Origin of the sequence: Aequorivita aurantiaca, from assembly GCF_030410135.1 — a bacterium.
GTDB classification, from domain to species: domain Bacteria; phylum Bacteroidota; class Bacteroidia; order Flavobacteriales; family Flavobacteriaceae; genus Aequorivita; species Aequorivita aurantiaca.
Map to the genome: position 1 here is coordinate 57,672 of NZ_JAUGQQ010000005.1, position 57,551 is coordinate 115,222.

Annotated in this window: 57 protein-coding genes (2 of these 57 cut by a window edge); 16 read left to right on the forward strand and 41 right to left on the reverse strand. The window is 39.5% G+C overall.

Annotated elements, in window-relative coordinates; translation table 11 throughout:
• The 3 genes from QRD02_RS09070 to QRD02_RS09080 form a co-directional block, all read right to left on the reverse strand.
• A protein-coding gene (locus tag QRD02_RS09070; protein WP_290254624.1) for a GEVED domain-containing protein crosses the window boundary here: on the reverse strand, positions 1-2,689 show its 5' portion. 224 nt of this gene lie to the left of the window's left edge; only the first 2,689 of its 2,913 coding nucleotides appear in the window; the start codon lies at positions 2,687-2,689; the stop codon falls past the left edge of the window.
• Between the two features lie 117 nt (positions 2,690-2,806).
• Positions 2,807-3,994: a pyridoxal phosphate-dependent aminotransferase gene (locus tag QRD02_RS09075; RefSeq protein ID WP_290254625.1), complete on the reverse strand. Its 1,188-nt coding sequence runs from the start codon at positions 3,992-3,994 to the stop codon at positions 2,807-2,809.
• A gap of 5 nt (positions 3,995-3,999) precedes the next feature.
• Positions 4,000-5,100: a fatty acid desaturase family protein gene (locus QRD02_RS09080; protein WP_290254626.1), complete on the reverse strand. Its 1,101-nt coding sequence runs from the start codon at positions 5,098-5,100 to the stop codon at positions 4,000-4,002.
• Between the two features lie 126 nt (positions 5,101-5,226).
• Between QRD02_RS09080 and rsmG the strand changes: the two genes are divergently transcribed.
• Positions 5,227-5,856, forward strand: a complete 630-nt coding sequence (rsmG, locus tag QRD02_RS09085; RefSeq protein WP_290254627.1) for a 16S rRNA (guanine(527)-N(7))-methyltransferase RsmG — start codon at positions 5,227-5,229, stop codon at positions 5,854-5,856.
• A gap of 34 nt (positions 5,857-5,890) precedes the next feature.
• Here the strand turns inward: rsmG and QRD02_RS09090 are convergent, their stop codons facing one another.
• The 3 genes from QRD02_RS09090 to QRD02_RS09100 form a co-directional block, all read right to left on the reverse strand.
• Positions 5,891-6,454, reverse strand: a complete 564-nt coding sequence (locus QRD02_RS09090; protein WP_290254628.1) for an NUDIX domain-containing protein — start codon at positions 6,452-6,454, stop codon at positions 5,891-5,893.
• 81 nt (positions 6,455-6,535) lie between these two features.
• Positions 6,536-8,233 carry a T9SS type A sorting domain-containing protein gene (locus tag QRD02_RS09095; RefSeq protein ID WP_290254629.1) on the reverse strand — a complete coding sequence of 566 codons (1,698 nt, stop codon included), beginning with the start codon at positions 8,231-8,233 and terminating at the stop codon, positions 6,536-6,538.
• 286 nt (positions 8,234-8,519) lie between these two features.
• Positions 8,520-10,223, reverse strand: a complete 1,704-nt coding sequence (locus tag QRD02_RS09100; protein ID WP_290254630.1) for a T9SS type A sorting domain-containing protein — start codon at positions 10,221-10,223, stop codon at positions 8,520-8,522.
• Positions 10,224-10,518: 295 nt separating this feature from the next.
• Here QRD02_RS09100 and QRD02_RS09105 point away from each other — a divergent pair, with 295 nt between their 5' ends.
• A complete protein-coding gene (locus tag QRD02_RS09105) occupies positions 10,519-11,256 on the forward strand; it encodes a T9SS type A sorting domain-containing protein (RefSeq protein WP_290254631.1) in 738 nt (245 codons plus the stop codon).
• 75 nt (positions 11,257-11,331) lie between these two features.
• On the opposite strand, the gene QRD02_RS09110 is transcribed toward QRD02_RS09105, so the two are convergent.
• Together QRD02_RS09110 and QRD02_RS09115 are read right to left on the reverse strand one after the other, a co-directional pair.
• Complete coding sequence (locus QRD02_RS09110) at positions 11,332-12,993, reverse strand: DUF6029 family protein (protein WP_290254632.1); 1,662 nt, start codon at positions 12,991-12,993, stop codon at positions 11,332-11,334.
• A gap of 25 nt (positions 12,994-13,018) precedes the next feature.
• Positions 13,019-13,507, reverse strand: a complete 489-nt coding sequence (locus QRD02_RS09115; RefSeq protein ID WP_290254633.1) for a TlpA family protein disulfide reductase — start codon at positions 13,505-13,507, stop codon at positions 13,019-13,021.
• 164 nt (positions 13,508-13,671) lie between these two features.
• On the opposite strand from QRD02_RS09115, the gene QRD02_RS09120 reads away from it, so the two are divergent.
• From QRD02_RS09120 to QRD02_RS09130, 3 genes are all read left to right on the forward strand, one after another.
• Entirely contained in the window at positions 13,672-14,991 is a 1,320-nt protein-coding gene (locus tag QRD02_RS09120; protein ID WP_290254634.1) for an Omp28-related outer membrane protein, read from the forward strand.
• Positions 14,992-15,096: 105 nt separating this feature from the next.
• Entirely contained in the window at positions 15,097-15,456 is a 360-nt protein-coding gene (locus QRD02_RS09125; RefSeq protein WP_290254635.1) for a DUF8840 domain-containing protein, read from the forward strand.
• Positions 15,453-16,460, forward strand: coding sequence for an FAD:protein FMN transferase (locus QRD02_RS09130; RefSeq protein WP_290254636.1), 1,008 nt, complete (start codon positions 15,453-15,455; stop codon positions 16,458-16,460). Before QRD02_RS09125 ends, QRD02_RS09130 begins: the two co-directional genes overlap by 4 nt.
• Here the strand turns inward: QRD02_RS09130 and QRD02_RS09135 are convergent.
• The 7 genes from QRD02_RS09135 to QRD02_RS09165 form a co-directional block, all read right to left on the reverse strand.
• On the reverse strand, positions 16,449-17,213 hold the full coding sequence (locus QRD02_RS09135; protein ID WP_290254637.1) for a class I SAM-dependent methyltransferase: 765 nt from the start codon (positions 17,211-17,213) through the stop codon (positions 16,449-16,451). The two genes, QRD02_RS09130 and QRD02_RS09135, sit on opposite strands and share 12 nt — an antisense overlap.
• Positions 17,214-17,225: 12 nt before the next feature.
• A complete protein-coding gene (gene map / locus QRD02_RS09140; protein ID WP_290254638.1) occupies positions 17,226-18,044 on the reverse strand; it encodes a type I methionyl aminopeptidase in 819 nt (272 codons plus the stop codon).
• Between the two features lie 4 nt (positions 18,045-18,048).
• A complete protein-coding gene (locus QRD02_RS09145; RefSeq protein ID WP_290254781.1) occupies positions 18,049-18,456 on the reverse strand; it encodes a BT0820 family HAD-type phosphatase in 408 nt (135 codons plus the stop codon).
• A gap of 51 nt (positions 18,457-18,507) precedes the next feature.
• Entirely contained in the window at positions 18,508-19,098 is a 591-nt protein-coding gene (locus QRD02_RS09150; protein ID WP_290254639.1) for a thioredoxin family protein, read from the reverse strand.
• A 15-nt stretch (positions 19,099-19,113) separates the two neighbouring features.
• Positions 19,114-19,617 carry a hypothetical protein gene (locus tag QRD02_RS09155; protein ID WP_290254640.1) on the reverse strand — a complete coding sequence of 168 codons (504 nt, stop codon included), beginning with the start codon at positions 19,615-19,617 and terminating at the stop codon, positions 19,114-19,116.
• A 26-nt stretch (positions 19,618-19,643) separates the two neighbouring features.
• Entirely contained in the window at positions 19,644-21,161 is a 1,518-nt protein-coding gene (gene gpmI, locus QRD02_RS09160) for a 2,3-bisphosphoglycerate-independent phosphoglycerate mutase (protein WP_290254641.1), read from the reverse strand.
• A gap of 80 nt (positions 21,162-21,241) precedes the next feature.
• A complete protein-coding gene (locus QRD02_RS09165) occupies positions 21,242-21,985 on the reverse strand; it encodes a M15 family metallopeptidase (RefSeq protein ID WP_290254642.1) in 744 nt (247 codons plus the stop codon).
• 36 nt (positions 21,986-22,021) lie between these two features.
• On the opposite strand from QRD02_RS09165, the gene QRD02_RS09170 reads away from it, so the two are divergent.
• Positions 22,022-22,459, forward strand: a complete 438-nt coding sequence (locus QRD02_RS09170) for a GNAT family N-acetyltransferase (RefSeq protein ID WP_290254643.1) — start codon at positions 22,022-22,024, stop codon at positions 22,457-22,459.
• A 1-nt stretch (position 22,460) separates the two neighbouring features.
• Here QRD02_RS09170 and pepE read toward each other — a convergent pair whose 3' ends face one another.
• Entirely contained in the window at positions 22,461-23,174 is a 714-nt protein-coding gene (gene pepE / locus QRD02_RS09175; RefSeq protein WP_290254644.1) for a dipeptidase PepE, read from the reverse strand.
• Positions 23,175-23,261: 87 nt separating this feature from the next.
• Between pepE and QRD02_RS09180 the strand changes: the two genes are divergently transcribed.
• The 4 genes from QRD02_RS09180 (at position 23,262) to QRD02_RS09195 (ending at position 27,422) form a co-directional block, all read left to right on the forward strand.
• Positions 23,262-24,080 carry a BamP family beta-assembly machinery protein gene (locus tag QRD02_RS09180; protein WP_290254645.1) on the forward strand — a complete coding sequence of 273 codons (819 nt, stop codon included), beginning with the start codon at positions 23,262-23,264 and terminating at the stop codon, positions 24,078-24,080.
• Between the two features lie 77 nt (positions 24,081-24,157).
• A complete protein-coding gene (locus QRD02_RS09185) occupies positions 24,158-24,661 on the forward strand; it encodes a DUF6702 family protein (protein WP_290254646.1) in 504 nt (167 codons plus the stop codon).
• Positions 24,662-24,701: 40 nt separating this feature from the next.
• Positions 24,702-27,008, forward strand: coding sequence for a M1 family metallopeptidase (locus tag QRD02_RS09190; protein WP_290254647.1), 2,307 nt, complete (start codon positions 24,702-24,704; stop codon positions 27,006-27,008).
• A gap of 126 nt (positions 27,009-27,134) precedes the next feature.
• Entirely contained in the window at positions 27,135-27,422 is a 288-nt protein-coding gene (locus QRD02_RS09195) for a Sec-independent protein translocase subunit TatA/TatB (RefSeq protein ID WP_290254648.1), read from the forward strand.
• 6 nt (positions 27,423-27,428) lie between these two features.
• On the opposite strand, the gene QRD02_RS09200 is transcribed toward QRD02_RS09195, so the two are convergent.
• From QRD02_RS09200 to QRD02_RS09250, 11 genes are all read right to left on the reverse strand, one after another.
• The gene (locus tag QRD02_RS09200) at positions 27,429-28,070 is read right to left on the reverse strand and encodes an O-methyltransferase (protein ID WP_290254649.1); all 642 of its coding nucleotides are present in this window, start codon (positions 28,068-28,070) and stop codon (positions 27,429-27,431) included.
• Between the two features lie 11 nt (positions 28,071-28,081).
• Complete coding sequence (locus QRD02_RS09205; protein WP_290254650.1) at positions 28,082-29,638, reverse strand: peptide MFS transporter; 1,557 nt, start codon at positions 29,636-29,638, stop codon at positions 28,082-28,084.
• A 116-nt stretch (positions 29,639-29,754) separates the two neighbouring features.
• On the reverse strand, positions 29,755-30,891 hold the full coding sequence (locus QRD02_RS09210) for a hypothetical protein (protein WP_290254651.1): 1,137 nt from the start codon (positions 30,889-30,891) through the stop codon (positions 29,755-29,757).
• Complete coding sequence (locus QRD02_RS09215; RefSeq protein WP_290254652.1) at positions 30,875-31,975, reverse strand: amidohydrolase family protein; 1,101 nt, start codon at positions 31,973-31,975, stop codon at positions 30,875-30,877. Before QRD02_RS09215 ends, QRD02_RS09210 begins: the two co-directional genes overlap by 17 nt.
• A gap of 56 nt (positions 31,976-32,031) precedes the next feature.
• Entirely contained in the window at positions 32,032-32,817 is a 786-nt protein-coding gene (locus QRD02_RS09220) for an SDR family oxidoreductase (protein WP_290254653.1), read from the reverse strand.
• Between the two features lie 94 nt (positions 32,818-32,911).
• Positions 32,912-34,363 (reverse strand): aldehyde dehydrogenase, encoded by a 1,452-nt coding sequence (locus QRD02_RS09225; protein ID WP_290254654.1) that lies wholly within the window; start codon positions 34,361-34,363, stop codon positions 32,912-32,914.
• On the reverse strand, positions 34,363-35,019 hold the full coding sequence (locus QRD02_RS09230) for an Abi-alpha family protein (RefSeq protein WP_290254655.1): 657 nt from the start codon (positions 35,017-35,019) through the stop codon (positions 34,363-34,365). Before QRD02_RS09230 ends, QRD02_RS09225 begins: the two co-directional genes overlap by 1 nt.
• A gap of 12 nt (positions 35,020-35,031) precedes the next feature.
• A complete protein-coding gene (locus QRD02_RS09235; protein WP_290254656.1) occupies positions 35,032-35,481 on the reverse strand; it encodes a RidA family protein in 450 nt (149 codons plus the stop codon).
• A gap of 10 nt (positions 35,482-35,491) precedes the next feature.
• Positions 35,492-36,916, reverse strand: coding sequence for an FAD-dependent oxidoreductase (locus tag QRD02_RS09240; RefSeq protein WP_290254657.1), 1,425 nt, complete (start codon positions 36,914-36,916; stop codon positions 35,492-35,494).
• Positions 36,917-37,004: 88 nt separating this feature from the next.
• The gene (gene kynU, locus QRD02_RS09245) at positions 37,005-38,267 is read right to left on the reverse strand and encodes a kynureninase (RefSeq protein WP_290254658.1); all 1,263 of its coding nucleotides are present in this window, start codon (positions 38,265-38,267) and stop codon (positions 37,005-37,007) included.
• 52 nt (positions 38,268-38,319) lie between these two features.
• On the reverse strand, positions 38,320-39,033 hold the full coding sequence (locus QRD02_RS09250; protein WP_290254659.1) for a hypothetical protein: 714 nt from the start codon (positions 39,031-39,033) through the stop codon (positions 38,320-38,322).
• Positions 39,034-39,125: 92 nt separating this feature from the next.
• Between QRD02_RS09250 and QRD02_RS09255 the strand changes: the two genes are divergently transcribed.
• Entirely contained in the window at positions 39,126-39,407 is a 282-nt protein-coding gene (locus tag QRD02_RS09255) for a GNAT family N-acetyltransferase (protein ID WP_290254660.1), read from the forward strand.
• A 54-nt stretch (positions 39,408-39,461) separates the two neighbouring features.
• On the opposite strand, the gene QRD02_RS09260 is transcribed toward QRD02_RS09255, so the two are convergent.
• Positions 39,462-39,593, reverse strand: a complete 132-nt coding sequence (locus QRD02_RS09260) for a hypothetical protein (protein WP_290254661.1) — start codon at positions 39,591-39,593, stop codon at positions 39,462-39,464.
• 36 nt (positions 39,594-39,629) lie between these two features.
• Positions 39,630-39,788 (reverse strand): lmo0937 family membrane protein, encoded by a 159-nt coding sequence (locus QRD02_RS09265; RefSeq protein WP_290254662.1) that lies wholly within the window; start codon positions 39,786-39,788, stop codon positions 39,630-39,632.
• Between the two features lie 154 nt (positions 39,789-39,942).
• Here QRD02_RS09265 and QRD02_RS09270 point away from each other — a divergent pair, with 154 nt between their 5' ends.
• Positions 39,943-40,743 carry a class I SAM-dependent methyltransferase gene (locus QRD02_RS09270; RefSeq protein WP_290254663.1) on the forward strand — a complete coding sequence of 267 codons (801 nt, stop codon included), beginning with the start codon at positions 39,943-39,945 and terminating at the stop codon, positions 40,741-40,743.
• A gap of 36 nt (positions 40,744-40,779) precedes the next feature.
• Here QRD02_RS09270 and msrA read toward each other — a convergent pair whose 3' ends face one another.
• The 3 genes from msrA to QRD02_RS09285 form a co-directional block, all read right to left on the reverse strand.
• Complete coding sequence (msrA, locus tag QRD02_RS09275; protein ID WP_290254664.1) at positions 40,780-41,448, reverse strand: peptide-methionine (S)-S-oxide reductase MsrA; 669 nt, start codon at positions 41,446-41,448, stop codon at positions 40,780-40,782.
• Positions 41,449-41,556: 108 nt separating this feature from the next.
• On the reverse strand, positions 41,557-42,339 hold the full coding sequence (locus QRD02_RS09280) for a zinc ribbon domain-containing protein (protein WP_290254665.1): 783 nt from the start codon (positions 42,337-42,339) through the stop codon (positions 41,557-41,559).
• A gap of 3 nt (positions 42,340-42,342) precedes the next feature.
• Positions 42,343-43,437: a Nif3-like dinuclear metal center hexameric protein gene (locus tag QRD02_RS09285; protein ID WP_290254666.1), complete on the reverse strand. Its 1,095-nt coding sequence runs from the start codon at positions 43,435-43,437 to the stop codon at positions 42,343-42,345.
• Positions 43,438-43,540: 103 nt separating this feature from the next.
• Between QRD02_RS09285 and lpxK the strand changes: the two genes are divergently transcribed.
• The gene (gene lpxK / locus QRD02_RS09290) at positions 43,541-44,548 is read left to right on the forward strand and encodes a tetraacyldisaccharide 4'-kinase (protein WP_290254667.1); all 1,008 of its coding nucleotides are present in this window, start codon (positions 43,541-43,543) and stop codon (positions 44,546-44,548) included.
• A gap of 1 nt (position 44,549) precedes the next feature.
• Here the strand turns inward: lpxK and QRD02_RS09295 are convergent, their stop codons facing one another.
• The 6 genes from QRD02_RS09295 to QRD02_RS09320 form a co-directional block, all read right to left on the reverse strand.
• Complete coding sequence (locus QRD02_RS09295) at positions 44,550-46,796, reverse strand: response regulator (RefSeq protein WP_290254668.1); 2,247 nt, start codon at positions 46,794-46,796, stop codon at positions 44,550-44,552.
• Positions 46,797-46,825: 29 nt separating this feature from the next.
• Positions 46,826-47,824, reverse strand: coding sequence for a type I glyceraldehyde-3-phosphate dehydrogenase (gap, locus tag QRD02_RS09300; protein ID WP_290254669.1), 999 nt, complete (start codon positions 47,822-47,824; stop codon positions 46,826-46,828).
• Positions 47,825-47,839: 15 nt separating this feature from the next.
• Positions 47,840-48,712, reverse strand: a complete 873-nt coding sequence (gene lipA / locus QRD02_RS09305; protein ID WP_290254670.1) for a lipoyl synthase — start codon at positions 48,710-48,712, stop codon at positions 47,840-47,842.
• A 134-nt stretch (positions 48,713-48,846) separates the two neighbouring features.
• Positions 48,847-49,413 carry an RNA polymerase sigma factor gene (locus QRD02_RS09310; protein WP_290254671.1) on the reverse strand — a complete coding sequence of 189 codons (567 nt, stop codon included), beginning with the start codon at positions 49,411-49,413 and terminating at the stop codon, positions 48,847-48,849.
• Entirely contained in the window at positions 49,404-50,498 is a 1,095-nt protein-coding gene (locus QRD02_RS09315; protein ID WP_290254672.1) for a glycosyltransferase, read from the reverse strand. The genes QRD02_RS09310 and QRD02_RS09315 overlap by 10 nt, the downstream gene beginning before the upstream one ends.
• Before the next feature lie 72 nt (positions 50,499-50,570).
• Positions 50,571-50,783: a membrane or secreted protein gene (locus tag QRD02_RS09320; RefSeq protein ID WP_290254673.1), complete on the reverse strand. Its 213-nt coding sequence runs from the start codon at positions 50,781-50,783 to the stop codon at positions 50,571-50,573.
• A gap of 90 nt (positions 50,784-50,873) precedes the next feature.
• Between QRD02_RS09320 and QRD02_RS09325 the strand changes: the two genes are divergently transcribed.
• Positions 50,874-51,497, forward strand: coding sequence for a fasciclin domain-containing protein (locus QRD02_RS09325; protein WP_290254674.1), 624 nt, complete (start codon positions 50,874-50,876; stop codon positions 51,495-51,497).
• On the opposite strand, the gene murB is transcribed toward QRD02_RS09325, so the two are convergent.
• Positions 51,494-52,507 (reverse strand): UDP-N-acetylmuramate dehydrogenase, encoded by a 1,014-nt coding sequence (murB, locus tag QRD02_RS09330; protein WP_290254675.1) that lies wholly within the window; start codon positions 52,505-52,507, stop codon positions 51,494-51,496. The two genes, QRD02_RS09325 and murB, sit on opposite strands and share 4 nt — an antisense overlap.
• Positions 52,507-53,697, reverse strand: a complete 1,191-nt coding sequence (locus tag QRD02_RS09335; protein ID WP_290254676.1) for a pyridoxal phosphate-dependent aminotransferase — start codon at positions 53,695-53,697, stop codon at positions 52,507-52,509. Before QRD02_RS09335 ends, murB begins: the two co-directional genes overlap by 1 nt.
• 127 nt (positions 53,698-53,824) lie before the next feature.
• Between QRD02_RS09335 and QRD02_RS09340 the strand changes: the two genes are divergently transcribed.
• Positions 53,825-55,141: an aspartyl protease family protein gene (locus tag QRD02_RS09340; protein ID WP_290254677.1), complete on the forward strand. Its 1,317-nt coding sequence runs from the start codon at positions 53,825-53,827 to the stop codon at positions 55,139-55,141.
• Positions 55,142-55,195: 54 nt separating this feature from the next.
• Here QRD02_RS09340 and QRD02_RS09345 read toward each other — a convergent pair whose 3' ends face one another.
• Positions 55,196-55,591: a DUF1573 domain-containing protein gene (locus QRD02_RS09345; RefSeq protein WP_290254678.1), complete on the reverse strand. Its 396-nt coding sequence runs from the start codon at positions 55,589-55,591 to the stop codon at positions 55,196-55,198.
• Between the two features lie 128 nt (positions 55,592-55,719).
• On the opposite strand from QRD02_RS09345, the gene QRD02_RS09350 reads away from it, so the two are divergent.
• A protein-coding gene (locus tag QRD02_RS09350; RefSeq protein WP_290254679.1) for a valine--tRNA ligase crosses the window boundary here: on the forward strand, positions 55,720-57,551 show its 5' portion. 799 nt of this gene lie beyond the right edge of the window; 1,832 of the gene's 2,631 nt are visible here — the first part of the coding sequence; it begins with the start codon at positions 55,720-55,722; the stop codon falls past the right edge of the window.

The window sequence follows — 57,551 nt, forward strand, 5'->3', positions numbered from 1 at the left end:
CGAGTGATAATATAGTCAAACCATTTTCGTCAAAAATATTTTCACCGACACCCACGGTACCAATTTGTGCGGAATAGTCCTCGGTTTCACCAAAATTTGTTTCCTCACAGGCATCATCCGGAACGGGACCGTTCCAGTTGGTTTTTGCACGCATTAAATGTTGACCGAATGCAGCACCTGCGGGTATAACCAAATCAGTTGTAATTGTGTACGTTCCACTTCCTTGGCCGGGAGCAATTTCAATATTGTTCACCACGATTTCATCATTTGTGAAAACGAAATCGTCATTAAAATCAATCCAAACGCGAACAAACTGGCTTCCGTAACCGGTGGTTATCGTAAGTTCATTGGTGGAGTCTGGCATCATTCCCGCAACAAGATTTGTAAAATCTGCATAGCCTTCACAACCCGATGGATTGTTTATGTCGGTTACACTAAAAAGTCTAAATCCATCACCGAAAGAACAATCGCCAACGGGCTGACAGTTTTGTTTAATGATTACAACAGAGGTAGCATCATTGGAAGGATCACTATCACCGGGCAAACTAGTGTATGCAGATAAATTATAACTTCCAAGCGCCGAGAAATCGGCAGTTTGGGCAAAGGTGTAGGACATAGATGAATTTCCGGCCAAAGGACCTGAAACAGTTTCAGTCACTACAGTACCGTCCAAATCATAAGAAACCTCAAAATTGGATTTTGGTTCCCCTCCAAAGTTATTGATGGTAACCACAATATCCTCTGTAGCTGTTAAATCGGTTCCAGAAACAGGAGCCGTAATTGCAGTAATGCCAAGATCATTTGGCTGTAGATAGGTTACGGTCTTGGTGCGGGCATCATTTGTTGTGTCTTCATCGCCCGCCAGATTTGTTTCAGAAGTGATAGAATAAGTTTGGCCCACGGTACCCATATTTGCGGTAGCCGTAAAGGTATATTGAGCCGTAGCGGCAGAGGCAATCGTTCCCGTAAAGGTTTCCGAAACCACTGCGCCCCCATCCACTTGGAACGTTACCGGGAAGTTTGAGGCACTGTTTTGTCCGTAATTGAAAATAGTTACGGTAACCGTTTCACTGTTTGAAAGAGTGCCTGTAACCGGGGAATCAATGCTCACAACACCAACGTCATTATTAAAGTTTGGAGCTATTTGGAAAACGCCAACCACATCTTTTCTTCCACTATTCATGTATTCATTTATGAACCAAAATTGTTTATCGTTAGATGGATCCACATCAATTTTGCTATAATCGCCATAACGAAGCCCTGGTATATTTGCATTTCCGGGAGCAATTAATTCTTCAGCAATTGTCATGGTGTTTAAAGGATCATTTGCGTAACGGCCGGTGTAATAAGAACTAACACGCTTTGAGGTAGGATCTGGTGTGGTTGGTCCTGCCATAGAAGTGTAGCCCATTCCAATGTTTCCTTGCAAATCCATCATCATACTGGCATGCCACGCGTGTTTTCCATCGGGCGCCGTATAGGTGCCTTCTTGATGAATTGACCATGGTTGTCCATCAGCCGCTTGGCGAAGTTCAAACCAACGAACACCGGCAAGCTCACCACCAGAGGCATCGGTATCAACCACAAAGTTGAAAACTGCGGAGTTGTGGCTGCCAAATTTTCTAAACTGGGCCTGGTTCATTATGGTAGCCTGAAGAGCATCTATATCTGCACCACCTCCGGGTTGTGAAAGGTTTGAAAAACTTCCACCATCAAAAACGGAAATGAACGGCGTGGTGGTCAATTCGTTCGGGGCAGAAATTGTAGAACTTCCTGGACTTGCCCAGTTTACATCAACCGTCCATAATTTTATATGATCCTGAGCAACACCAGACCATGCGTCATCCTGTAAATATACAATTGGCAAACCTCCTGCGGCAGGCAAGTTGCTATTGCTTACGTTCAGCGCCTGTGGGCTGTAAAAACCGCTAGTTATAATTCCGGGAAGCGGAAAGCCAATAATTTGAGCGGTTGGATCACCTGCGAGCATTTTGGTACGCTCCATTGCATAAATTTTATTGGAAGCTGAGGTATTATCAGTCATATAGTAACCATCGCTCCAAACGGAAAGTTTTTGGTAATCATTTATTTGGGGAATGGTATAAACGTACCATCCATCATTCACAGGGTCTGGACCGTCAGAAATTGCAATCTGGGCACCATTTCCTAAAAACGTCATCACGAATCTATCTGCAGCGTTATCATAGGATATGGTAAGATCGCAACAGCCGCCGTTTGGAAAAATGGTTGGGTTGGGGCTGATCTGGCCAGTAAGTGCATTTCCGCTTTTATCAAAAATCCGGAATCCTGTGTTGAACACCACCACGGCATGGTTTGGCCCTACGCCAATGGATGGATCTGTGGGTTGTGAATTGGAACTGGCTGCATCAAACACCAATGTTGGCGCTCTTCCGCTTAATACTTGTTCCATTTTATTGGGATTTCTTACGAAATAGTCATCTTCAACCTGAGGATCTTTGCCCGGGATAATGAGGTTTTTGGAAGCTCTTCCATCTTGCATAACCTGTTCCTTTACACGAGCTGGCGCTAGATTTGTTTGCGAGGCAATTGAAGGAACATGCACCATGGAGCCAATAGTGCCTACGTAAGTTGCTTTGGTTTTTTCCTGTGCCTGTACTTGAAATACAAGTGCGAAGAAAAATAGAATTAATGTAATTTTAGTTTTCATTGTTCAAGGTTTTGTTTTGGATTAAAAAATATAAGGGCCTAAAATACAGATAAAATAACGATTGGAATGAAGCACGGATCAATTTAACCAATTCCCATTTCAATGGTTGTGATATTATTATTTCAGAGCTTCCTTGATTCTGTGCATTGCCTCCGTAATTTCTTTTTCGGAAGCTGCGTAGGACAACCGGATGCAGTTTGCATCGCCAAATGCTTCTCCAGTAACGGTGGCCACTTTTGCTTCTTCCAAGAGATATAAAGAGAAATCGGAAGCGGTATTGATGTTTTTCCCGCGCAATGTTTTTCCGAAGAAATAGGAAATATCCGGGAACACATAAAATGCGCCTTCAGGATTATTTGTTTTGAAGCCTTCGATTTCAGAAAGAAGTTTCAAAATCAAACTTCTTCTTTCCTTAAAAGCATCAACCATAAATTTTATCTTGCTCGGAGGATTTTCTAAAGCAGTAATGGTGGCTCTTTGCGCAATACAGTTTGCTCCGCTGGTCACTTGGCCTTGCATTTTGTCGCATGCCCGCGCTATCCATTCTGGGCCGCCAATATAGCCAATGCGCCAACCAGTCATTGAAAAAGCTTTGGACACTCCGTTAACCACTACAGTGCGGTCATACATATCATCAAACTCGGCCATTGACGCATGGTTTCCGGTGAAGTTGATATGTTCGTAAATTTCGTCACTTATCACAATAATTTCCGGATATTTTACCAGTACATCTGCCAATTTCCTGAGTTCCGCACGGCTATACACTGAACCACTTGGGTTGCACGGGGAGCTGTATACAATCATCTTGGTTTTGGGAGTTATTGCTGCCTCAAGTGCCTGTGGAGTAACCTTAAAATCGGTTTCAATGGAGGTGGGAATTTCCTTTGGAACGCCGCCCGCAACTTTACTTTGGTCGGCATAACTAACCCAGTAGGGGGCTGGCAATAAAACTTCATCACCCTCATCTAAAAGAACCATCATTAAATTGGCCAAGGATTGTTTGGCACCAGTGGAAACGACAATTTGCGAAGGTTTGTACTCCAAATTATTGTCTCTCTTGAATTTTGTGATAATGGCCTTTTTTAAATCGCCATAACCATCAACAGGTGTGTAGGCGTGGTAGTTTTCTTCAATGGCAACAATGGCGGCTTGTTTCACATAATCTGGGATTGGAAAATCCGGTTCACCAAGGCTCAGGCCAATTATGTCAACTCCCTGTTCCTTTAATTCTCTTGTCTTGGCTGCCATTGCCAACGTGGCCGAGGTAGCCATCTCGTTCACGCGTTTTGAAAGTCTGTGGTCCATAATGTTTAAGCAATAACGGTAGGTTTTAGGCCCATTTCCTTAAGGTGCCGGAAATGTGCGACAATTGCCTGGCGCGTAGTTTTATATTCTTTGTAAGGTAAATTAAATTCTTTGGCAGTGCTTTTTAGAATTTTTGAAATATTCTTATAGTGAATGTGGCTGATGTTTGGGAAAATATGATGTTCCACTTGATGGTTAAGGCCGCCCGTGTACCAGTTCACAATTCTATTGTTGGTTGAAAAATTCATCGTTGTGAAAAGTTGATGTATTGCCCAAGTGTTTTTCATGGTTCCACTTTCATCCGGCAGCATTATTGCGGTATCTTCCACCACATGTGCAAGTTGAAAAACTATGCTTAAAATCAATCCGGCAACATAGTGCATAATGAAAAAACCCAATAGGATTTTCCACCAAACGATATTGAAAAAAAGAAGGGGAATCACAATCCAAAGTGATAAATAAATCAATTTAGTGATTACCAAAATACTCCATTGTGCAATAGGTTTGGGTAGTTTTCCATAGGAAAGTTTACGCGCCAAATATCTTTTTGTTTGAAAGAAATCAGTGGTCAGAACCCAATTGAAGGTTAAGAGCCCATAGAGAAAAACGCTATACCAATGTTGGAATTTATGGAATCTGTGCCATTTGGAATGTTGTGAAAAACGAAGAATTCTTCCCGCTTCCAAGTCTTCATCATGGCCGTGAATATTGGTATATGTGTGGTGCAGAACATTGTGCTGCACTTGCCAATTATAAACATTTCCGGCAAGAATATACATACTGCCGCCCATAATTTTATTCACCCATTTTTTGGAAGAATACGAGCCGTGGTTCGCATCGTGCATCACATTCATGCCCACACCGGCCATGCCAACGCCCATAACAATTGTGCAAAGCAATTGCACCCATCCGGGAAAATCAAGTGTCAATAATAAAAAATAGGGAGTAAGATAGATTGAAAACATAATTACTGTTTTCAGATGAAGTTTCCAATTGCCGGTACGGGCAATATTGTTTTCCTTGAAATATTCGTTAACACGTGTGTTTAGCGTTCTAAAAAATTTGGCACTGTCAACACGGGAGAAATTTAAACTTTTGTATGTCAAAATGGATTGTTTAACTGAGGATTTGTACTGTATGATTGACAAAAATAAATATCTTTTATCGAAATCAGAGATTTCAAAATCATAATTTTCGCAAAGATATCATACTTTTGCCTCCTAAATGTGATTATGGAACTGATATCCAAATATTTTACGCAACTTACTGACAATCAAAAAAATCAATTTGAAAAGTTGCAGGAACTCTACGAAGACTGGAATCTAAAAATAAATGTGGTTTCGCGAAAGGATATCGATGAACTTTATTTGCGGCACGTTTTGCATTCCCTCGGAATTTCAAAAATCCAGCCGTTTCTTGCAGGCTCAAAAATTTTGGATGTTGGAACGGGCGGGGGTTTTCCCGGAATTCCATTGGCCATTTTGTACCCAGATGTTCAATTTCATCTTGTGGACAGTATCGGAAAAAAAATTAAGGTCGTGGAGGAAGTCGTGGAGGGATTGAAGCTTCAGAACGTTAAAGCAACAAATGCCCGAGTGGAAAATGTTTCGGGCAATTATGACTTTATTGTTAGCCGCGCCGTGGCCCAAATGGAAACATTTGTACATTGGGTGGATGGCAAGATTGCCAAAAAAAGCGAGCACGAACGAAAAAATGGAATTCTATATTTGAAGGGTGGGAACCTTGCGGAAGAATTGAAAGTATATAAGAATGCAACTATTTTTCCGCTAAAGGATTATTTTGAAGAAGCATTTTTTGAAACGAAGAGTGTAGTGTATTTACCATTAAAATTCAAAGGTTGATTTTCCAACTTCGATTAAATTTCATTCAAGGAAATCATTTTTTTTGCTGTATCAAATACCATTGAAGCGCAACAATTGTTTTTGCGTCCTTAATTTTCAGGATTTCGGAAGGTATTTCCGAAACTGGAATTTTCAATAATCGAATATCTTCTTTTTCACCGGCGTTTCCTCCACCTATCCCTACTTTATCCTTTTCTGAAATTTCTGAGTAAAACAGGAAAATACGCTCTGTGGATGCTCCCGGGGAACTGTAGAAGGTATTTATGAGTTTTGGCTGGTTTATTTTATACCCTAACTCTTCCATCACTTCTCGTTCGGCACAATTTTCTGGACTCTCATTCTTATCGATGGAACCCGCGGGAATTTCGCACAACCATGGGTTGTGGGCCTTACAACCTGGATAACGAAACTGTTGGGTAAGAAGTACGCTTTGGGATTCTTTTTCTAACAGCAAAACAGCCACTGAATCCCCTCTTTCAAAGGCGAGTCTGTTGGCGGTGATCTTTTTTCCGCGGAATGTGTCATACGTTATTTTAGCTTTTACAATTTTGTAATGGTCGTCAAAAACTATTTTTTCCTCAGAAATGTTGTACTTCATAATTGAATTTTAATGAACTGGGTAAATAAAAAATAAAAACCCCGAACGAGCCGGGGTTTTACAATAATGCAAAATTATGGTTTATTGATTAATTACAAATCTTTTGGTTGTAACTAGATTGTCTTTTGAAATTTTCATAAAATATGTTCCAGACTGAAGTTGGGAAACATTTATTTGTGCGTCCATTGCAATATTATTCTGTGAAAGGATCAATTTGCCAAGTAAGTCATACACTTGAATACTTGCGTTTTCAGCATTTTTCACATTAATTGTTGACGATGCTGGATTGGGATAAACGCTGATATTTTCGAGTTGATTTTGGTTTACGCCCAACTGCCCATTACTTGAGAATGGAGATCTTTCACCGTTGCCGTAGTTACCGTTGGTGTGGTAAAGCACTGTTCCCTGATTATCGGTAAGTGTTATTTCGCCACCACCATTGCTGGAAGTATCCAATACTCTGAACTCGTAACAATCCAATGGTAAATCAAAGTTTTCGATTATAACTTGTGGATTGTTATTCGGATAGGGACCACCATTGTAAAGAGTGGTTCCGTTGGAATTATAAACATACCATCTAGTCTGTGCACCGAAGTTATCAATATGCAGTTCCATAGTAACATTCTTTGTTCCGGCTGGCGCTCTATCAAATGTTACTGTTGCACTATTGTTGGAATTATTGTCATCACTTGGTAAAATTATTTCCAATGTATTGTTTTCTTGTAATGCAAAAGGCGCCTCGGGAAGTTCGATTGTTTCACTGTGAAGCGATAGAATATTACCGGTCCAATTGTAGATATTTGAATCTCCGTTGATAACATATTCAATTGCCATGGAAGTTATTGGGTTTTGACCCAAATTTTGAACATTAATTTCCGGCGCTAAATTGGTTTTGCACGTTGCTGGAACTTCAGTAATGGATCTTATATTCGCGTCGTTAGCGTGTGTAAGTCCTGTATATGATGGATACGCTCTGTTGCCACTCGGGATTTCTTGATGTGTATTGGCAATGTATGCTACTACTTCCATATCGGCAAGTTCAGTGGGCACGTTATTATAAGCTGCAGGGATTGTATAGGTATAGGTGCGATCCACAAAAGTTCCTGCCGTGGTAGTATTGATTACCTCACCCCATTGGCCGGTAATCATTTCAACCAAACGGTGCATATGGACGTAATTATTTCCTTGACCACCGCCAGTTTGAGGACCTTTAGTATTATTCTGCAATAGGGCTACATTTAATAAATTTGTGGATTGAGGGCTATTGCCTGTGTAATAAGCCTCCACATGAACTGTTAGTACGCTGGTATTTACATCAATAGAGGCTTCAACGCCAACATTTACTACAGAGCCTATTGCCATTGTTTCATTAGAAGAAACGCTCCAATAGCTTCTAGACATTGCGGTACCGCCGCCGCTGGCCATGGAACGACCTGGAAACACGTGTCTATTCACAGTTCCCGATGGATAACCAAAACCACTTCCGGAATAAGACTGGCCAACAATTGCGTTTCCATAAGGAGTTCTAAAATCTGGTTCATTACCGCTTGGAACGGCATAACCTCCTTGATGGATATTTATGAGTGATACTCTATCGGGATTGGCATCTTGGATAGCTTTTGCAATTGCATGGCCATCTGGACAATATTGACAGTGGATTCCTGTAAATTCCTCAAGGACTACATTTTGGTCTTGTGGGGAGGTTGAAACTATTGTTTGCCCATAGGTAGCAAATGCAAGTAATGCTGCAACCAAGCTGAGGGGTAGTTTTTTAAACATAACTTTTGGATTAAGAGTGGTATAAATAAATAAGATTAGTTACAAATGTAGTTTTTTATGCTAGAATATAACAACTTCATAGTCAGTTTTTAAGATTTCGAATGTTAAATTTCGCAGGCATATTCGAAAATCATTGGTTAAGTTTCTAGGACTTTCAACGGTAAAAATTATTGAAATTGGATTTGCCAATTTAATCAATTTTGAATGAAAATTTATTTTCGACGTTTTGTGTTGAGCCAAAAAAACCCCGATTGGTCGGGGTTCTTTTTATATCTGATTGATAGGTTTAATTTGAAATAATGAAGCGTCTTGTGGTTACAAGATTATCCTTAGAAATTTTCATGAAATATGTTCCAGATTGCAATTGAGTTACATTTATTTCGGCATTTAAACCAATATTATTCTGGGAAAGAATCATTTTTCCAACGATGTCAAACACTTGTAAATTCGCATTTTCAGCGTTAATGACATTTAAAATTGTCCTTGCAGGATTTGGATAAAGTACCACTTCTTCTAGCTGTGCTTGTTCCACGCCCAATACAAAACCATCAGTGGAGAATTTCACAGAATCGCCACATCCGAATGCTCCATTGGTTTGAAAAATTACAGTATTGTTTGGATCTGTATCTGTCAAGGTAACCGGTCCGCCTCCGTCACCATAGGTATCATTTATATTAAAAGTATAGCAGTTGGAAGGCAGCGTAAATGTTTCGTTGATAGTTTGATTATTTCCATAAGGCCCGCCACTATAAATTATGTTTCCATCAAAATCGGTCACGTTCCATCGGCATTCACTTCCATATTGATCGGTCTGCAATACCATGTTTACAGTTGTGGTTGCATCATATGCTTTGTCAAAAGTGGCACTGGCGGAATTGTTGGAATTGTCATCATCATTCGCCGTTGTGACCGTAAGTGTATTATTTGCCTGAATATCAAAGCGAACCCCTGGTAAAGTAATGGTTTCGTAATTCATAGATGTAAGATTTCCATTCCAATTATAAGTTGTTGGAGAACCACCATTAATTGAATATTCAATGGCTAAGGAAGTAATTGTATTTTGCCCTAAATTTTGAATATTCACCTCAGGGCTAAGATAGTTTGCGCAAGGGTCTTCAATTTCGACTAAATATCTAACATTGGCATCATTCGAATGTGTGAAATTGGTGAAGGTTGGATAAGTACGATTACCCGAATAAATTTCTTGGTGGGTTTCGGTCATAAAGGCAACAACTTCAAGGTCGGCAAGTTCAACCGGAACGTTGTTATAGTTGGCAGGTATTGGATATGTATATGTCCTGTCCACAAAAGTTCCAGAGGTAGTTGTGGTTATTTCTTCTCCCCATTGGCCAGTTACCATTTCCACCAAACGGTGCATATGTACATATTGATCGCATAAATTGCCGCCGGTTTGTGGACCTTTGGTGTTGTTTTGTAACAGAGCCACGTTCAACATATTGGTGCCTTGCGAACTGCTGCTTGTGTAATAAGCCTCAACGTGGATGGTTAAAACATTTGTCTGAACATCAATTTCTGCTTCCACTGCCACATTTACGGGGGAAGGTTTTGCAAGGGTTTCGGTAGCGGAAATTGTCCAATAATTTCGCCCCATAGCGGTCCCTCCGCCACTAGCCATTGAGCGTCCGGGGAAAACATGACGGTTCACCGTTCCCGATGGATAACCAAATCCCGATCCTGAGTAGGATTGAGCAACTATTGCATTTCCATACGGTGTTCTGAAATCCGGCTCTCCTGGTCCGGGAGTAGAGAAGCCGCCTTGATGAATATTGATCAAGGATACTCTATCTGGATTGGCATTTTGAATGGCACTTGCAATAACGTGACCTTGCGGACAAAAAACACAATGAATGCCCGTAAATTCTTCCAGAACTACATTTTGGTCCTGGGGGGAGGTTGATACAATTGTTTGCGCATAAGTGGCACAAGCGAAAAATGCAACAACCAAACTGAGAGGTAGTTTTCTATTCATTTTTATAAATTTAGAGTTTGAAAAAAATTGACTATAATAACAAATTTACTTTAATATGAATTAAGTTCAACCTGAATTCCGTAATAATCTGAAAGTATTAATGTTAAAATAAGCAGATATTGCCAACCAAACAAACTTAAATCCCTAATGAAGTAAAGAAAAATACATTTTTATTGCCAAATGTTAAATAACTGAAATTGAAAGTGTAAAGAAGTTATTTTTTTTATTTTATGTTTACTTTTGTTTAAATCTTATAAATAACAGACAATTACTTAACTTTAAAAATCTACAAAAAATGAAACTTAAATTACTTTTTCTAACAATTTTGGGCTCGGTGTCCATCGCTAATGCGCAGTATACCGTGAGGGATATAAATGGTGTTGAACTTAAGAATGGGGACATATTGGAATTTACAGAATTTGGATACGGAACATCTGCTAATTATGAATTTTTTGTAACAAATGACAATCCTTCAGAGGAGATTCATACACGTATCGAATACATAGGTGCCGTTAATACAGATGGTTCTATGTTGGAAATTTGTTATGCAAATCAGTGCTATATAGGTTTTACACCTGGAGCTACCATACCAACTGCTCCCGAAGTATTTACAATTGCTGTAGGTGAAACTACGGGTGAAGGTAACCACTTCTTAAACGGTGATGGAGGTAATGGTGTAGATATTATTGAATATACCTGTGCCTTCCACCAATATGAAGCGGATGGTGTTACTGAAATAGGAACTCCATTAACCTTTACCTATCGTTACAACCCTGGATTAATTGGGGTAAATGAAAATAGTAAAGTGAACTTAACTATTCAATCCACTCTTATTTCGAATGAAATGGTTTTGAATGTAAAGGAACCTGTAAGTATGTTGGTTTATAACTTACAAGGCGGTGTTGTTAAACAGGCACGTTTTGAAGCGGGAGTGCAAACAGTTAATATGTCTGATCTAAGTGCACAAACCTATATTGTGAAATTCAACAATGAAAAGGGCGCTACGCAAACAACTAAAATTATTGTTCAGTAAAACTATACTAATTATATTTCATAAAAATGCCCCGAAATTATTCGGGGCATTTTTCATTTAATGAATATTTCTTTTTTAGAATGTTACCACAAGATTGGCTGTAAGACCGGTGTTTTCCGGTACAAATCGGCAAACTCCTCCCACACATATTAATCCTCCTCTTTGACGTCCATAGTTTACGGCAAAACGAGCCGGCCCTTTGGTATAACTACCTCCAAAATTGTAGTAGTGAATTTCCCCTTCTCCCTCATAATTCCAAGCATCAGCGACGTATAATGTAAAAGCAGGGCTAAAATTATATTCAAGTACTCCCGCCACCCAATTTTTTCTGTCTACATTCTTTCGGCTTTTATCAATCCAAAGGTGTTGCAATTCCATACGTAAGGCTTTACCACCTTCAAATTTGCGTATGCCTTCAATTACCGCAATCTGCGCCCGAATATCGCCTTGCGTGCCCAATGGACCCCCGTCGGTAATTCCTTTGTCTATAATTACATCTTGATAAGTAGCAATGGAGCTCCATTTTGACGACCAACGGTTTTTAACTTCAATGTTTAAATCGCGAAAATATCGAGGGCCGTCGCCTATAAATTTGGGATCGTATGTTTGGTCTTCAAAATTAAAGGTAGTTTCTAAACCGGCCCAATAGGAAAGGTTACCTGCTAGTTTGGTACCCACTTTTCCGAAAAATGATTCCCTGTCAAATGAGTAGTAAACATCAACTTGGCCACCCACCTCTCCGGCTCTTTGTTCCGTATCGCTAAAAAGCAAACGCGGTTGGGCATTATATACATATATATTGGAAAGTAAATAGTCGTGCTGCTTGGTAAGAGCTGGAACGTAGTTTACAATTTGTTCATTATAAAGATTTCCTTCGGCGTAACGGTCGGCGTAAAAACTGAAATTTTCAAGTCGGCGAAATGTTGAGTTGATTCCCAATCCTTTTTGTGCATATCCTAAGTTTACTTGTAGTGCGGTACCGTCAAATAATTGAGGTGATTCTACTTCGCCTTCATTTATAATTACGTCCGGATCTTTGGTGATTGCCTCAACGCCTCCGTAAAAATTATTTGCTACAAAATCCAATCTACCTCCAAAGGCATTAATATTCGCGGGAATAGAATCATTTGCCCCATTTGACTGGTAACGGCCAACATAACTTGCGCCCAATTTCAAGTCAACCGCATCAATATTCAAAAGGCCGCTGAGATTGGCATTAGCATCAAGCCCCTGCATAACGCCTTCTGAAACATCAAATCCATTTCTGATTTGGCCATACACTCCTGTTAAGCCTAAATTTTCAATAGGGGTGAATTTAACACGAAGCCCTTTCATCGCGTTATTTATCCCCAATTGGCGATCTTCCCAGGATCGGAGGATTAGGCCGCTGCCGAATTGCTCATAAAAATAACCCCCTGTAATATCCAGCGATTCATTTTTAAAATTTAAATAATATGTGCCAATTCCATTTTGCCCATCCCAAGTTGGTGAATATCCTAAAAGTGCGGTCGGAAGGTACGATTCATATTGAACGCCGGCAGTGAATTTTCCCAATGAATAATTGAACTGTACATAATTATTGGATCTGAAACGGTCCTCTGGGGCGTCAAAACCAATTTTTTCGTCGGGCATAAGCCATTGCGAGTTGGATTCGAGACCACCAAAAAAGTAGCCATTCTCTTGCGAAAAAGATATGGCGCCCACGAATAAAAAGGCTCCAAGTATAAGTTTTTTCATTATTATGATTTGGTTGGTGAATGAATTAATTGGCTACTGAAAATTCCTTTATTTTTTCATAAAGTTCCAATTCCGCGCCGGGGCTATATCCAGAATGCCTATAAACAATCTGATTGTTTTTTACCAAAAGAGTCAAAGGTACTGTGGCAGCACCCACGGCACGTTTAAAATCATTATTGGTATCCAAAAGTACCGTATAATCCCATCCTTTCCCATTAACCATTGGCTTAACGCGCTGAACTCCGCGACTGTCGTCAATTGAAATAGCGTAAAGTTTTACATTGGTTTCTGCCTGCCAATCAGGATAAATTTCACTAATGGCATCCAATTCTTTAATACAGGGAACGCACCAAGTGGCCCAAAGTGAAATCACAATCACATTGTCATCCGTTGAAAGATCATTGGAATTGATAGGAGCGCCATCAAGGGTGGTCATGTCCACTTTTGGTAAATCATTTTGCGCAACGGCACTGAAAGTAACCAGTGCAAGAAGAAAGGGGATAATTCTTTTCATTCAAAATTTTTTTAGAATTAATTAAAGTATTCGCAATATTAAGTTATTTTTAATAAATACTTAGATTTGAATTGCCGAAAGTTATGGATTTAACATTCCAAAATCTGAACTTATTTTGTAAATACGTTATATTAGCCCACTTTATTATTTAACAAACTGATATTATGCAACTATCTCCCTATTTAAAAGCATTTTTACTCTTTGCCTGTATTGCCCTTATTGGTTGCAGCAAAAAAGAAGATCCCCTAGGTGCGCCCACAGAAAATTTGGCAATCACACTTTCAAGTGACGCCGGAACAAACGAATTGGAAGTTTTATCAATAAACCAAACGGTGAATTTTACCGTTATGGGCAATGATGGGGAAAACTATACATCCTCCGCGAAATTGTATGTGAATGATGCCGAAGTTCAAGGTTCATCGTATACTTTTTCTGCAGCGGGCACTTATACCGTTAAAGCGCTTTTTGAAAGTGTGGCAAGTAATGTATTGAATTTTGAAGTGATTGCAGAAACTGAACGCGCGCTTACTATAGATGTTTTACGTGCTATGAACAATCAAACCATTACTTTCGGTTTATTGGATTCTGACGGCAACAACACAGCGACTGATGCTACTTTTTATGTAAATGGTTCGGCAATATCAGGGTTTACTTATTCTTCCGGTACGGAAGCCAATTATGAAGTTTACGCCGAATATGTGATCAACGGGGAAACTTTTACCACTCCCGTAAAAACCTTTTCAGTATATGTTCCAAAAAGAAACGTAGTAATTGAAGATTACACCGGCACCTGGTGCGGCTATTGTTTGAAGGCATTAGTGGCGATTGATTCGGTAAAGGCCTTAACCGAACATGTGTCCATTGTAGCCATTCATGAAAGTTCAATAGGGCCACCGGATCCCATGGATTTTGCACAGATTGATGATCTTCAAGCAGAATTTGACGTGCCGGACAGCTTTCCGCAAACACAATTAAACAGAACCGTAAAATGGAATGCTACCCCGCCAAGTTCCCTAATTTATGACTATGATGTCGTTACTAGCATTGCCGGGCAGGAAACTGATAATTCCGTTTCAATAAGTTCCCAAATTAGTGGTGCTACGCTTTCTGTTGATGCTAAAGTAATTTATAGAAATGGATCCGAACCCGGCGATAAACTGGTAGTATACTTATTGGAAAGCGGAATAATCGCAGATCAAGTAAATTATTTCAATTCTAATCCGGCCAGTCCCTATTTTGGAATGGGCAATCCCATTGTCGATTTTGTACACGATGATGCCTTGCGAAATTCCCTTTCCGGCCTCTTTGGCGATCCTATTCCCGAAACTGCTGCCTTTCAGGAATACAAAAAAACATATACATTCACAGTTCCGTCAGAATACAATATTAACAACTTAAGTTTTGTGGTAATGGTTGTAAAAGCTGATAACAGCGCAAAAAATTCTCAACACGCGGAGTTGGGCGAAAACAAAATATATAATTAAAATTTCATTCATAATTAATTAAAACCCATTTTGAAATTATGTCAGAATGGGTTTTTTCATGGTACGATTACTTTAAGTCGAATTATTTGTAATTTTGAATTTATTATGGGCGAAAAACTTACGAAACAGGAACTTCACAACCTCGCAATGAATATTGTTGGCAAACAACTTGAAGCCGAAGGCTATGAATTTTTGGGGGTAAATTCAAAATTGAAAAGAGATCCTCAGTTCGTCGCGCTGAAAAATAAAATACTCCACTTTATAATTGTCCGCGCCGTTTCTTTTCCGCAGGATGCACACGCTTACGATCCCGTTTTGATGCAGACCATTAAGGAACACGCCGCAAAATTTGAAGCCAAAACTTTCTATGCCGGCGTTGGCCTGGGCCACGGAAGCGATTACGGAAAACCGGTTTTGAAGGATGAAGATTACACCATGGTTTATAAAGGTTTACAGGAAATATGAAAAAACTTATTTTAATACCCGTGCTGCTACTCTTCATTTTCTGTGAAGAAAAACAGGAAAAACCCATCTTTTTAAAGGGGGAAGCTTTTGGAACCACCTATAACATCCAGCTTTATTCGGAAAATAATATCGATTTTAAAAGAGGCTTGGACTCTGTTATTGATGCAGTCAACCATTCCGTGAGCACCTATATTCCCGAGAGCGATATCTCAAAGATAAACCGCGGCGATTCCACCGTTGTTGTTGATTCCATATTTCGGGAAGTGTTTGAAATTTCTTCCGTAGTAAACAAAAAAACCGCCGGCTATTTTGATCCGACAATCGGGGTACTGCGAAATGCCTATGGTTTTGGCGACGTAAAACCGTTAAAGAATATTGACAGCACAACCTTGGATTCTTTAATGAAATTTGTGGGTTTCCAAAAAGTGAAAATTAATGCCGATGGCACTGTTTCAAAAGATTTTCCGCAGATATATTTCGATTTTAATGCGGTGGCAAAAGGCTTCGGAATAGATTGTCTCGGCCGCTATTTGGAATCAAAGGGTGTTGAAAATTATTTGATTGAGTTGGGCGGCGAAATTCTCACAAGGGGTGAAAATCTTGATAAAAAGCAAAAATGGGTAGTGGGCATTGAAGCCGTAGATTCAGAACTTGAAGACAGAAGTTATGAAACGACCGTTGCCTTAAAAAATGAAGGGATGGCCTCTTCGGGCAATTATAGAAAATTTCGGATTGATTCCCTTACGGGGAAAAAATTCGTGCACACATTGAATCCATTAACCGGATCGGCACAAATGAGCGACGTGACAAGTTCAACAGTAATCGCCCCTACTTGCGCCGTAGCTGACGCATACGCAACTTCATTTATGGCATTGGGTTTGGAAAAGTCGAAGGAATTACTGAAAAATCTTCCAAAGGTTGATGCCTATTTAACCTTCAATGATTCTTTAAATAACCACCAAGTTTTTATGACCGAAGGATTTAGAAACCGTTTAGGAAACTAGTTTTTTACAAACGGGAATCAATTCACCTTTTGGCAATCTGTATTTTTCAACTTCTTCCGAAGAAAGGCTTTTTGTGTAATCTACGGCATCAACCCTAAAACCAACACTTTCAAGTTTGGTAAAATAATCCATTCCGTAAACCCGAACGTGATCGTATTGCCCAAATATTTTGGCGCGCTCCTTCGGGTCGGTTATGGTGTTATCCTCAAAAGTATTTGCGAGATCGGCTTTATACGGCACTTGAAGAATTGCCGTGCCGCCGGGCGCCAGCACGCGATAAATTTCCTGCATCGCTTTGGTATCGTCGGGAATATGCTCCAAAACGTGATTGCCGATTATAAAATCGAATTCATTATTTTGAAATGGCAGCTTGCAGATATCGGCTTTCACATCGGCAATGGGCGAATTCAAATCGGTTGTAGTATAATCCAGATTATTCATTTTTCTGAATTTTGTATAAAACGCCTGCTCGGGGGCGAAATGCAATACCTTCAACTTTTTGGTAAAGAAATCTGTTTCGTTTTTCAAATAAAGCCAAAATAACCGGTGCCTTTCCAGCGACAGCGTTCCCGGGGAAAGTACGTTTTCGCGAACATTTTCATAGCCGTAGGGCAGAAATTTTCTATAGGATTTCCCGTCAATGGGATCGGTATATTTATTTCCCTTCAGAAAGAATGCGAGGATAGGTCTACCAATGATGCTCAATCTAATAAGCAACGGCCGCGGAATAGTATTTAGAAGTTTTTTGAACAAAATTTTGAATTCTTACAGCACGAATTCCTTCTCGCGAAACTCGTTTTCTTCGTCACTAACAATTCCCAATGCGTCATAAATATATGCGAAGGTCGAAAGCAGCTCGGGTTTTCCGTTTAGCAGCGCAATGTTGTGCTCAAAGTGGGCGCTAGGCTGCCCATCTTGGGTAACAATAGTCCAACCATCCTTCAACTGTTTTACTTTGTGCGTGCCCATATTTATCATCGGTTCCAGGGCAATAGTCATTCCTTCGATGAATTTTTTGCCTCTTCCGCGACGGCCGTAATTTGGCATTTCGGGATCCTCGTGCATTTTCCGTCCTAAGCCGTGGCCCACCAATTCCCGAACAACACCATAACCCTGCGCTTCACAATAATCTTGAATCGCAAAACCCACATCGCCCACACGGTTGCCGGCTTTAAACTCGCGGATACCGATGTAAAGCGATTCTTTGGTAATTTTCAATAGTTTTTTTATTTCGGAAGATACTTCGCCAACTTCAAAAGTATAGGCGTGGTCGCCGTAAAATCCGTTTTTAATGGCGCCACAATCGATAGCTACAATATCGCCCTCCTTTAAAGGAACATCTGTTGGCAAGCCGTGAACCACCGCATCATTTATACTTGTAAGCAATGTTGAAGGGCAATCATACAAACCCAAAAACCCCGGAATTGCATCTTGGCTGCGAATATATTCCTCAGCCATTTTATTGAGTTTATTGGTCGTAACCCCAGGTTTCACCTCTTTTGCCAGCATTCCTAAGGTTCGCGAAACTACCAAAGCGCTTTGGCGCATCAGTTCAATTTCATCTCTTGTTTTTTGAATTATCATACTATTATTTCAGAAAGGAAAACAATCCCTTTTTTTGAATTTTAGGTCTTGCGGGAGCATCCCCGCCAATGAGCTGTTGGTAAATCTCGCCCCAACTTTTAAGACCGCCAATGTTGCGATCGTCAATAAAAACATCGGCGTGAATTTTTCGGCTGTGGGAACTGTCAAATTCTTCCTCGGGGAAACTGCAATTTACGGCGTAAAAAATGATTCCATTTTCCTCACAAAATTTTACCGCTTCCTGTAAGGCGCTACCTTTTCGATATGTCCATAAAATCAATCGATGGCCATTTTCCTGCAATTTTTTTAGCGTGTCAAAAGCAAAAATAATGGGTCGGCCAATGCGCGGATATTCATCTTCCACAATGGTTCCGTCAAAATCTACGGCTATGGTGAGGGTTTCTCTGATCATCGTCATTTTACGAGTCGCAAATTTACAAAGAATTATAGCGTTGCTAAAGTTTTATTCTGCGTAAGCGTGCTTGTATTCCTGTCCGCTTAAAATGGCGAGCATATCCTTTTCAAGGCTTACAATTGGGTATTCCACGATTCGACCCAATTCCTTTTCGTTTTTATAGAAAATAAAGGTGGGAACATTGGTAATATTTTTCTCGTCCTCAAAACCTTGTGGCGTGGTTTTTTCTTCCGACACTGTTATCAACGTCAGTTTTGATTCATCAAAATTTGCTTCGTCCAAAATTTTATAAAAATGGGGCGTTTCGCGTTGGCTGTCTTCGCACCATGTGCCCATAAAAATGGTGATGGCTACATCTTTCAAAAGAGGTTTTAATTGTTCGAGCGTTTCGGAATCCATTTTATAATCTGAATAACCCGGGTTGAACCAATCTTTAAATGCATCCATTTCCAAACCTTTTCGGTTGGCTTTTCCCAAAAGCATTACCGAATTTTCATAGGGCACAGTATCGTTCATTTTTTCTTTCGTGTTTTCTGAAATCATTTCTTTTGAGGGATTTTTGTCCACTTTGTTTTTTTCTTTTGAGGAATTGCAGGCCACTAACAGGGTTGCGGAAAGTATTACTAATATCTTTTTCATGGTTTCTTAGGAAATTTAATTTTCTATAATTCCGTGGAATTGTTGATGCTGTTTGTAAATGGTAAAATTAAAAAGTTTCCAAAATAACACACCATTTACCCTGTAGCTTGTATTATTGTCGCGATTTAATTCTAGTTCGGTTGAGGTATGTTCCCACTCAAAACCACTTACAAATCCTGTGAGGGAACTATTGCTTTTATAGATAATATATTTGCCTTGGTGTCTATAATATTTCACGTATAATCTAGTGTCAAAAATTAAATTTTCTTCCAGAGTTAACATTTTAGCCTCATAATTTATATGTGGAACTTGATCATTTACAAGATAATTAATTCCTTTATTTTCTTCTGAATTGGTACTGAACAACAATTGGATTATTCCAATCCCAAAAATTGCGATAGACAAAAATTTATATTTCGTGTTTAAGAATCCCATTCCTTTTGCGATAATTCCTAGGAGCAGATACAAAAAATATAATGCGAGTGCTATATTCAAAATTGCCCAGAGTAAGTGTAGCATAATATATTAGATTAATCGGGAATTAGTCAAATCAATGATTGTTGCGTCATTATCTCAGGTTTTTTAATGCCCATCAAATCCAAAATGGTTGGCGCTATATCTGCCAAGATACCATTTTTAACGGTTTTTATTTCCTCGTCAACAATAATTATTGGGACGGGATTGGTTGTATGTGCCGTATTCGGTGAGCCGTCGGCGTTGCGCATTGTTTCACTATTCCCGTGATCGGCGATAATTATTGTGGTGTAATGGCTTTCGAGCGCCTTTTCAACAATGGCTTTTGCGCACTTGTCCACCGTTTCGCAGGCTTTTACAGCTGCTTCAAAAACGCCGGTGTGGCCAACCATATCTGGGTTTGCAAAATTTAAACAGATAAATTCGGCAGTTTCGTTTTCAATCTCGGGAAGAATCATATCCCGCAAATCATACGCGCTCATTTCGGGTTTTAAATCGTATGTGGCCACGGTGGGCGAGGGGCACAAAATTCGTTTCTCGCCCTCAAATTGAAGTTCCCTTCCGCCCGAAAAAAAGAAGGTTACGTGCGGATATTTCTCGGTTTCCGCAATACGTATTTGTTTCTTTTTATTACTCTCCAAAACTTCGCCCAAAGTGCTGTGCAGATTTTCCTTATTGTAAACCACATGAATGTTTCCGAAGGAATCGTCATAATTGGTAAGTGTTACAAAATACAGAGGAAGGGTGTGCATGCCAAAAATTCCGTACTCTTTCTGTGTCAGAACCTCTGTAAGTTGCCGCCCTCGGTCCGTTCTAAAATTGAAGAAAATAACGACATCGTCCTTTTCAATCGTTGCAACGGGCATTCCTTCTGCAGTGGTCATAACAATAGGTTCAATGAATTCATCTGAAATTCCTTCGGCATAACTTTCTTCAATACTTTTTAAAGCATCCATCGATGGTTTCCCAATTCCGAAACGTAACAAATCATAGGCTTTTTTCACGCGTTCCCAGCGTTTGTCGCGGTCCATGGCAAAGTAGCGGCCAATAATTGACGCCAACTTGCCCCCGGTTTTTGCCAAATGATTTTCCAGTTCGGCAATAAAACCTTTGCCGGAATGCGGGTCAACGTCCCGACCGTCGGTGAATGCATGCACGAACATTTCCTGTATGCCAAATTGCTGTGCCGCGGAAAGCAATCCCTTTAAATGATCAATATGCGAATGCACGCCTCCGTTGGAAACGAGACCGATAAAATGTAGTTTTTTATTGTGGAAAATAGCGTGGTTAAAAGCCTTTTCAAGTTCGGGCTCACTTTTCATCGTTCCACTTTTAACCGCCATATTTATTTTTGCGAGGTCTTGGTAAATAATTCTTCCGGCGCCAAGATTCATGTGGCCCACCTCGCTGTTGCCCATTTGTCCTTCCGGAAGCCCAACGTTCATACCGTGAGTGAGCAATTGTGCGTGCGGATATTTATCATAAAGCGAATCAATAAACGGGGTGTCGGCCTGGGCAATGGCAGAAACGGCGGGGTCTTGCGTTATTCCCCACCCGTCGAGAATCATTAAGATTACTTTTTTATTCATTTGAAAAGTTTCTGGTTTTCAGCTATTTTATTCACATTAAATTAAAACTGGACATTATTAATTGTATTTCAGTTTTGTTTTCATTTTAAAAGAGGATTGATGTCAAAGATATTTTCGCTTACATATTTTGAAACAAAAGCTTCGGAAAAATGTTCATTCCCTAAAATCTTTTCTTCAGAAAGCATTTTTTTCATGTCAATTTGTTCTTTGTATGCCGTGAGCATCGGAACGGAAACAGGCGCATAACTGAAATGCCAAGGTTCATATTTAAAACCTTTCCGGTTGCCATTATCGGTATAAACTTCGAAGAAATCAAATTTTTCGGCATTATCGTTCAACCACATTTTTAATTTGCAAAATGGTCCGCTTCCGTGGAAATGCTCGGGCATTAACACGTTGGCCGGGCGCGGGGCATTGGCGTCAATAATGTCAATATCGGTTCCCCAATGGTGGCGGGAAGTGCCGGGAATGGTAGAATATTCAATTATTTTTGCAAGTGATTTTTCGGGGGAAAGTCCTTCGGCAGTGAACTTTTTATATTTGCCTTCAAAAATTTCCTTTTGCCGCTGAAAGCTTCGGTAAGCGGAAACCACTTCAATATTTATATTTTCCTTTGCCGCAGCAGCTTTCATTTTTTGAAAAGCTTCCTTGGCGGATTTGTGCAATTTTGAGGTGTAGCTGTCACCAATAATATCGGGGTTGCCTTTTCCAATCAGTTGGTTTCGCGTAAATGTTTCTGAAAAATAATTAAAGGAAAATTGCGGAAAAATAGCCAAACCAAGACTTGCAATGCTTGAAATTTTAATAAATTCGTTGCGCTTCATTTTATGATTTAGTGAAGTTTTAAAAGTACTTATAATTTGAAAAATAACGCCATTTCTATTCGCATTATTGACCCTGCGGAAATTTTCAAGATTGTTCCATTCTTGCAAAAGCTTGGAAATAATACAGTTTCAGAGACCCTAATTAAAGAGCGATTGCGGGAAATGGTAGAACAGAATTATGAATGCTTAGGCATTTTCGACGAAGAAAAATTAATCGGTACTTGCGGTTTATGGTTCCAAACCCGACATTATGCCGGGAGAAGCCTGGAAATGGACCACGTGATAATTGACGATGCCTACCGCGGCCACGGAGTTGGGAAAAAACTTGTTGAATTTGTAAGCGATTACGCTAAGAAAAAATCCTGCAATTGGGTGGAATTAAACAGTTATGTGCATAATTTTCCTTCACATAAATTCTTTTACAATCAAGGTTTTGTGGCAAAGGGATATCATTTTGTGAAAGAGTTGAATTAATTCAGAATTCAGAATTTAAATTTAAAATTGTTCCACTTTCAATCTCAAACGGCTCCTTTGCTTGTTCAAAAATGCGGGCGTTCAATTCTCCTTTCAGCATAATTTCATCACCTTTTACGCGCAACCAACTTCCCTCATGCAAACCAATAACGGGAATATTATTTTGCGAGTGGAATTCCGCGATGCGGGTTTCGCGGGTTTCGCCCATGTGTTTGCTGCTAGGGTCGGGATCCAAATAATGCGGATTAAGGTTGAACGAAATTGCGCCCAAGGTTTTAAATGAAGGCGGATAAACTATCGGCATATCGTTAGTGGTTTGCATTGAAACCCCACAAATATTGCTGCCCGCGCTCGTGCCCATATATGCCAAACCGTTAAAAATAGCTTCGCGAAGTGGTTGCATCAGTTCTAAACGATAGAGTGTGCTTACCAAGACGAAAGTGTTCCCGCCACCAGTAAATGCACCTTTTGCGTTTTTTAATACTTCCGCGGGATTTTCAAACGTGTGAAGCCCGATTAGTTTTTTTCCGATTTTTTGAAATGGTTTTGCAGCTTTTTCGGTGTACCCATCGTGGCTGATACCACCGGGTCGGGCAAAGGGAATGAAGATAACTTCTTCGGTGTCCTTAAAAAGTTCTGCCATTTCAGTGTTTAAGTAATCTAAATATTCCTCGCCGTACACGGTGCTGGTGCTTGCTATTAGTAGGTTTTTCATTATAAATATTTTTCCGAGATGTAAATTTAACTATTGAAATCGTAAACTTTAAGTTTTAACTAACAAAACAAAGCCCTATTTTTAAGGATGATTAAACAACTACTTCTACTTTTATTGATTCTCATTTCTCCAGCGCTCTTTGCGCAGGATGTTGACCGCACCAAAGTTACCGGCAAAATCCATGTTCCCCAAGGCGAGGATGCCGAGGGCATTTCGGTTTACAATATTTCCTCACAACAGGGAACCATCACCAATCCCGATGGCACTTTTGAAATTGAAATCGCGGAAAATGAGCGTGTGCAAATAACCGCCCTGCAATATCAATCCTTTACTGTTATTGTGGATAAAGGTATTGTGGAGCGCAAAGTGATGAACATTTTTCTGAATCCCGCAATTAACCAACTGGAAGAAGTGGTGGTGAGACCATACGATCTGTCCGGCAACATTAATGTGGACGTAAAAAAGATCCCGACCTATAGCATTTCAAAAGATTTAGGCTTGCCTTATTATAACTTAAAATATGGTGACGACCTTTCGCCAGATGCGCAAACGGAAATAGCTGTAAACGCGGCGGAGGAAGCCCTTCATGGAAATACATTACAAAATGGCGCAAATATTCTGGCAATTATGGGCGGTGTGGCACAATTACTTTTTCCGGAAGGAAAGAAAATTGTTATAGTTGAAAATCAAGAAAGGCAAAGCTTGTTAAGCAACAATATCCAACAGCGGTTTAGTAAGGATTTTATTGCGGCAAATTTTAATATTCCAGAGGATAAAGCTGTGGATTTTCTTTTTTATGCGCAGGAGAATGGGCTTGATGAAAACTTGTTGAAGCCTGAAAATGAAATGCAGTTGATGGAATTTCTATTCGAAAAAAGTAAGGAATATAATAACCGAAGGAAATAGGATTTTTGTATGTTTCGCAAGTTTGTAACATACCCTTTCAAAAACCGTCTAATGTTGCAATAGCTACCTTTTTCATTATGCCTTTCTTTCGTAATATTCTTATACTGCTTGTATTTCCTCTTATTTCCGCCGCACCGGTCCATAAATTTTATGTCAGCATTACCAAAATTGAATATGTTAAGGAAGAAAACTCGTTGCAGATAATTACAAAAATATTTACGGATGACGTGGAAGATGCCCTGCAACTGATGTACGACCCATCAATTGTGTTGGATTCAAAAAATGAATCGAAGAAAGTTGATGAAAATATAAAACGATACATACTTAAAAATTTGGTTATTAAGGTCAACGGAAAACCGTTGACACTTAATTATATCGGAAAAGAATTTGATACCGATATGCTAGTTGCCTATTTTGAGGTGAAAGACTTAAAGGAGTTGAAATCAATTGATATAGAGAATAAAGTTTTAATGGAAATATTCCCCGAACAGCAGAATATTATTCATTTGAAAACTCCCAAAACCCGCCGAAGTTTGATTCTTGACAAGGATGAGCCAAGCGGAAAACTAAAATTTACCTAATTTGAACACGGTCAATACTTTTTAAAAATCAAGACTAGATATGAAAAATTTTAAATCCCTCTTTCTTTTTGCGCTGTTTCTATTTTCAGCGGCTATGGCAGCACAAGAAGAATCCGAATCCACAAAACGTGAGCCGGGCCATTACAATACCAACCGGTTTAAACAGATGTATGAGGAATTTTCGACACCAAATATGTTTCGAACAGCGAGCGGTGCGCCGGGTCCAAATTATTATCAACAGCAAGCTGATTATAAAATGGATATTGAGTTGGATGATCAGAACAAAAAAATAACTGGTTTTGAAACTATAACCTATTCCAACAATTCACCAGACCCCCTTGAATTTCTTTGGGTGCAATTGGATCAAAACAAAAGAGCAAAGGACTCCAAATCTCCATTGATAGAACCTTCCGATGCAGCCCCGGCAGATATGGCCGGCAATTTTGTTCAGAATTATATGGAAGGTGGTTTTGAAGGTGGTTTCAATATTTTGGAAGTAAAAGATGCAAAGGGAGCGCCCTTGAAATACATCATAAACCAAACCATGATGCGTGTGGACATGCCGAAGAATTTATTGCCTGGAGAAAAATTTGTTTTCTCCATAAAATGGTGGTACAACATTAACGACCACGTGGTGGATCGTGCACGTAGTGGTTACGAAACCTTTGAGGATGGCAACAGGGGTTATGTTATCGCCCAGTTTTACCCGCGAATGGCAGTCTATAACGATGTGGAAGGATGGCAAAACAGCCAGTTTTGGGGCAGGGATGAATTTGCACTTCCGTTCGGAAATTTTGAGGTGAACATAACCGTGCCCGCAGACCATATTTTGGACGCCACGGGTGATCTTCAAAATAGAAAGGAAATTTTTACCAAAGAAATGATGAACCGTTATGAAGCTGCCCAAAAATCTTTTGACAAACCTGTAATTATCGTAACCCAATCCGAAGCGGAAGCGGCCGCAAAGGGTTTTTCTACCGCCAAAAGAACTTGGAAATTCAAGGCTCAAAATGTCCGGGACTATGCCTTTGCCACTTCCCGAAAATATATTTGGGATATGATGGCCGTTAAAATGGGCAGTGGATCAGTGATGGCAGTTTCCCTCTATCCCCCAGAAAGCAACCCACTGTGGGAGGATTGGTCCACGCGCGCTGTTGCCAGCACCCTAAAAACTTTTTCCCGGATGACGTTTGACTACCCATATCCTAAGGCAATTTCAGTGAGTGCCAAGAATCAAGGTATGGAATACCCAATGATTTGCTGGAACCATGGCCGCCCCAACAAAGACGGCAGCATAAGCGACCGCACCAAATTTGGAATGATAAGCGTGATTATTCACGAAGTGGGCCATAACTATTTCCCCATGATCGTAAATAGTGATGAACGCCAATGGACTTGGATGGACGAGGGCTTGAACACCTTTACCCAATATGTGGCCGAGCAAGATTTCGGAGAAGAATATCCGGATGCCATTGCACCGAACAAAGAATATCCGTCGCGCCGAGGTCCCGCAAAAAACATTGTGGATTATATGGCTGGCGATCAAAGCCAACTTGCCCCAATTATGACAAAGGGAATAAACACCTATAATTTTGGCGCAAACGCTTATGCAAAACCCGCTACGGCGCTAAATATTCTTCGCGAAACGATTATGGGCCGAGAGCTTTTTGATTTCGCATTTAAAACATATGCGAATCGCTGGATGTTCAAACACCCGACCCCCGAGGATTTTTTCCGAACAATGGAAGATGCCTCTGCAGTTGATTTGGATTGGTATTGGAGATCTTGGTTTTATACCACGGATTATGTAGATATTGGGGTGGAGGATGTAAAAAAATTCTTCGTCACCTCAAAAATGAACAAAGAGGTGAAAGCTATGATGGTTGAACGCGGAATTTCAGAAAGTGATTTGCCGCCATTGGTTTATATGGTTGAAGAAGGCAGTGAGGATTTTGACGAGAGCATGCGCGTTTCAAATCTTGACGAAATTCAAACATTAAAAGAATACATTTTAGAAAATATTCCCATTGAGGAACGGGCAAAGCTAAAGCAGCCAAAATACTTTTATAAAGTAACTTTCACTAAGCCAGGAGGAATTCCAATGCCTATTCTTGCCCAATTCACTTATAGCGATGGCTCTACTGAAAGAATTACATATCCGGCAGAAATTTGGAGAAAAAATGACCAATCAGTTGGAAAGGTAATCGCCTCGGAAAAGGAAATAACAAAAATTGAAGTAGATCCGGATGAGGAAACTGCAGATATTGATACCTCAAACAACAGCTGGCCAAGAAGTAAAGAACTCGGGGCTTTCGATCGGTTTAAGAATAAAACAGATCCCGATTAATACCATTAACAATTTTGCGAAACCTTCCTCAAGAATTTTATTGAGGAGGGTTTTTTGTTGTTCCATAACAGATAAAAACTAATCGTACACTGCGTGTAACTCATAACTCATTAGTATATTTGCAGGATGATTTTACAGGCAATATTTCTTTTTATCAGTGGTGCCGAAATAGGCTTTATTCTTTTTATCGTACTCCTGGTTTTTGGTGCTGACAAGATTCCGGACATTGCCCGCGGACTGGGAAAGGCTATGCGCCAAGTGAAGGATGCTACCAATGATATAAAATCTGAAATCAGCAAAGGCGCTCAAAAACAAGGTCTCGATTTGGACATTACAAAAGACGTTCAAAAGCAAATTGACCAAGTAAGGGATGATGTTGATGAGGTAACCGGCCCTGTAAAAAGAAAATTCTAAATTTTGCTAAATCAGCCTTGAAATTGTTAGGCCATCGCGAATGGGCAATAGCACCGTTTCTAGTTGTGGATGCTCGTTTAGGAGTTTGTTATATTGCAAAAGTGCTTTCGTATCTTCATCATCTTCTTTCAAATTTTCAACTACTTTTCCGCTCCAAAGCACATTGTCGCTTAAAATAACAGCCCCTTTTTCTAGCTTCGGAAGAATGATTTCGAGATAGTTTGGATAGTTGTTTTTATCGGCATCAATAAAAACCAAATCAAAAGATTTTTCCAGTTTTGGAATTATTTCCAAAGCATTTCCTAAATGTTGGAAAATCTGTTTCCCGAAAGCTGATTCATCAAAATATTTTCGTTGGAAGTCGAACAATTCCTCGTTAATATCAATCGTGTGAAGTTCCCCGTTTTCACGCATTCCTTCCGCCAAACACAATGCTGAATAGCCGGTATACGTTCCAATTTCGAGAATATTTTTCGGCTGAATTAATTTTGAAAGCATGCTCAAAACCCGTCCCTGCAAATGCCCACTCAACATGCGCGGTGCAATCATTTTTTGCCACGTTTCGCGGTTTAACTTTTGAAGCAATTCCGGCTCCGGCTGCGAATGTTTTTCTACGTAATCGTTTATTTTTTCGGGAAGAAAATCCATTTTCAATTTTTTTAATGAATGCCAGCCATCATCTTTTTAATGATTGGCGAAATGAGTATTGCAAATATACCCACAATCACGCTAATTACCCCAAAACTGGCATACACCGAAACGTACGAAAATAATTGTTGGAGGGCATCGCTTTGCTGCGAAACTATTTGAGGTGTTAACCCAGTAATGAATTCAGTAAATCTGCCGAATAGACCTTCGGAAAAAACGTTGGTATTTCCGTTAGAAACCGTAGTAAGTTTGGCAATTTTTCCCGCAAAAAAATGACCATAAAAATTCGCGGAAAACCAAACGCCCATAATAAACGCCACATATTTTAGTGGCGAAAGTTCCGTCATTTTTGAAAGGCCGATGGGCGAGAGAAACAATTCACCCACAGTTAAAACCATATAACCAATAACTAAATAACTCATTCCGGTTTTCGCGTAGTCATCAACGCTGTGTGCCGAAAGTGCAAAAACAATAAACCCGAGGCCAAGAAATATCAGTCCAAGTCCAAATTTTACTGCGGAATTGGGATTCACTTTTCTTCGGCTCAAATAAGTCCAAAGCATCGAAAATGGGATGGCGAAAATGATAATGAAACTGGCATTTATGCTGTTGGTTCCCGCGGCATTCATTCCCACCAAATTCACATTTCTATCTGCAAAAAGCGTAAGGGAACTTCCGGCCTGTTCAAAAATTGCAGCGAATAAAGTGTAAAGAATGGTAAAGTAAACCGCCACCAGCAATCGTTTCCGCTCTGTGGAAGTAACTTTTGAAAGAATAAATCCAATGTAGAAAACCAAAAACGCCGAAACAATCCAAACCAAATATCCTTCAAATTCATGAAAGCGAATAAGCGTACCAAAAACAGGCACTGATAAAATGGAACCCAAAACAATACATTTTCCACGGGTCAAACCAAACCATTTTTGCGCATAAATTTCTTGGTTCGGAACAAACCCCTTGTTTCCGAAAACATTATTTTTGAGTCCACCGCGGAAAACCAAAAGCCCCGTCACCATTCCGATTCCGGCTAAAATAAAACCATAATGCCAGCCATAGGTTACCGCAAACCATGCGCACAAAAGTGGGGCAATGGCCGCTCCCAAGTTTATTCCGAGGTAGAAAATTGTAAATCCCGAATCGCGCCGCGCATCGCCCTGTGCATACAGCTCACCTACAAATGAAGAAATGTTTGGCTTAAAAAAACCGTTGCCAACGATTATTAAACCCAGCGAACCATAAAAGAAAATGGGCATTTCAATTGTAAGAAAAAAGTGTCCGAAGATCATTAAAATTCCGCCGAGTATAATGGCTTTTCGGTAACCCAGAATTTTATCGGCTAAAATTCCACCTATCATTGGAGTTACATAAACTAACGACATGTAAGCCGCGTAAACGCCAAAAGCCATATCGTCATCAAACAATAAATGTTTGGTCATATAAAGCACGAGCAAAGCGCGCATTCCGTAAAAGGAAAAACGTTCCCACAGTTCTGCAAAAAATAGATAAAGAAGTCCTTTGGGATGGCCAAAAAGCTGAGGCTGTTCCGCCTCGTAAATTTCATTGCTCATAATTTAATTTTATTTTGAGAGCAATGTAAAGCACATTGAAAACGCACGGGTATGCAGTTTTAAATAATACTAAAAAATAGCGAACTGTGCGAAATTGTGATGGCGATAACAATGAGTTACAAAAAGCCTTTATATTCTCTGTTTTCAGCAGTTTCGGAGAATTCTTCAAGCAATCTTTTGTCTATCGAAATGTTATTCGGAATAATTCGCAAACGATATTTGCTTTCACCAATAAAGGTGAAAAGGTCGCGGCGATCGAGTTTTTGGGAATCATCCAATTGAAGAATATCGTTAATATTTTCAATGATTCGCGTGAGGTAGGTCTGGTTTTTTATTTCGCCACCGAGGTTCACCGGAATGGTTTGCGAATCGCCTTCGGCGTATTTTCTTCGGATGGCAAATTTCAAGAGGTTTTTATATTGCGTCGTTTTTGAACCGAAATCGATGGTTTGGTCGTAAATATTTTTGGTGGGAATGTTAAGCTTTACCAAGCTCCAATCTAAAAAGTGAATGGTAATTTCATTTGGTTTTGGCGTGCTGGCTAGCCGAATAACCCACGTTGTTGCCAAAACCAGAAATACCGAAATTAACGAAGTTTTCGCGATAATCTTTATGAAATTGTTGCTGAAATCATTTCCGAAGGTCAAGAAAACTTCCGAAATCTGTGAAAGAAAAATTAATACAATAACTAAAATAGAAATGGCGCCAATAATTTTCAAACCTCTATAAACAAAGGTTCTATAAAAAGAAATTCCCAATAAATAGCATAGAAAAGCAGATAGCAGCAAATCTGGAATTCCGCTGATCCGTATGTTATTCACAACATTATTCTCTCCCAAAACAAATGGTAAAATGAAGGTGAGAATGGAGGTTAAAACAATAACGGCAATTATAGTTTTGATGTTTTTTTTGTTGTGATAAATAAATCCCGGCGCATAATAGAAGTAAAATAGCGCCAGCAATAAAAACATGTTGTTTACAATGGAAAAAAGATTCACGGCAATACTATAACCCTGAGTCTGTGTGTAATTAAAAACCGTTCCGCCATAAATCCACACTCCCGAAAGCACCCAAACAAACATCGCACAACTCAGGTAGAGCAAACCTTTGTCAACTCTTTTCTGAGAATCATCCTCTTCCAAAAGTTGGCTAAACCGGTTTCGAATATTATACCAAAGGGCAAGCAAAAAAACCCCGCCCAAAAAGGCGATGCAGATATGGCTAAGAATATAGAATTTAGCTACTTCCGTCATTTTCGCCGAGAATTCTGTTTACCAAATTCTGCTTTATTTTTTCGTTATCGCCGCACAGCCATTGTATCACATTTTCTTCCCACATTGCATCGGCCTGTTCCGTGTTGACAATTTTTCGTTCCAGTGCCAAATCCAATATTTTCCCGGGATAGGAAGATTGCGGCGCGCTTTCCATTTCGCCCAACGGATACGGATCATCCAAACCAACTAGCACTTGTTTGTAGCCCTGATTTCTTACTAAAAGTTCGAGGGAACCTGTGTCATGGACCAAGGTATCAAAGAAAATATTTTTGTGGCCAACAGCTTTTCGTGGATGCACTTTTCCTTCAAAAAGGTCCGGCCGCCCGTCAAAACCTTGGATTCTTCGTCCCAAATTAATCTGTGCCAATTGTCCGCCATGAGCGAAGCAAGTCCTCATTCCCGGATATTTATCTGCGTAGCCATTCAGAGTTAAGAAATGATAGGCGTCGGCACATTGTGCGAGCATCCAAATAAGATGAAAGCGCCAGGCTGTATTTTGAAGTTTTATAAATTTTTCCCCATCATAGGGATGTATTTCAACGGCGAGATTATATTTTGACGCCAACTCGAAAATGGGTTCGTTTTCTTCATCAAAAATACATCGCCACGTACCAATCGTGTCCATATAGTGCGTTGGCAAACACAATAGCTGAAGTCCCAATTCTTCCACGCAGCGTTCCATTTCCCAAAGTGCACCCCGAACAAATCCGGGATGAACCACAAATCCACAAGTAAATTTTGAAGGATGGTCGTGCTGGATTTTTGCGTTGAAATCATTTTGAAATCGAAGTGCCTGTTTCATTTCTTCCACACGCAAACCATTTCCGTAAAGTTGGGAAAGATTCAAAACTACGGCGTGGTCAATCTTGAAGCGCTCCATCCATTCCAACTTTTCATTTAAAAAGAAACTGGAATCGGTTACGGGGCGGCTCCAATCTTTTTGAAGCATAAATTTTCGGTCTTTATCAACCCAAAAAATCCCCTTATCTTTCATAAACTGCGGAATTTCCTCTGGATAGGGAAGTAGGTGTGAATGGCCATTAATGCGGAGTTTTCGTTTCATAACTTGTTCCCGCGAAGGCGGGAATCTTTTTAATTAAAACTAAATTTCGTTTAAAGTTACAAACTTTTGGTGCGCCCGCCATCCACCGGAAGATTAATTCCGTTAATGTAGCTTGCGGCTTCGGTAGCCAAAAATGCCACTGCATTTGCAATCTCACCCGGCTGTGCAAAACGTCGCGCGGGAACGATGCTTTTCATAAAATCGCTTGCCTCTTTTTCGGTTTTGTTCATTTTTTTTGCGGCGTTGCCAACGATGTCTTCCAACCTGTCAGTAGCTGTAAAACCTGGTAAAACGTTGTTTACGGTTATTCCGAATTGACCTAGTTCATTCGCCAAGGTTTTGCTCCAACTTGCAACTGCACCACGTATAGTATTGCTCACGCCAAGGCCGTCAATTGGCTGTTTTACCGAAGTTGAAATGATATTTATAATCCTGCCAAAATCGGCTTCTTTCATACCCGGCACAACGGCTTGTACTAAAATTTGATTGCAAATTAAATGCATCGAGAATGCTTTTTCAAATTCATCAGTTTCTGCGGAAAAAATTGGTCCGCCTTTTGGGCCGCCAGTATTATTCACCAAAATGTGAAATGTTTTATTTGAAGCGGCCAACTCGGATTTCTTTTTTACTTCATCGGGTTTGGTGAAATCGGCTACAAAATAGTTGTGTTTTTGTCCTTTATCGTGTGAAAGTTCTATTAAAGTTTCCTTCAATTTCTCTTCATCGCGGGCAACCAAAGTTACAGTTGCACCAAGTTTTGCCAATTGGATTGCGGTTGCTTTCCCAATGCCGGCGGTGCTTCCGCAGACCATTGCGTTTTTATCTGTTAAGTCTAAATTCATTTATTTTAGAATTGAGTATTAAGTATTGAGTATTGAGTTCGATTTCGATTTCGATTTCATTTTCAGTTTCGTTTTCAAATTCCCCCTTTGGGGGTTAGGGGGCTTCATATTTTATACAAACATTCTTCGCCTCCGTAAAAAACCGAAGTGCTTCAAATCCGCCTTCGCGGCCTACACCGCTATCTTTCATTCCGCCGAAAGGGGTTCTTAAATCGCGGTTCAGCCACGTATTTACCCAAACGATTCCGGCTTCAATTTCTTTTGAAATGCGCATCGTGCGGTTTAAATCGGAAGTCCAAAGTGTTGATGATAATCCGTATTTCACTGAATTTGCCATTTTTAAAACTTCTTCTTCGGTTTCAAAAGACATAATTGTAACTACTGGACCGAAAATTTCTTCTTGGTTTACGCGGCATTGATCGTCAAAAACTTCAATGATTGTTGGCTCTAGATAGTAACCGTTTTCAAAGTTTTTCACAGTAACCCGATTTCCGCCGTAAAGAATTTTTCCCCCTTCATTTTCGGCGATTTTTATGTACGATTCTACTTTTTTCAAATGCGGTTTTGAAACCAAAGCGCCAATATTTGTTTCGGCATCAAATGGATTTCCAATTTTGAGTTGCTTTACTTTTTCAACAAAATCTTTTTTGAATTTTTCGTAAATCGGTTTTTCAACAAAAATCCTACTTCCGCAAAGGCAGATTTGGCCTTGGTTTGAGAACGAAGAGCGAACGGTTACGTCCAGCATTTTTTCATAATCGCAATCGGCGAAGATGAGGTTTGGGTTTTTTCCGCCCAATTCCAAAGACAATTTTTTAAACATTGGTGCGGCGGTGCGGGCAATGTGTTCGCCCGTTTTGGTTCCACCGGTGAAAGAAATCGCTTTAATATTTTTATGTTCCACAATGGCTTGCCCCGCGGAAGGTCCTGCGCCGTGAACAATGTTCAAAACTCCTTTCGGCAAACCAGCTTCCGTACAGATTTCTCCTAAAAGAAAGGCGGTTAACGGCGTAATTTCACTGGGCTTTGCAACCACCGTATTTCCCGCGGCGATTGCGGGTGCGATTTTCCACGAGAACAAATACAGCGGAAGATTCCACGGCGAAATACAGCCCACGACGCCTAGCGGCTGTCGTAGGGTGAAATTCATCGTATTCAAACCCACACTTTCGTGAGCTTCGCTGGCAAATTGTGTGATTGCATTTCCGAAAAAACGAAAGTTCGCGGACGCTCTCGGAATGTCAACCGCCAAGGCCAAACTTAAAGGTTTGCCGTTATCTTTTGCTTCGGCCTCGGCCAGCTCAACTAATTTTTCGTCAATTAAATCTGCAATTTTTAGAAGAATTCTGCTGCGTTCGTCAATGGTTGTATTGCTCCATTTCGGAAAAGCATCCTTTGCGGCTTGATATGCATTTTCAATATCCTCGTTATTTGAATTTGCAATTTGCGAATAAATTTCGCCATTGGATGGATTGTAATTATCCAACCATTTTTTGGAAAGTGGTTCCACGTATTCACCATTTATGTAGTTTAGGATTTTTTGCATTATTTTATTGAACAGGCTTGTATGAATTCTTCTCCTAATTTTGTTAAGTATATATACTTTTCTTTATTAGAAACAGAAGGGCGGTTAAATTCACAACGAGTTAAAATATCTATTCCAGAAATCCATCCAATAATTCCCAATCTTACCATATTAGAAATCTCTGCATCAGGAATATTTAAAGATTGAACACCTCTAAAATCATTTTCATAAAGCTTTAATTTTTCTCCAGATAAATCATATTCTTTTACCAAAATTATAAGATGTTTTAAGAATGTGGCTTCTCTCGTTGAAAGCTGAGATAAAAACATTGGGAATATTGAAATAGTAAAAAGCTTATTTGAATCTATATAATTAATTAATAGATTTTCCCACATTTTATTAAGAATAGGATCTTCTTCTAAAGAAGCATTTTCAAGTAACGGAAGAAGGATTTTTAAAGGAACCTTTTTAGTAGAAATATTTTTCTCATTCACATATTTTTCAACATTATTTAAAAGACGAATTTGATTCTTAAAACGCCACACTTTAATATTGTCGCCCATTAATAATCCAACTTCTTCAACTGCAGGGAATATAAGTTTACCTAAGAAGTCTTTTGCTAAATCAAGACCTTTTTCAATAGTTGAAGATTTAATATTTAGTTCTTTATCACTCATAACTCTGCACTCTTAACTCTTAACTGGCGAATAGGCCATCGCCTTAATCTCCACCACCAAATACGGATGCGGCAATTGATGCACCGCAACAGTGGTACGCGTTGGTCCCGTTTCCTTATTGAAATATTCAGCGTACACTTGATTGTAGCCAGCAAAGTCGTTCATATTTACCAAAAAGCTGGTAATGTCCACCACATCTGCCATTGTTGCGCCTTCGGTGGCTAGGTAATCTTTTATGTTTTCAAGTACGGCGCGGGTCTGTTCTTTTATATCGAAATGCATCGTGCCCATTTCATCAATTTTATTTACGCCGGCAAAAGTATTGTCGGGCAAACGTGAACTCGTTCCGCTAATAAATATAAAATCGCCAACACGCTTTACGTGCGGATATGCGCCGCGCGGCGTTGCTTTTCCTTCCACTACATTCCCGCGAAGGCGGGAATCTTTTTCATTATTTTCCATAGTTTTATTTTTACCCAAACGCAACTTCATCATCGTGAAGAATGCCTTCGGTTTCTTTTTTTACAAGTTCAAGTTTTTCTTTTAGCGACATTTCATCGGTGATTTTTCCGTCGTCCAAAAGATTTAAAATCGCTTTATCCTGTGCGCGTCCGCGTTTCATTGCTTCAGAATAACTGATAGATTCCTTAAAGGTAACCAAAGCATATTTACTGTAATATTCCTCGGGAAATTCTGCTTCAAAAGCTGTTTCCAGTTTTCTTTTTCTTTGGAAAATTTCCATTGCGGTGTGCTCTTTCATTTCGTGGAAATTATCCACCGCCAAATCTGCAATTGCGTCCGTATCCTTTTTCCGAAGCGCTTCGTATTCCTTAAAAAGGTTGTTCCAATTAATGGTTTTTTCGGAACTGTATTTCTCAAGAATTTCATCAAAAACTGCAACGTCTTCAAAAGAGGCGTTCATTCCCTGCCCGTAAAATGGAACGATTGCATGCGCGGCATCGCCCAATAAAAGTACTTTTCCGAAGGCATTCCAGGGCGAACATTTTACCGTACCCAAAGGACCAATGGGATTGGTGAAAAATTCTTCAGAAAGGTTTGGGATCATTTCCACCACATCGGGAAATTCTTTGTTAAAATATTCGTGCACCATTTCCGGCGAAGTCAAATTCTCGAAGCAATATTCACTGTTTTCATACGGAAGAAATAAAGTAACTGTAAAACTTCCGTCCAAATTGGGCAGCGCAATCAACATATCTTCGCCGCGTGGCCAAATATGCAGAGCGTTTTTATAAGTTCGGTAACCGGTTTCGGCATTGGTTTCATTTTCGGGAAACGCGGGAATTTCAAGCTCTTTATAACCGTGACTCAGCCATTGTTGCGAAAAACTGAAGAGGAATTTATGACTTTCATACATACTTTTTCGAACCGCAGAACCCGCGCCGTCGGTTCCGAAAATTACATCTGCAGAAATCGTCGTTTCATTTTTTGAGTTGAAGTCCTTAAAAGTTGCCGAAGCATTTTCCAAATCAACTTCTTCACAGGCGTGGTTGAAAATGATTTTTACGTTTGGCATTTTTTCTGCTTCGTCCAATAACAACATATTCAAACCAGGACGTGAAATAGAATTTATGTATTCGTCCTTTCGACCGCTGTACGGACTCAAAAAAGTGTTTCCGACCTTGTCGTGAATCATCCGTCCATTCATGGGAATACACAGTTTTTTTGCGGCATCCTCTACGCCCGCCAAACGCAAACCGCGCAATCCGCGGTTGCTCAACGCTAAGTTTATGGAACGGCCAGCGTCTTGGGTTACTTTTCGTAAATCGGGACGTTTTTCAACTAAGGTTACTTGAAAGCCGCGTTGTGCCATTCTCAATGCAAGCAAACTTCCGCAGAGTCCGGCGCCTATTATTAGTATATTTTGAGTTTTATTCATTCTTTATTGTCTGTTCGAGCGCAGTCGAGGCCTATTTTGCAATTCTTCCGAAGCAGAATCCCTCAACTGCGCTCGGGGAGACTTTCATTTATTTTAAAATTTCCTTTAATTTACCCGCAAAGTGAAATACATCCTCAAAACTATTGTACAGTGGGGCGGGAGCAACCCGAATTACATCGGGCTCGCGCCAATCGCTGATTACATCAGCTTCGGTTAGTTTTGTGTGTAAACTTTTATTCGCATTTTTCACTTGAATTGAGAGTTGGCAGCCACGTTCTTCGGGGCTTCTCGGCGTTATAATTTTTATTGCATCGTTTTTCATTTCATCTAAAAGGAATTCTAAAAATCCCGTCAGTTTTTCAGATTTTTTCCGAAGGTTTTCAAAGCCCGCATCCGCGAAAGTATCCAAAGACGCCCGAATTGCGGCCATTGAAAGAATTGGTGGGTTGCTCAATTGCCAACCTTCGGCGCCCGAAAGGGCATCAAACTCATGCCGCATATTAAAACGCGTTTTTTTATTGTGGCCCCACCAACCGGAAAACCTTTTTAATTTTTCGTTATGGGCATGGCGTTCATGTACAAAGCAACCGCCCAAACTTCCCGGACCGCTGTTCAAATATTTATAGGTACACCAAACGGCAAAATCGGCGCCCGTATCGTGCAAATTTGGTTGAATGTTTCCCGCACCGTGTGCTAAATCGAAGCCGACCAGACAATTGTATTTATGGCCCAATTCAGTAATTTTTTTCAAAGGAAAAGATTGGCCTGTGTAATAATTGGTACTGCCAATCATCAACAAAGCGATTTCGTTGCCGTGGGTTTTCATTATTTCCTCTAAATCCTCAAAACGGCAAAGTTCCTCGCCAGTTCTGGGTTTCCATAAAATTAGTCCATCTTTTGGATCAATTCCGTGAAAATTAAGCTGGCTTTCAACCGCATATTTATCACTTGGAAATGCGTCGCTTTCCACCACAATTTTGTATTTGGTTTTTGTGGGTTGATAAAACGAAACCATCATTAAATGAAGATTGGCCGTCAATGTATTCATCACAACCACTTCCGAAGGTTTTGCGCCTACAATTTTAGCCATGTTTTCAGTAAGAAATTCGTGGTACGGAAGCCACGGAAATTCAGCAACCGTATGGCCTTCCACGCCCAAGTTTGCCCAATCCTCGAGCACCATTTTTATGTATTCTGAAGTAATTTTTGGTTGTAATCCGAGGGAATTTCCACAAAGGTAAATTAATGGTTCGCCGACGGAATTTGTAGGCAAGTGAAATTTGTTTCGAAAAGGAGCTAAAGAGTCATTGGCATCTTGCTTTTTGGCGTATTCTAAGGAATTTTGAAACATTGAATGTGGTTGAATTATATGGCTTTTCACAAAAATAGGAATTAAAATTTGTTTAATTCTCTGTTTCCGTCTTCACGGAAATATTGGTGAAATAAAGTTGAAAATTATTGGTGCTATCTTTATGGGTTTTAGCAATCTCAATTCCCTTAAAATTTTCGTAGTCTTCCCACGTTGTGGTCATAGATGGCTTTTCAATATTTCCTTTTCTGAAATTCCATTCCTTGATTTTGAAATTTTGATCGTAAAAAAAATCGTAAGCATCGCCGGGTGTATATCCGCCTTCATTTCCATAGACGATGGTAAGTTGATTTAAGACATTCTTTGAAATGGGAGCAATAACTTTTTCTTTTTCAGTAATAGTGATATTTTCATCCCAAATAAGTTGAAACGGCGCCAGTAGCCAATATTTGTCGTTTATAAATGCTGCATCTGCTTTTTCTATTAAACTGTCCATTTTTGCCCGATTATATTGAAGAGTGTCATTGCCAGTAATCATAGTGATATCAGCTGTTTTAGGCTTCCAAATCCAGGAACGCTGAAAATGATTTTGATCTCTGTCTACATTAAATGTGAATGCTAATTCCGAAACATTTTTCCAGTTTTCGAAACCGTTTGCGTTTGCAATTTTATATCGAATATCTAAATTTTGTAGCGAATCTTTTGTTATTAGAACCTCATTTAAATTTTCGTCAGCTATTTTTTTCGAACTGTTGTTGCAGCCTAATAACAGTAGTAGGACAAATAGGTTTGCATAAATAAATTTCATATAATAAATAGTTTTTTGTAAAAATAGGGAATAGTTTTGGCTTTCATATTTTTTGTATTTTTATAATGTTGAACCGGATAACCCCAATTGGAATGCGAGTGATTGATAACAAAGAAAAGAACCGATTTGAGGCCGAGGTTGAAGGCCACAAAGCAATTATTGAATACTCCGTAATGCCCGGAATTTTGTCCTTGAACCACACGGAGGTGCCCAAGGAACTTTCGGGAAGGGGAGTGGCAAGTGAGTTGACGGAAAAGGTTTTGCTGCAAATAGAACTGAGGGGATTGAAAGTAATCCCAGTTTGCCCTTTCGTAAAAAAATACATTGGCAAACATCCGGAGTGGAATTCTATTGTTGCGGATAAAACCCAATAAAAAAAGCCCTTTCAAGTAATTATTGAAAGGGCTTTTAATTTTTATTTTGAAGGACTAATTTACTGCATCCTCAACATCGTCCGCAACATCTTCAACATCGTCCGCAATAGTTTTGTTTTCGCGACAGCTGCTAAAGCTTGTGGCCATTAAACCTGCGGCAAATAGAATTAAAAATACTTTTTTCATCTTTCGTTTTTTTTAAGTGTTAATAATGTTTTTTGATTAAGGTCTTCTACCCGTTGCCAATCGGTAAAGAATACCAATGATGGCCAAGACCAATAAAATGTGAATGAGGCTTCCGACGGCTTCTCCGAAACCGAAATAACCTACTAGCCATCCTATAATGAGGAGTACTATAATTAGCCAAATGATGTCACCCATAATAATAGTTTTTAAAGTTAGTGTTTCTAAAACTACAATAAAACCCGTCAAAACTCAATTATTTTAACCGTTGTTTAACGAAAAACTTAAATAAAAATAAAATATATTGCGGTTTAAATTTTTGCCATACGATTTATTTACTGATAAATTATTAATGAAAGATTCCGAAAAATTTGAATTGAACCGAGAAACTTGGAATAAAAAAGTGAGCGTTCATTTGGAAAGTGAATTTTATGAGATGTCTAAGTTTACAAGTGGCGAAAGTTCGCTACACCAATATGAAATTGAGGCATTGGGAAACATTTCAAATAAAGACATACTGCATCTTCAATGTCATTTTGGCCAAGACACTTTGAGCCTTGCCAGATTGGGCGCCAGATGTACCGGGGTGGATTTCTCCGAAGAAGGTATCAAGGTTGCACGACAATTGAATGAAACTTTAAGTTTGAAGGCACAATTTGTTTGTTGTAATGTTTTGGATACTGCAAAGTTTGTTTCAGAAAAATTTGATGTGGTTTTTACAAGTTATGGAATTATAGGTTGGTTGCCAGATTTGCAACCATGGGCGGCAATGATTTCGGAAAAACTGAAACCCGGAGGTTTCTTTTATATTGTAGAGTTTCATCCCATTGCCTGGATGTTCGATTATACTGTTTCACCCCCACTTATGAAATATGGCTATCATCAAAAAGAGGCCATTTATGAGGAATATCAAGGCACCTATGCTGATAAAAACTCTAAAATGATAAGCCGGGAATATGGATGGAACCACAGTTTGGGCGAAGTGGTGACGGCCCTTTCCGAAGCGGGATTAATTATTTCTTATGTTAAGGAACACGATGCTTCTCCCTATGACATTTTTCCAGGATTGGTAAAAAATAATAACGGGATGTATGAACTTGACAATAAAATGTACCCTCTAATATTTGAGATAAAGGCAATGAAAAATAATTAACCTAATTTTCAAATATTTTTTTGAATTACCTTTTATTTAATGGTTTTCTTTTTTCAACAACTGTGGAAATTTTTGCTTGAATCTGTTTAGACGTGGAATAGAGACGTTTTGAATATATGGGTTATCAGGATTGTTGCGCTCATAGTTTTGGTGGTAGTTTTCGGCGTCCCAAAACTTTTGGAACGGTAAAACTTGTGCTGCAACTTTTTCACCTACCAATTGCCGGTTTATTTCTTCTATTTTAGTTTCTATTATTTTCTTTTCTTTATCATTCTGATAAAAAATAATGGAACGATAGGATTTTCCATGATCCGGACCCTGACCATTTACTTGTGTTACATTTTGCGAACCAAAATAGACATCAACCAAATGGCTGAAATTAATAATCTCAGGGTCATAAATAACTTCGACCGCTTCTGCGTGATCTGCATGGTTTTTATAGGTTGGGTTCTGTGCATTACCTCCGCTGTAGCCTGAAATTACCTCATTTACACCAATTACACTTTCATAAATGGCTTCAACGCACCAAAAACAGCCACTGGCAAAATATGCTTTTTTCAAACCGTTAACGGTATCTGTTTGAACGGGTATTTGTTCTTTCTGGGCGAGGACCTCGGCTTTTTTATTTTGTTCGTTTGAAGGTTTACAAGCACCATGGAGCGAAAAAAGAAATATGCTAAATAGTAAAATGGTGAATCTTTTCATTTAAATTATTTTATGGAATTGGTCTGTACTGCGCGCTGAACCTTTCAGTATAGTATAAAAAAAAAGGCCTTCACGAATGGTAAAGGCCTTTATACAATAATTTTCTTTCTATTTCAATTTGGCGAACATCGCTTCCATTTTTTCGCGTTCCTCGTTTGCCAAATCTGGATCTATGAGAATACGGCCGCTATGTTCATCTGTAATAATTTTCTTTCTTCCTGCGATTTCAACCTGAACCTGAGGCGGAATGATAAAGAAGGAACCTCCAGAAGCGCCACGTTCAACGGCTACAATAGCGAGACCGTTTTTAACATTATTGCGAATTCTTTTGTAGGCTTTAATTAGGCGTGGTTCAATTTGCGACTCATAACTATTGCTTTCCTTTATGAGGGTTTGCTCTTCTTTTTCAGTTTCCTTAAGAATTTCATCAAGCTCATTTTGTTTGTGCTTTAAATGCTCAGAACGCTCTTCAAAACGCGCTTTTGTTTCTTCAATTACCGAGGTTTTTTGTTCAATCTGCGCGCGATATTCTTTAATGTTTTTCTCAGCCAGTTGTATTTCTAGTTCCTGAAATTCAACTTCCTTGCTCAAGGAGTTATATTCACGGTTATTGCGAACGTTATCCTGCTGTGAAGAATATTTTTTGATGAGTGCTTTGGACTCTTCAATGCTATTCTTTTTCTCTTTAATTTGGTCTTCAATTACTTCAAGATCGGCCTTTAGCTTTTCCAAGCGTGTGTTCATTCCAGCCACTTCGTCCTCAAGATCTTCAACTTCAAGTGGAAGTTCGCCGCGAACGCTTCTTATTTCATCAATTCTGGAGTCAATAAGCTGCAAGTCATATAAGGCTCTTAACTTCTCTTCAACAGTAACTTCGGTTTTTGTTGCCATAAATTATAAATAGCTAATAGGATTGGTATTTGTTTGTGATAAAAGGACTGCAAAATTAGTAATTTTTTTCTTAAGGAAAGAATGTAAAAGGGCTTTTGTGTATTGCTCACTTTCATAATGGCCAATATCCGCCAAAAGTATTGTGTTTTCAGCTTTAAAGAAATCATGATATTTTAAATCTGATGAAATAAATGCGTCCGCGCCAACACTTTTTGCCGCGTCTATGGCAAAACTTCCACTTCCGCCGAGTACGGCAACTTTTTTAATATGTTTTTTGAGTAATGCAGAATGCCGAACGCAATCCGTGTTCATGGTTTTTTTAATGAATTCTAAAAAATCTTGCTCCTTCATTGGCTTTTCAAATTCTCCAATCATTCCCATGCCCAAATGTTGGTTTTGATTTTCAAGTGTTGAAATTTCATAAGCTACTTCTTCATAGGGATGTGTTTCAAAGAGTGCTTTTAAAATATTGCTTTGAAGATGTTTTGCAAAGGTAATTCCTATTTGGGTTTCGGCTTCAAAATGGATTTTTCCTTTTTCTCCTATTACGGGATTTGAGGCGTCGTTGCCTTTAAAGCTGCCGCTTCCCGGAATATTAAAACTGCAATTTTCATAGTTACCAATATTCCCCGCACCTGCTGTAAATAAAGCATTCCGAACTTTTTCCGCATCCTTTGTCGGTACGAAAGTGACGAGTTTTTGAATAGCATCCTTTTGCGGAATCAATATTTTCCGATTCTTTAAACCGAGCTTTTCACAAATCATTGCATTCACGCCATTCCAGGAATTGTCGAGCGCGGTGTGGTTTGAAAATATGGCAATGTCGTGCTTAATTGCTTTCATAACTACACGTTCCACATAGGTTTTGCCTGTAATTTTTTTCAACCCTGAAAATATTATGGGGTGGAAGCTTACAATCAAATTGCATTTTTTCTGAATTGCTTCATCAACAACTTCTTCCAAGGTATCGAGCGTTACCAAAATGCCGGATACGTCTGCATTGGCATCACCGACCAGCAAGCCGGTATTGTCAAATCCTTCGGAATAGGCCAATGGCGAAAGTTCTTCGAGAATTGCAATAATTTCTTTTACCTTCATTTTTTCACTTTTTCAGTAAAGATAATGGTTTGCGTAATTTTTAGCCATTTCTATTTTATTTTTAAACCGACTTCATTTTCCGCGGATTTATTACTTTCGTTGAATGGATTTTCTACGAAAGTTGTTGTTTCCTTTTTCACTTTTGTACGGTGGTGTTACGGCGCTGCGCAATTTGCTTTATAACATTGGGATTTTACAGAGCAAAGGTTATGATGTGCCTATTATCTGCGTCGGAAATCTCTCCACCGGTGGCACGGGGAAATCGCCTATGATTGAGCTTTTGGTTTCTTTTTTGGAATCAGACTATCATTTGGCCATATTGAGCCGTGGATATAAACGTAAGACCACCGGTTACCGCGAGGTTTCTGAAAACAGTTCCGTGGCTGAAGTTGGTGACGAACCACTTCAATTTAAAAAAAAATTTCCCCGGGTTAAGGTTGCTGTTTGTGAGGATCGGCAAACGGGAATTGAGCAGCTTCGGCAATCTGCAGATGTAATTTTGCTGGATGATGCTTTTCAACATAGAAAAGTGAAGGCATCGCTCAATATTTTGCTCACCGCTTTTGACAGTTTGTTTAGTGACGATTATATGCTTCCTTCTGGAAATCTTCGTGAACCAAAGTGCGGCATGAAACGGGCCCACATTATTGTGGTAACAAAATGTCCGGAAAATTTGAGCAGATCTGAAATGGAAATTATTAAAGGAAAGCTGAAACCGAAGGCAGGGCAAGAAATTTACTTTTCAAAAATCGGATATAGTTCCGAGATAAAAAATGAATCGGGGTCAAAACCGTTGTCCTATTTAAGAAACCAGAAATTTACTTTAGTCACGGGAATTGCCAATCCAAAACCGCTGGTTGGCTTTTTGAAAAATGAAGAAATGGATTTTGAACTACATTCATTTCCCGACCATCATAATTTCAGCGATTCTGAAATTGAAGCGCTTAAAAAACATCCTTTGATTTTAACCACCGAAAAGGATTTTATGCGACTGCAACCACTAACGGCCGTGACGGAAATTCATTATTTGCCCATCCGGACGGTAATATTGTATGGAGCGGAAAATAGTTTTAAGACAAGAATTTTTCTGGAGCTCCCGAAGAAGAAATAAATTATTTTATCAAAAAGTCATTGCTGCGCAGCACTCTGTTTATTTTTTCAAAGAAATCTTCAGCCTTGAAGGGTTTTGGGATAAATTCATTGAAACCGGCCTTATAGAAATCTTCCAAATTTTCTTCAATGGTAATTGCGGTCAAGGCAATGATGGGTACTGTTTTGTTGAATTCTCGTATTTTCTTGGTTGCTTCAATGCCGCTAATTCCGGGCATATGGATATCCATTAAAATAATGTCGAAATCTTCCTCTTTTGCAAATTTTATGGCGTCCATTCCATTGTCAACCACCGTACAAACCATATTTTTCTTTTCCAGAATTTTTTTGGTGATCATTTGGTTGATTTTGTTATCCTCCACAATCATTACGGTTTTGTTTTCGAAAAGGGTATTTTCAAAAACAACTTCAATTTCATTCAAATTCGGTTCTACCGTGATGTTTTCTGCAATTTCGTAACCGATATTGAACCAAAATTTGGACCCTTCGCCCAATTTACTTTCAAGAAATATTTTGCTGCCCATAAGCTCCAGCAAGTTTTTTACAATAGAAAGGCCTAGCCCCGTGCCGCCATATTTTCTATTGATTTGAAGCGAGCCCTGTGAGAACGATTCAAAAATGGTATTTTGTTTCTTTTTGGAAATACCATCTCCCGTATCCTCAACTTCAAAATGAACTACTACCTTTTTCGCTGTTTTCTCAGCATTTTTTATACGCACCCAAATGTCCCCGTTTTCGGTAAATTTTATTGAATTGCTTATTAAATTAATAAGTATCTGTGAAATTTTTAGGGAATCGCCAATAACTTCAGTGGGCAGGGTGCTGTCAAATTCGTAATGCAAGGTATTATTTTTTGCTTCGGCCGATTTTTTTAGAGCCGTTAGCACGCCATCAATCCGTTTTTTCAAATGGAAAGGTACTTTTTCAATTTCTACCTTATTGGCCTCCAACTTGTTGAGGTCTAAAATATTGTTGATGAGCGAAAGCAGATATTCCCCCGAAAATTTTAGCGAATTTAGATGCTCCTTTTGTTCTGGTTTCGGATCTTCTTCCAAAAGTAGGTGCGTAAGACCAGTTACGGTGTACATTGGCGTCCGCAGTTCGTGTGTTATTGTTGAAAGGAATAAAGCCTTGGCCTGTGATGCTTTTTCGGCGTTTTCCTTTGCCTCTTGCAGTTCTGTGTTTTTGTCCTGCAATAGTTCATTTGCTTTCGCCCTTAAATTATTGTTTTTATAGAGTGAAAGGGTTAATAATGATAGAATAAGGATTAAAGCAATGCTTAGCCAGCCGGTAAGTTTGCCGAGAAAAAGTGATTTATCTTTCTTGGTCAAATCATTCTTTTGGCTGGCAATGGTCTGCTTCAAATCGCCAATTGCGGATTCGGCCTGAATACCGCGCTCAATGGCTCTTAAATGAATTTGCTTTAAAGAATCCTTTTGGTGCAGATAATATTTTAATTCTTCCTCTGCCTGGCCACTTTTTTTTTCGGCTATAAAAATTTGTGAATTGATGCGATGGTTTTCCACCAATAATCTTGTATATCCTTGTGAATAGGCAATTTCGGAAACCAACTTTTGAAGTTTTTTCGCCTCCACGAGAGGATGCGGATATTTGTCGGGATTTACAAGTGAAAGAGCATCTGCTAGATGGCTATAAACGGATGCTTCTTGATATAAAAGGCCCTGTTTTTTAAAGCCTTGGGCGGCCGTTTTGAAGGATTCAATGGCACTGTTATAATCGCCCTTTTGAAAAGCCAATAATCCTTTGCCATAAATAGTGTTTACTTGGCCTTTTGTGTCTTCAAGTTTCGTATAGAGGGAATCTGCTTTAGCCAGATACAATTGCGATTCGGAGTATTTTCGAGTGGAAATGAGAATTATTGCATAAAGGTTATAAACTTTGGCCAGCTTGTAATCATTTTTAAACTTTTCGGCATTTTTGATTGCCATTTGTGCCATTTCCGAGGCTTTTTCATAATATTCCAAGTTGTAGTAAAGCTCAGCAATGCTCAATTCAACCTCAGGTTTATAGCTTTTATATTTTGGCAACATTGCCAGCTTATTGGCATCATTCAGATTTTTTACGGCTTCAAGAAAATCTTCCCGTTCCAGAGCTTTTGTTGCATTGTATTGGAGTTGTTTTATGGCTACAATGGTATCCTTTATTTGTGTGGAAAAGGATTTAACTGAAAGCAGTAAACACAAAAAAAGGGGCAAGAAAATCTTGTATTTTAAAATCAGTTGGCGCATTGGTTGGTTTAAAGGGGCATTAAATATAGTTATTTCACTGAAATTCTTTCAATTAAATTTATAATTCTGGATGAGTAGCCAATCTCATTATCATACCAGCCAATTATTTTTACTAAGTTACCTACAACCGAGGTCATTCCCGCATCAAAAATACATGAGTGTGTATTCCCTATAATATCAACGGAAACAATAGGATCTTCGGTATATTGAAGAATTCCTTGCAGTGAATTTTCCGAGGCTTTTTTGAAAGTTGCATTAATTTGGTCAATTGTCACTTTCTTCTCAACATTCACGGTCATATCAGTCAACGAGCCATTCGGAACGGGAACGCGTATTCCGCATCCTCCAATAACGTGGGCAAGTTCCGGAAATATTTTAGTCAATGCCTTGGCGGCCCCTGTGGTCGTTGGAACAATGGATTGGCCCGCTGCCCGGGCACGTCGTAAATCGCGATGGGGTTGATCGTGCAAACTTTGGTCGGTTGTATAGCTGTGGACCGTGGTTATGTACGCCTGCTTAACCCCGCAAAGCTCATGGATGATCTTCAGCATTGGGGCGGCATTATTTGTGGTGCAGGAAGCGTTGGAAATAATACGGTCCTCCGAATTTATGATGTCTTCGTTTACGCCAAAAACGATGGTTTTTATATCATCTTCCAAAGGTGGCACTGATAATATAACTTTTTTACCTCCATTGTTTAAGTGATTTTCAAGCTGGGTTCTGCTTTTAAATTTGCCCGTGCATTCCACAACAACATCAATATTTCCCCAGCGGATATCCTCTATATTTTTTTCGGAAGAAAATCTTACCTTTTTTCCAGCAATGGCGATTTGGTTTTCAGAAAATATGATTTCATTTTTTAAAACCCCGTGAATACTGTCATATTTCAATAAATGTCCCAAGGTTCTGAAATCTGCCAAGTCATTCACCGCAACAACCTCAATAGAAGGATGGTCCAACAATAATCTGAAGAGATTGCGGCCAATGCGCCCAAAACCGTTAATGGCAACAGTTGTTTTTTTTTCCATTTTTAGAAAAGCGTTTTAGGTAAGATGTTTTTGGGCCTTATAGGAGCTGCGCACCAATGCGCCACTTTCCACATGGCGGAATCCCATTTCTAAGCCAATGGTTTCATATTTTTTAAATTGCTCCGGCGTGATAAATTCCTTTACCGGAAGGTGCTTTTTAGAAGGTTGCAGATATTGCCCAAGGGTTAGAATATCTAATCCAATGTTTTTTAAATCATGCATTGTTTGTAATACTTCTTCTTCCTTTTCGCCTAAGCCAAGCATAAGGCCACTCTTGGTTCGCGGCATCCCGGATTTTTTCAGATAATTCAAAACCTCCAAACTTCGCTCATATTTTGCCTGTATCCTCACTTCACGGGTCAATCTTTTTACCGTTTCCATATTGTGGCTCACAACTTCAGGCTTCACAGCAATGATTCGATCAATGTTTCGGGTATTTCCCTGAAAGTCCGGAATTAGCGTTTCCAATGTGGTTTGGGGATTCATCCGTCGTATTGCCTTAATGGTTTCGGTCCAAATAATGGAACCCATGTCCTTCAAATCGTCGCGATCCACAGAGGTAATTACGGCGTGTTTTATGTTCATCAATTTTATGGAGCGCGCTACTTTTTCGGGTTCCTCCCAATCTATAGTTTCCGGGCGGCCAGTTTTTACGCCGCAAAAACCGCAGGAACGGGTACAGATGTTTCCCAAAATCATAAAAGTTGCGGTACCTTCGCCCCAACATTCGCCCATATTGGGGCAACTGCCAGAGGTGCAGATTGTGTGAAGCTTATATTTTTCAACCACCCCACGAAGTTCAGTATATTTTTTTCCGGTAGGAAGTTTAACGCGAATCCATTTTGGTTTCGGTTCGGGTTTTTGGAGTTCCAATGTTTCTGTGCTCATAAGGGAAACAAAAGTACGAAAATCAAATTCGAAAAGAATAAAAGAACCGAGAACAAACATTGAAAATTCATACCCAGAAAAAGATAAGGGATAAGCAGTAAAATGATAAGATTTTTGGAAAAACCGAAACTCGATTAACTTTTCTGTGTAATAATTTCCGCCAATAGTTTTCTGGCGCGCAACAATCGTACTTTTACGTTATTTAAGGGCTCTTCAAGATTCTCAGAAATTTCGTTATAGCTCATTTCCTGAAAATACCGAAGATTTATTACCTCTTGGTAATGGGGTTTCAATTGTTTTATATACTGCAAAAGTTCCGCTAAGTTTTGCTCGGTTATCAATTTGTCCTCCGGCGTGGGTGAGTGGTCGGGAATTCTATGGACCTGTTCCTTGGAAGCATCGGTGGTATTGGAATAGATAGATGCGTTTTTTTTGCGCGTCCTGTCTATTTGAATGTTTTTTGAAATAGTCACCAGCCAGGTAGAAAAAGTGTATTTTTCGTCAAAAGTTACGATTTTATCGAATGCTTTTGCAAATGTTTCAATAGTAATATCCTCGGCTTCGTGCTCGTTCCGAACTCTTTTTAGTTGAAATCCGAACACCTCGTTCCAATAATAATCCAACAAAAACTTGAAAGCGCCCTGTTTTCCTTTTTTCGCCTTTTGAATTTGATGCGCTATTTCTTCCGAAGTTATTTCCATCGCGAGTTTTTTTCGCTGCTGTTGGAAATAAAGATACTTAATTGCGTGAAGATTAAAAATATTTCATACAATGGAATATAGGCAATCAAATCCTGCTCCCGCAGGTTTTTGGCGGCGTTGCCTAAAATGAGATATTGAGTACTAATTCGTAATAAAAAAATTGCGAGCCCAAAACTCCAATAATCAGTGCATAAACTAATCGGGGCCAACACCCAAAACAGGAGATTGGTCAAAAAAAATAGTCCTAAAACAAGACGATGTTTAGGCTTATAAAGTTTTGCCGTGCTATAATGCCGCTTTTTTTGAAGGTGCCATTTTTGCTTCTTTTTCTTCGGATAGGAATAGGTAAAGGCTTCCGGTTCTATGGCAATTGCTACGTTTTTGGCAGTGGCGGCCTCGTTCACAAAAAGATCGTCATCGCCGGAAGGTACTTTTATGTGACTCATAAAACCTTTATTTTCGTAATAAAGATTAGAGGTATAAGCTAAATTTCGGCCCACGCCCATATATGGATTTCCTGCCTTGGCGTATGAAAAATATTGCACAGCCGTCAAAAAAGTTTCGAAACGGATTAGTTTATTCAAAAATCCGGCTTGTTTTTCATATGCGCCATAACCCAGCACCAATTGTTTTTCATCAGAGAATTTTGACGTCATTAATCCTAACCAATCTGCCGAGGCGGGATAACAATCTGCATCGGTGAAAATTAGTCGCGTGTTTTTTGCGCGTTTAATTCCCAGGGTCAGGGCATATTTTTTATTGGCCCAAAAAGCCTCGTTGTTTTTTACGTTAACAATTTGAATACGCGGATCCTTTTCAGCAAATGCTTCCATAACTTCCAAAGTTTCATCAACGGAAGCATCATTTATGAGAATTATTTCAAAACTAAAATACCGTTGTTGCTGCCACTGCGGGATATGTTTCTTTAAATTTTCAGCTTCGTTTTTGGCACATACAATTAATGATACCGGAAATTTCTCAACAATCTTTTTTTCCGAAGGTTTTAAAAAAGCAATTTTCGAGAAGAAGAAATAATAAGCACAGTTTATCAGCGCTACAGCGCCGAAAACGTATAGTAACACCATAAAAATTTACGATTGTAGATGGACAATTGTAGGTTGGATTTGTTCGTGGTATGGGATTTTATTTTCTGGCACTTATTGCTTCAGTTGGTGGCTATCCTCAGCACAATTTTCAAACTGGTCCGGAGTTTTTCCGCAAAAACCACAGGCTTCGCCTTCCTGATTTAAGAATGGACTTTGGCTGGCGCAGGTTCCGGCAAATTTTCCATCCTTTTTTGCCCATAATTTTATAGCTATTCCGGCAACGGCAATTAATAATAAAGCCAATGTAATTAATAGAAGTTTCATGTCTTTTATTTAGAGTGCAAAAATACAATCTTTATCATTGTTTTGCTTGGAATTTAAGTATTTTTAGCCCCACTTTTAAATAATTTAACCATGCCAAAAACAATATCTTTTTTAATCCTTTTATTCCTAATTCTCACAACATTTTCGTGCAAAAATGATACACTTGAAAGCGCAGAAAGTAAAATTGAAACAACTGCAGAACCAGAAAGTAAAGCGCCCGTAAAAAGGGCTCCCAAAAAGGATTTGACCGCCGAGGATATTGCCATAATAAAGAGTGTTATGTCCCGGATAATGACAGAGCCGCAGCTAAAAAAATATGCAAGTTATCTGGTAACCGCAGAAATGGGAACCATGCTTTCAGAGGAAAAAGGGCCATTTACCATTTTTGCTCCCACAAACCTAGCCTTGGGTACTCTTTCAGGTGATAGAGCGCGATTTTTTGCTTCCCCGGAAAATAAACCAAAATTGGAGGAAATGTTAAAAAGTTATATAGTTCCCGAAAAAATTGATACCGAAGCGCTCCTAAAAACCATTGCTAAAAACGGGAGGGCAAAGCTAAAAACCATTGACGGCCAAACACTAATAGCCACAAAATCTGGCGAAGAAATTATTATTTCCAACGGTATGGGCACTTCAGTCAAAGTAATAAAAGGTGGTATTGAAGCCTCCAATGGGGTGGTTTATGTTGTGGATGGGTTATTGCCGACAAATTAAAAAACATTCACTTCCGGGTCAATAAAAATTCCGGTTAATTCCTTTACTTTTTTTTGGATTTCCATCGCCAGTTTCCAAATTTCCTGGCCGGTGGCGTTCCCATAATTTACCAAAACCAGGGCCTGGTTTTTGTGCACGCCCGCATCACCGAAACGTGTGCCTTTAAATCCGGCGTTTTCAATTAGCCAGCCAGCGGGAATTTTAAATTCATTTGGGGAAACTTCATAAAATGGAGCTCCCGGAAAATTTCTTCTAAATTCCTGAAATGTTTCTGCGTCAATCACTGGATTTTTGAAAAAACTGCCACTGTTTCCCAGCACTTTTGGGTCGGGAAGTTTTGATTGTCGAATGGCAATCACCGCTTCTGAAATATCTTTGATTGTGGGTTTTTCAATATCTTTTTCAGCTAATATCTTTTGAATATCGCCGTAGAAAACACTTATTCTATGATTATTTTTTGTTAGCCGAAAGGTTACACTGGTGATAATATATTTTCCCTTTGCCTCATTTTTGAAAATGGAATTTCTATATTCAAAAGCGCATTCTTCCTTGGTGAATTCTCTTTCTTTAAAGGTTTCAATTTCAGCTGTGCGGCAGCTTTCAAAAGTGTCTTTCAGTTCAACACCGTAAGCTCCAATGTTTTGGATGGGGGCCGTGCCAACGTTTCCGGGAATCAACGACAGGTTTTCCAAACCGCCAAAGTTGTTTTCGATGCAATATTGAACAAACTCGTGCCAGTTTTCACCGGCCATTGCCTTTACTAAAACTTCGGTTTCGGTTTCTTCAATTATTTCAATTCCCTTTAAATTTATGTGAAGCACAAAAGCGTCCAAATTCCCGGTGAGCAACATATTGCTGCCGCCGCCCAGAAGGAAAAGTTCTTCGGAAGGTTTTTGTGATAGTACTTGTTTCAGTTCATCAACAGTTTCAACTGAAACAAAATAGCGGGCGATGCAATCTATTCCAAAGGTATTGTATTTTTTGAGCGATTTGTGTTCCTCAATTTGCATCAATCCTTATATTTTTGAAGCGCTATTTTTAGGATTTCCACCGCTCGAATAAGGCTCTCCTTTTTCAAAACATATGCAATGCGAACTTGGTTCAAACCCACTCCCGGACTGGAATAAAAGCCTGCTGCCGGAGCGACCATAATAGTCTCGCCATTATCGTCAAATTCTTCCAAAAGCCATTGCGCAAAGGCGTCACTGTTTTTCACGGGAAGTTGCACGATACAGTAAAATGCTCCTTTTGGTTCGCCAACCTGCACGCCGGGAATGGCCTTTAAAGCAGCGACCAACGTGTTTCTGCGGTCTTGATATTCTGTAATTACTTCATCAAAATAACTCTGCGGCGTTTGTAAAGCAGCTTCGCTTGCAATCTGGGCGAAAGTTGGCGGACTCAATCGCGCTTGGGCGAATTTTAGAGCGGTAGCTATAACCTGCTTATTTTTTGAGACCAAACAGCCTATTCGCGCGCCGCACATACTATATCTTTTCGAAACCGAATCAATTATAATTCCGTTTTCTGCCAAACTTTCCTCTTCAAGAATGGAGTAATGTTTTGAGCCGTCGTATGTGAATTCTCTATAAACTTCATCGGCCACCAAAAAGAGATCGTGTTTCTTTACAATTTGTGCCAACGACTGTATTTCTTCTTTTGAATAAAGGTATCCCGTGGGATTTCCCGGATTGCAAATAAGAATTGCCTTGGTTTTTGGGGTAATCAGTTTTTCAAATTCCGAAATGGGAGGTAGGGCGAAATTGTCTTCAATTTTAGAAATAACGGGTACAATCTTAACGTCAGAAGCAGTTGCGAAACCGTTGTAGTTTGCATAGAATGGCTCGGGAATAATTATTTCATCATCCGCATCGGCAATACTTCCCATTGCAAAAAGCAAGGCTTCGCTTCCGCCAGTGGTAACGATAATATCATTTGCTTCCACCGGAATATTATTTTTATGATAATATTTCGCAATTTTTTCGCGGTACTCCTGAGAGCCTTCGGAACGGGTATAGGCAAGAATTTCCAAATGGTGATTTGCCACTGCCTCCATCGCGATTTCAGGCGATTTTATATCCGGCTGCCCTATGTTGAGGTGGTAAACGGTTTTGTTTGCTTTATAAGCTTTTTCGGCGTACGGAACCAATTTTCGGATGGGTGATTCCGGCATGTTTTTTCCTTTGTGAGAAACTGAAGGCATAATAAAAATATTTGCCGCAAAGTTGCAAAATATATTTATAATTCCACTGCCCCGTTATAACATTCACCTTTTTTTTATATCTTCAAAAGTTTTTCAATTTAATCCTCAATAATAATTGCGCAAGTCTTTGATTTTGCTTATTCTAGTTAGCTTTTGTGCCGGTGTTTCGGCACAATCTGGCTTCTTTTTGCAAGGCGGTAAAAAAAAGGATCGAATCCCGTTTCGATTGGTAAACAATCTGCCAATAATTGAGGTTGAAATAAATGGCACCCCTCTATCCTTCATTCTTGATACCGGCGTTAAATCTACAATTTTATTTAGTTTGGAGGCGGCCGACAGTGTTCAACTACGTAATACCTCGCCGGTGCAGTTACAGGGCTTGGGCTCTGGCGGCGCAGTTGAGGCACTAAAAAGTTTAAACAATAAAGTAAAGGTTGGCAATGTTCTGGATTGGGATCACGAACTGTATATAATTTTTGATAGCTCCCTCAATTTTTCACCCCGAATGGGAATTCCAATTCACGGTATTCTGGGAAATGAATTTTTTCAGAATTTCATTGTGAAGATCAGCTATTCTTCAGAATCCATAACCGTTTTTGATCCGAAAAAATATCCATTGAAATCATGCAGAAAATGTGAGGATCTTCAATTGAATTTTGTTGGGAGCAAACCATATATTTCCTTAGAAGTAGTTTCGGGAGAAGAGATTGAGGAAGTAAAATTGCTGGTTGATTCGGGTTCCAGTGATGTTATTTGGCTATTTGATGATTATGATTTTATAAAGGAAACCCCGAAAAATTATTTTAAGGATTTTTTGGGGCTGGGGCTTAGCGGAAATATATATGGCAAGCGCGCCCAAATTCCGGAACTTCGAGTTGGCCGATATACTTTAAATGAAGTAAATACCTCCTTTCCGGAAGAAGACGCCATTTTAAAAGCTAGATATTATCAGGATCGTGATGGTAGTGTTGGCGGTGGATTTTTAAATAGGTTTACGGTTACTTTTGATTATGGAAATAAGGTTGTTCGCTTTAAGAAGAATCATAAATTCAATGACTCATTCAATTATAATATGAGTGGATTAACCATTGAACATCAGGGTATGGAACTGGTAAAAGAGGAAAGACAAGCGGCGGTAAATTCTAACAAAGCAAATGAAAACGATAATTTTACACGAAACAGCGTGTCCATTACCACTGAAGTTCATTTTACCTTGGTCCCAAAATATGTTGTGGCCGATGTTCGTGAAGGTTCTCCTGCTGCCTTGGCGGGAATTGAGAAGAACGATGAAATAATAAGCATTAATGGCAAACCTAGCCATCAATATGAGCTTTACCAGCTAATAGAAATGTTCTCTACCGATGAAGGAAAACGAATTTATATTGAATATAGAAGAGGGTCGTTAACAAATAGAGTAAAAATTTTTCTTAAAAGTGTATTCTAAAAAAAACCGGTCCAAACATTCGTTTGGACCGGAGTATCTTTAATGGAAATTTATTTAACTTTTTTCCAACACACTGCTGGATTCACCCATTACTTCACCTTTAATTTTTAAGGCTACCATAGGTTCACTGGCGTTGGAATATACAGTAACGGTCTTTCTAATTGGACCCACTCGATTGGTGTCATATTTCACCTCAATAGAGCTACTGGCTCCTGGAGCAATAGGGCCATTCGGTTTTTTCGGGACAGTGCAGCCACAGCTTGACTTAACGTCACTAATAATAAGTGGGGCGTCACCAGTATTTGTAAATTCGAAAACACGAACACCATCACTTCCTTTTGCGATACTGCCGTAATCCACGGTGTCTTCCTTAAAACTAATTTTGGCTTGTTGCGCCTGCGCGGTAAATCCGATAAAGGCAACTAGAGCCATAAGAGCTAATTTTTTCATGATTTTGTGGTTTTAATGATTGCTAAAGTAGATAACTTTTGAACAACAAGCAAAATATCTTATTCACTTTTATTATCCTTTAGATATATTTACTTTTGCAACACATTTCTCAAATACCAGACCAAAGTATGGCTTTAGCTACAAAATATAATGCAAAAGAGATTGAAAATAAATGGTATAGCTACTGGATGGAAAACAAATATTTCCATTCAGAAGTTGACGATAGAACGCCATATACCATCGTCATTCCACCGCCAAATGTTACCGGAGTTTTGCACATGGGCCATATGCTTAACAATACGTTGCAGGATGTTTTGATCCGTCGTGCACGGTTGCAAGGGTTTAACGCCTGTTGGGTGCCGGGTACGGACCATGCTTCCATTGCAACCGAGGCTAAAGTAGTAGCAAAATTAAAGGCGGAAGGTATTGATAAATCCACACTTTCCCGCGAACAGTTTTTAGAGCACGCCTGGGAGTGGACCCACAAACACGGCGGAATTATACTGGAGCAGCTTAAAAAATTAGGTGCCTCATGCGATTGGGATCGAACAAAATTTACGATGGACGAAGAAATGTCAGCCTCCGTAATCAAAGTTTTCGTTGATTTATACCGAAAAGGAAACATCTACCGCGGTTACCGAATGGTTAACTGGGATCCGCAAGCTAAGACTACTCTTTCCGACGAAGAGGTTATTTATGAAGAAAAACAGGGTAATCTCTATTACCTAAACTATAAAATTGACGGCAGTAGCGATACTTTAACAATAGCAACCACACGCCCCGAAACTATTTTGGGAGATACTGCAATCTGCATCAACCCCAGTGACGAGCGATTTGCACATCTCCGTGGCAAAAAAGCAATCGTTCCCGTTTGCAACCGTGTTATTCCCATTATTGAAGATGAATACGTAGATGTGGAATTTGGTACCGGATGTCTAAAAGTTACTCCGGCCCACGATGAAAATGACAAAATGCTGGGCGATAGGCACAACCTAGAAATTGTAGATATTCTAAATGACGACGGTTCCCTAAACAGTTTCGGTCTTCATTATGAAGGAAAGGATCGTTTTGTGGTGAGAAAAGAAATCATAAAAGAGCTCGAGGAAATGGGTGCAGTTTTAAAAATTGAAACCCATATGCACAAGGTTGGCACAAGTGAAAGAACAGGCGCGGTGATTGAACCGAAACTAAGCGACCAATGGTTTCTAAAAATGAAGGAACTTGCGCAGCCGGCTTTAGATGCCGTGCTGGAAAAGGATGTAAATCTTGTTCCGGAAAAATTCCTAAACACCTATCGCCATTGGATGGAAAACGTTCGCGATTGGAACATCTCCCGACAACTTTGGTGGGGCCAGCAAATTCCAGCCTATTTTTATGGCGATGGAAAGGAAGACTTTGTAGTTGCCGAAACGATTGAAGAAGCGCTTCAATTAGCAAAAGAAAGGACCAACAACCAACAACTAACCACCAGCAACCTAAAGCAAGATCCCGATGCCCTCGACACTTGGTTTTCATCCTGGCTGTGGCCCATCAGCGTTTTCAATGGAATTTTGGAGCCAAACAATAAAGAAATAAATTATTACTACCCAACTAATGATTTGGTTACTGCTCCCGAAATTCTATTTTTTTGGGTTGCGCGAATGATTATCGCGGGCTATGAATATAGAAACGAAAAGCCTTTCACCAATGTGTATTTAACTGGAATCGTGCGCGACAAGCAGCGCCGCAAAATGAGCAAATCCTTAGGCAATTCCCCCGATCCCTTGGAGCTAATTGAAAAATATGGCGCCGATGGTGTGCGGGTGGGAATGCTTTTAAGCTCGCCCGCCGGAAACGATTTAATGTTCGATGAGGATTTGTGCAAACAGGGGAGTGCTTTCGTAAATAAAATATGGAATGCATATAGATTAATCAATGGTTGGGAGGTTGATATCGAAAAAGAGCAATCGGAAAGCGATGT

What these genes read in the sequence shown, in the direction of transcription:
- QRD02_RS09155 (WP_290254640.1), bottom strand. Translation starts at nt 19,617, where the DNA reads ATGCTACACTTACTCTGGGCAATTTTGAATATAGCACTCGCATTATAT.
- QRD02_RS09265 (WP_290254662.1), bottom strand. Translation starts at nt 39,788, where the DNA reads ATGGGTGACATCATTTGGCTAATTATAGTACTCCTCATTATAGGATGG.
- rsmG (WP_290254627.1), top strand. Translation starts at nt 5,227, where the DNA reads ATGGAACTGATATCCAAATATTTTACGCAACTTACTGACAATCAAAAA.
- QRD02_RS09200 (WP_290254649.1), bottom strand. Translation starts at nt 28,070, where the DNA reads ATGGATTTTCTTCCCGAAAAAATAAACGATTACGTAGAAAAACATTCG.
- QRD02_RS09185 (WP_290254646.1), top strand. Translation starts at nt 24,158, where the DNA reads ATGCCTTTCTTTCGTAATATTCTTATACTGCTTGTATTTCCTCTTATT.
- QRD02_RS09100 (WP_290254630.1), bottom strand. Translation starts at nt 10,223, where the DNA reads ATGAATAGAAAACTACCTCTCAGTTTGGTTGTTGCATTTTTCGCTTGT.
- QRD02_RS09120 (WP_290254634.1), top strand. Translation starts at nt 13,672, where the DNA reads ATGCAACTATCTCCCTATTTAAAAGCATTTTTACTCTTTGCCTGTATT.
- QRD02_RS09260 (WP_290254661.1), bottom strand. Translation starts at nt 39,593, where the DNA reads ATGAAAAAAGTATTTTTAATTCTATTTGCCGCAGGTTTAATGGCCACA.
- QRD02_RS09335 (WP_290254676.1), bottom strand. Translation starts at nt 53,697, where the DNA reads ATGCCTTCAGTTTCTCACAAAGGAAAAAACATGCCGGAATCACCCATC.
- QRD02_RS09345 (WP_290254678.1), bottom strand. Translation starts at nt 55,591, where the DNA reads ATGAAAAAATTAGCTCTTATGGCTCTAGTTGCCTTTATCGGATTTACC.
- QRD02_RS09190 (WP_290254647.1), top strand. Translation starts at nt 24,702, where the DNA reads ATGAAAAATTTTAAATCCCTCTTTCTTTTTGCGCTGTTTCTATTTTCA.
- QRD02_RS09295 (WP_290254668.1), bottom strand. Translation starts at nt 46,796, where the DNA reads ATGCGCCAACTGATTTTAAAATACAAGATTTTCTTGCCCCTTTTTTTG.
- QRD02_RS09165 (WP_290254642.1), bottom strand. Translation starts at nt 21,985, where the DNA reads ATGAAGCGCAACGAATTTATTAAAATTTCAAGCATTGCAAGTCTTGGT.
- QRD02_RS09210 (WP_290254651.1), bottom strand. Translation starts at nt 30,891, where the DNA reads ATGACGGAAGTAGCTAAATTCTATATTCTTAGCCATATCTGCATCGCC.
- QRD02_RS09105 (WP_290254631.1), top strand. Translation starts at nt 10,519, where the DNA reads ATGAAACTTAAATTACTTTTTCTAACAATTTTGGGCTCGGTGTCCATC.
- QRD02_RS09310 (WP_290254671.1), bottom strand. Translation starts at nt 49,413, where the DNA reads ATGGAAATAACTTCGGAAGAAATAGCGCATCAAATTCAAAAGGCGAAA.
- QRD02_RS09215 (WP_290254652.1), bottom strand. Translation starts at nt 31,975, where the DNA reads ATGAAACGAAAACTCCGCATTAATGGCCATTCACACCTACTTCCCTAT.
- QRD02_RS09075 (WP_290254625.1), bottom strand. Translation starts at nt 3,994, where the DNA reads ATGGACCACAGACTTTCAAAACGCGTGAACGAGATGGCTACCTCGGCC.
- QRD02_RS09110 (WP_290254632.1), bottom strand. Translation starts at nt 12,993, where the DNA reads ATGAAAAAACTTATACTTGGAGCCTTTTTATTCGTGGGCGCCATATCT.
- QRD02_RS09130 (WP_290254636.1), top strand. Translation starts at nt 15,453, where the DNA reads ATGAAAAAACTTATTTTAATACCCGTGCTGCTACTCTTCATTTTCTGT.
- QRD02_RS09325 (WP_290254674.1), top strand. Translation starts at nt 50,874, where the DNA reads ATGCCAAAAACAATATCTTTTTTAATCCTTTTATTCCTAATTCTCACA.
- QRD02_RS09125 (WP_290254635.1), top strand. Translation starts at nt 15,097, where the DNA reads ATGGGCGAAAAACTTACGAAACAGGAACTTCACAACCTCGCAATGAAT.
- QRD02_RS09145 (WP_290254781.1), bottom strand. Translation starts at nt 18,456, where the DNA reads ATGATCAGAGAAACCCTCACCATAGCCGTAGATTTTGACGGAACCATT.
- QRD02_RS09255 (WP_290254660.1), top strand. Translation starts at nt 39,126, where the DNA reads ATGCGAGTGATTGATAACAAAGAAAAGAACCGATTTGAGGCCGAGGTT.
- QRD02_RS09180 (WP_290254645.1), top strand. Translation starts at nt 23,262, where the DNA reads ATGATTAAACAACTACTTCTACTTTTATTGATTCTCATTTCTCCAGCG.
- QRD02_RS09230 (WP_290254655.1), bottom strand. Translation starts at nt 35,019, where the DNA reads ATGAGTGATAAAGAACTAAATATTAAATCTTCAACTATTGAAAAAGGT.
- QRD02_RS09270 (WP_290254663.1), top strand. Translation starts at nt 39,943, where the DNA reads ATGAAAGATTCCGAAAAATTTGAATTGAACCGAGAAACTTGGAATAAA.
- gpmI (WP_290254641.1), bottom strand. Translation starts at nt 21,161, where the DNA reads ATGAATAAAAAAGTAATCTTAATGATTCTCGACGGGTGGGGAATAACG.
- QRD02_RS09150 (WP_290254639.1), bottom strand. Translation starts at nt 19,098, where the DNA reads ATGAAAAAGATATTAGTAATACTTTCCGCAACCCTGTTAGTGGCCTGC.
- QRD02_RS09095 (WP_290254629.1), bottom strand. Translation starts at nt 8,233, where the DNA reads ATGTTTAAAAAACTACCCCTCAGCTTGGTTGCAGCATTACTTGCATTT.
- QRD02_RS09220 (WP_290254653.1), bottom strand. Translation starts at nt 32,817, where the DNA reads ATGAATTTAGACTTAACAGATAAAAACGCAATGGTCTGCGGAAGCACC.
- lipA (WP_290254670.1), bottom strand. Translation starts at nt 48,712, where the DNA reads ATGAGCACAGAAACATTGGAACTCCAAAAACCCGAACCGAAACCAAAA.
- murB (WP_290254675.1), bottom strand. Translation starts at nt 52,507, where the DNA reads ATGCAAATTGAGGAACACAAATCGCTCAAAAAATACAATACCTTTGGA.
- QRD02_RS09195 (WP_290254648.1), top strand. Translation starts at nt 27,135, where the DNA reads ATGATTTTACAGGCAATATTTCTTTTTATCAGTGGTGCCGAAATAGGC.
- gap (WP_290254669.1), bottom strand. Translation starts at nt 47,824, where the DNA reads ATGGAAAAAAAAACAACTGTTGCCATTAACGGTTTTGGGCGCATTGGC.
- QRD02_RS09090 (WP_290254628.1), bottom strand. Translation starts at nt 6,454, where the DNA reads ATGAAGTACAACATTTCTGAGGAAAAAATAGTTTTTGACGACCATTAC.
- msrA (WP_290254664.1), bottom strand. Translation starts at nt 41,448, where the DNA reads ATGAAAAGATTCACCATTTTACTATTTAGCATATTTCTTTTTTCGCTC.
- QRD02_RS09320 (WP_290254673.1), bottom strand. Translation starts at nt 50,783, where the DNA reads ATGAAACTTCTATTAATTACATTGGCTTTATTATTAATTGCCGTTGCC.
- QRD02_RS09315 (WP_290254672.1), bottom strand. Translation starts at nt 50,498, where the DNA reads ATGGTGTTACTATACGTTTTCGGCGCTGTAGCGCTGATAAACTGTGCT.
- QRD02_RS09205 (WP_290254650.1), bottom strand. Translation starts at nt 29,638, where the DNA reads ATGAGCAATGAAATTTACGAGGCGGAACAGCCTCAGCTTTTTGGCCAT.
- QRD02_RS09115 (WP_290254633.1), bottom strand. Translation starts at nt 13,507, where the DNA reads ATGAAAAGAATTATCCCCTTTCTTCTTGCACTGGTTACTTTCAGTGCC.
- QRD02_RS09240 (WP_290254657.1), bottom strand. Translation starts at nt 36,916, where the DNA reads ATGAATAAAACTCAAAATATACTAATAATAGGCGCCGGACTCTGCGGA.
- map (WP_290254638.1), bottom strand. Translation starts at nt 18,044, where the DNA reads ATGATAATTCAAAAAACAAGAGATGAAATTGAACTGATGCGCCAAAGC.
- QRD02_RS09285 (WP_290254666.1), bottom strand. Translation starts at nt 43,437, where the DNA reads ATGAAGGTAAAAGAAATTATTGCAATTCTCGAAGAACTTTCGCCATTG.
- QRD02_RS09280 (WP_290254665.1), bottom strand. Translation starts at nt 42,339, where the DNA reads ATGGCAACAAAAACCGAAGTTACTGTTGAAGAGAAGTTAAGAGCCTTA.
- kynU (WP_290254658.1), bottom strand. Translation starts at nt 38,267, where the DNA reads ATGTTTCAAAATTCCTTAGAATACGCCAAAAAGCAAGATGCCAATGAC.
- QRD02_RS09250 (WP_290254659.1), bottom strand. Translation starts at nt 39,033, where the DNA reads ATGAAATTTATTTATGCAAACCTATTTGTCCTACTACTGTTATTAGGC.
- pepE (WP_290254644.1), bottom strand. Translation starts at nt 23,174, where the DNA reads ATGAAAAACCTACTAATAGCAAGCACCAGCACCGTGTACGGCGAGGAA.
- QRD02_RS09225 (WP_290254654.1), bottom strand. Translation starts at nt 34,363, where the DNA reads ATGCAAAAAATCCTAAACTACATAAATGGTGAATACGTGGAACCACTT.
- QRD02_RS09235 (WP_290254656.1), bottom strand. Translation starts at nt 35,481, where the DNA reads ATGGAAAATAATGAAAAAGATTCCCGCCTTCGCGGGAATGTAGTGGAA.
- lpxK (WP_290254667.1), top strand. Translation starts at nt 43,541, where the DNA reads ATGGATTTTCTACGAAAGTTGTTGTTTCCTTTTTCACTTTTGTACGGT.